Below are 57,671 nucleotides of genomic sequence, written 5' to 3'. Positions count from 1 at the left end.
TTTTACAAGCTGGTATAAGAGAAGTGCTTGGAGAAGAAGCGTTACAATGCGGAAGCTATAATGATGAAAATGGATTGAGAATTGATATATCATTTAACAGACTACCTACACAAGAAGAATTAACAAAAATTCATGAGTCAGTTACTAGAGAAATTAATAATCAAATACCTAGGGAAATAATTTATTGCTCTTTAGAAGAAGCGATAGAAAAACACAAGGCACTAGCCTTGTTTACAGAAAAATATGATAGTGAAGTAAGAGTTATTAAGTTTGGAAACTATTCTTGCGAACTTTGTGGAGGAACACACGTAGAAAATTCAAAAGATGTCGAAGACTTATTAATTAGAGATGTAGAATCTAAGGGAAGTGGTGTGTATCGTTACAATGCACTAACTAGTCACAAAAAGGTAAACGAATTCATACAAGAAGAATTCCGTAAACAGAAAGAAGAAATTCGCCCTTTAGTTCAAAAGTTTGAAAGTTATAGATTAGTTTTAGCTGATGATAATATTTTAGGAGATATTCAAACAATACTTGCTCTAAAAGAAAAAAGAGAAAATTTACAATTATTAAAAGACAAAGTTAATAAACTAAAAAATGCCTTCAAGTTATATCAAATTAAAGTGGAAGAATTAATTATTGACAAGAAAATAAGTTCTTATAAAGAATTTAAACCCGAAAACAAAAATAACATCAATTTTTTATCTCTTGAGGTAAGCGAATTAGATATGAAAGAAATGAAAACTCTTTCGGATTATTTACAAAATAAGCACGAAAGACTTGTTTTAGAAATTATCAATAAAAAAGACAATCTTTTTATATCAAGTTGTGATAACTCAATCACAAATGAATATAGTGCAATTGAAATATTAAAAAATAAAAAAGAGTTTAATGTAAAGGGTGGAGGAAATAAAACCTTTGCTCAAGGTAAAATAATAGTTTTTAATAACTAAAATCATTTTAAAATTAAATAATTATTTACTCAAAAAAGTGTTGTAAAAACACTTTTTTATTTATAATAAGTATTAAGGGGAATAAAATGATGAAAAAATTATTAAGTGGACTGCTTTCTGCAGTATTACTGACTTCATCTTCATTGGGAGCAATTTCTTGCTCTTCAAAAGCCGCTAAGGCGAACTTGATGGGGACAGACTTATCAAAAATTGAAGATTATTCATGGAGTAAGGAAGAACCTTACTTTGAAGGATATGATTCTTACAAGTATGATTTACCAAGTAGTAGTGTCGAAGATCTTGGTAAACTAGACATTAAAAACAAAAATAGTTACTTAGATTTAAGTAACTTCTCAACTGCTCACAAGATAAAAAGTGAAGTAGAAAAACAAGCAACAACAGGTGTTCCATTGAACTCTAAGTTTTTGCCTAACGGAAATTTCAAATCAGATTTAGGGTTAGTTTCTAGAAAAGATGTATTTACAAGCATAAATAGTATCAAAGATTGGTCTCCAACGAATGATAATGATGCAAAATACAATAAGTCTAGAATAAAATTACAAAAGACTACAAAAGTTGCTGGTAAATGAGTAAATACTCAAGATGAAAAGATCAAAGAAATGAATATGGCAACTGTAATTGAATCCACTTCAAATGAAAACACAATTATTGGTAAAAAAAGAACTTATGAAAGAGGATTTAATAACTATCAATATAATGATATTTTAGTATCTTGAGCAGGGGCTGCATCTGAAGGAATTATTATCCCTCCAGCAGCTAATCAAGTGGAAAAAGCACATTTAAACGGAACTAAAATATTAGGTAACATATTTTTAGATGGTTATCACGGCCTTACAAAATCGATGCTAAAAGACTTTTTAGAAAAAGATAGCAACGGTAATTATATAATTGTGGATAAACTAATTGAAATGGCAGCTAGCTATGGATTTGATGGTTGGTTTTGAAACAATGAACCAAACGGGGCAACTAATAATTTGGTCTTAGATTACAGAATAGTTATTGAGATACTTAAACAATATAGAGAAAAAGTTAAAAAGAGCACAGATGAGAACGTTAAAAACTTATTAATGTTTACATATAAAAACAACGGTACATTAGAAATGAATGAAAAAAAGGCATGTTTTGATATCGAAGCATGTGAATTACGTGAAAATAGTGACTACTTTTTAACTGACTTTTATGTATACCCAAGAAACTCTAAAAAGTACCTAGAGGATAAAGGGCTTGCTTCTTCGGATGAACGTTTCAATATATTCAATATGTATAATCCGGGTGGTTGAGTATACGGTGACATCTTTTATAATCAAAAAAGAATCGGTACTAGAGATGTTAGAGAATTAGCTTATATGCAAAAAAACAATGAGGATTCACAGAATCCAGAATGAGATACTGAAAAGGCATGAAATTCAATCTCTATGTTCGCTTCTCACGTTCCGTACGACCTAGCCAGCAGAGAAATGGATTCTCACAAAAATATAAGCAAGATTGATAATGATACTTACGGTCTTGTTGCAGCAAATTCATATGATGATATGCTTTACACAGGAAAAAATAAAAAGTTATCAGAAAATGACAAAGGTTCAGTTTCCTGAAATCCAATGGACGATGAGAGTTTAAAAGATAAAAGTTATGGTGTAGGGAATATAGTTCAAGAGAAGACAGTTCTAAATGACGAAAATCCTTATTTCTTTACTAACTTTTCAACAGGACAAGGACGCAAGTTTGTTTCACAACACAATGGTTCTAGAAAAACAATTGAAAATTATCCTTGAAGTAACACAAATTTAGCGGATGTACAACCAACATATAAATGGATGATTACTAAAAACTCACAATCAGGCTTTAGTCCTTCAAAAGAAGATAATGTTGGAAATATTAGTGGGTATTATGATTACTATAACCCTTATATGAAAGGGAATTCGATCACTCTTGGTTCTGGTTACGACGATAAAGGGGAAATATCTAACGCTACTTTTGAAGAAGGTCAATCATACACTTGAAATATTATGGGTGCAAATTATACAACTGGTGAAAAAGAAATCTCACTTGTTTATAAAGCAGATAAAGATTCAGCAGAGAGTTTTGATATAGCAGTTACATCAACTAGCGGTAATGAATTAGTTAAAGAAAATAAATCTGATAAAGATTTAGGAGACGGTTGACGTCAAATTACTAGAAAAGTAACTGGTAAAATAAGCAAAATCGGGCTTTCTTTTACAGCGAAGAAAAAAGATTTCAAAGTAAGTGTAGGAGAATTGTCTGTACAGCAAAGTGAAATAAAAAAAGAAAGTCCAGCAAATACTAAATTAAGCTCTGAATATATTGTTGAGAGAAATAATGATTTGTATAATATAAGACTAAACTTCGAAAATTTATTTAATCCTGATGACTTGTATTCATTTTACGAAGTGTACATAAAAAATGAAAAGAATGAATTGATTAGAGTCGGAGAAAGTAATAAAGATAATTATTACATAAAAAACATTTCAAACAGCACTAAAGAATTATTTATAAAAGTTACTAATAATGCTGTGTTAAAAGATAAAGAAACTTGAAAAAAAATTAGTTTATAGTAAAGGAACTATCATGATTGAAATCAAAAATGTATCAAAAAAGTTTGGTAAAACAAGCGTACTAAACGACATAAGTATAACAATCAATAAAGGAGAAGTAGTTGGACTTCTTGGTTCAAACGGTTCTGGTAAGACTACTCTGATGGAGATCGTAGTAGGTCAACTAAAACCCACATCTGGAACTGTTGAAATAGACGGCAAAAAAGATGGTTACAAGAAAGTTGGTATACAGTTTCAAGAAGGTATTTGACCCAAAGGTTTAAACTGTAAAACACTTATAAAATATTTTAAATCGGACTGAAGTGCGTTCAAGAGAGAAGAAGTTCAAAAGATTATTAAAATTTTTGAAATAGAAGATTTCATAAATAAGGACTTGAATGAACTATCAGGTGGACAAAAACAAAGATTAAATACTTTATTAGCAGTCTTAAATAATCCAGATTATATATGTTTGGATGAAATGATCACAGGATTAGACTTAAAAATGCAACTTAAATTAGTTGCATATTTTAAAGAGCTGAAAAAACAACAAAAAACGATGCTTATAATTTCGCATATACCAGAAGAAGTTGAAGAATTATGCGATAAACTAATCATTTTAGATAAGGGTTCTGTCTATTATTCAGCAACCATCGACGATGTTAAGAAGAATTACAAAAGCGTAAGGAACTTATTAATAACTTATTATAATGGGGGACTAAAATAATGGTTGAAAAAAAAGATTTTAAAGCTGACTTTTTAAGAGTTAACAAAAAGTTCTTAAATAACTTTTTGATATTATCAACATCAGTATTAAAAAACTTTAGAACCTATGTTTATGTATTTTTTGTACCCATGATATTTGTTGTTTGTTACACCCTGTATGCACACAGAACTTCTGACGAACCGATCAAACCTCATAATTTATTCTTGTTTATGATGATACCTACATACTCTATTGTATTTTTAGTAAACATAACAATATCTGAGTGAAAAAACTCAGTGTTTTTAAAAAGAATACACAGTGCTGGAGTATCTAGATTCGAATTTTTACTAACTATATGAACCTTTACATTTTTATTAGGTTTACTGTCATTTATAGCAGGAGTTATTATTATAAGTATTTTAGGGGCAACTCTTGTTGGTTCGAAAGACGGAAATGCAAGTATTGCTCTAACTTTTCAACTACTTGGATATGATGGGTGGTCGATGATATTATTCTCTGTATCGATGAATATAATTATATGTATTGCTTTAGGAACTATCATTAGTGGTTTAATTAAGTCTGTTGCCATTTCCCAAAGTGTAACAATTGTTTTAACGTTATTTTGCATTGTATTTTCTGATAATTTTTTACCACCTTCACTATTAGCACTCAATAAATGGATTGTGTACTTTAGTTATTTAATACCTGAAAAACACCCGGTGTGATTTGGTATGATAGGAACATCAACTTTGTTCTCTTCTGAACCAGCAAAGGAAGTGTTGACAAATATTGAGAGGGTTAGAGCTCAAGGGGCGGTGAGCTTCGATTTTAACTTATGAATATGTTGCGTAACTTCAATAATTTATCCGAGTCTTCTACTCGTTGGGGGATACTTTTCATTTAGATGAAATAGTAAATAGAAATACTGATTGGAAAAAAATCAGTATTTTTTTTCCAAAAAGTGAGCAAAAAATTTGCGTTTTTAGCATTTATGGTTAGAAAATTTATCAAATTTTTTCTGTTTTTTAAATTGAGGAATATTAAATAATGTAGTATTATCAATCTACAACTAAATATTAGAAGTGCTTGGGTTTTGAATCTTATTCCTATTACCAATAGGAAAATTAACATTTATTTTTATAATGATAGTATATTGTTTTTTAAAAACAATATTTAAACATAACTCAAACTTTAACTTCTATAAACCTTACATTTAAGGAAATTTTATAAAATCGTCTTTAGTTGTTCAAATTAGTAAGCGAATTTAGCATTTAATAACGATAAGTATAATAGTATTCGTTTACAGGAAAGGAATATATGGCAAAAAGTAATAATAAAAATAACTACTATGAAAGATCACTTTCTCCATTAGAATATGCAATGAATGGTTTCAAGGGTAAAATGAGATCTGTTAATTGAAATACAATAAACGATGAAAAAGACCTTGAAGTTTGAACTAGAATCACACAAAACTTTTGATTACCCGAAAAAATACCAGTTTCTAACGACTTAGTATCTTGAAAAACACTTAACCCAGAATGACAACAACTAATAACAAGAACCTTTACTGGATTAACACTTTTAGATACTATTCAAGCAACTGTTGGTGACACAGCACAATTACCTCACTCTTTAACAGATCATGAACAAGTTATATATACCAACTTCGCATTTATGGTGGCAGTTCATGCAAGATCATATGGAACTATCTTTTCTACTCTTTGTTCTAGTGAACAAATTGAAGAAGCACATGAATGAGTAATTGAAAATGAAGCATTACAAGAAAGAGCTAAAATATTAATTCCATATTATATGGGTGACGATCCTTTAAAATCAAAAGTTGCAGCCGCAATGATGCCTGGTTTCTTATTGTACGGGGGATTTTATTTACCATTTTATCTTTCTTCAAGAGGTAAATTACCAAATACATCAGACATAATTAGGTTGATATTAAGAGATAAAGTTATTCATAACTACTACAGTGGTTACAAATTTCAAAAAAAAGTTGCAAAACTAGATGCTAATAAACAATTAGAAATCAAAGAGTTTGTTTTTGATTTATTGAAAAAAGTTATAGAACTAGAGAAAAAATACTTACAAGAATTATATGAAGGATTTGGTTTGGCAGAAGATGCTATACGCTTTAGTTTATATAACGCTGGTAAATTCTTACAAAATTTAGGTTATGACTCTATATTCACAGAAGAAGAGACAAGAATACAACCAGAAATTTTTGCTCAATTATCAGCCAGAGCAGATGAAAACCATGACTTTTTCTCAGGTAACGGTTCTTCATATATCATGGGTATTACTGAGGAAACAGAAGACGAAGATTGAGAATTTTAGGTAAGGGGTAATAAAGGTGCATGATGATGTTATAAGAGTCTCTGACAAAGAAGTTGTTAGACCAAAAGGAGAAATACATTTAGTATATTTTTCATCAATATCAAATAACACCCACAGGTTCATAAACAAATTCGATTATAAAAATACCCGAATACCGTGTGAATTAACTGAAGAAATCTTAGTGAATGAAGATTATGTTTTAGTTGTTCCGACATATGGCGGTGGCGGTGATGATACCAAAGGCGCTGTACCCAAACAAGTAATTAAGTTTTTAAATAACCCAAATAATAGAAAATACTGTAGAGGGGTTATTGCTTCAGGGAATACAAACTTTGGAGATACATTTGCTATAGCTGGACCTATATTATCAAAAAAACTTAAAGTACCACTACTGTATCAGTTTGAACTTCTTGGTACGGAATATGACGTAGAAACAATTGGCAAAATCCTAAGAGATTTTTGAATGGAAGGATAGAAATATAATGAATACTAAAGAAATCAACACGTTATCTGGAACTTCAGAATCAGATGACTATATAGCTTTAAATGCCAAGTCAAAATTATTTGAGAAAGGTAATGATAATTTTAAATTGGATCTTGAAGCGGCTAGGTCTTATATGAAAAATCATATAATTCCAAATATGATGAAATTTAACAATACAAAAGAAAGATTCGAATATCTAATAGAAAATAAATATTATGATGAAGAAATTACCAATAAGTACACAATTGAAGAAATAGATAGCTTGTTAAAGGAAGCTTATAGTTATAAACACGAGTTCCCTAGTTTTATGGGAATCATGAAATTTTTTAATGCTTATGGTCTAAAAAGTTTCGATGGAAAAACTTATTTAGAAAACTATGAAGATAGAGTGGTTATGAATAGTTTATTCTTTGGGGCAGGTAGTTTTGAAAAAGCAAAATCTATTTTAAAACAGATGATGCTAGGTCGTTTCCAACCTGCAACTCCTACATTTTTAAATGCGGGTAAAAAACAAAGAGGAGAATATATTTCTTGTTACTTATTAAGAACAGAAGATAATATGGAGTCTATTTGTAGAACTATCACAAGCTCACTTCAACTTTCTAAGCGTGGTGGTGGTGTTGCTCTATGTTTAACAAATATTCGTGAGTTCGGTGCTCCTATAAAAAATATTAAAAACCAAGCAACTGGTGTAATCCCTATTATGAAGATATTGGAAGACTCTTTTTCTTATGCAAACCAATTAGGGCAAAGACAGGGAGCGGGAGCTGTTTATTTAAATGTTCACCATCCAGATATAATGTCGTTTTTAGATACAAAACGTGAAAATGCGGACGAAAAAATCCGTATTAAATCATTATCATTGGGTGTTGTTGTTCCAGATATTACATTTGAGTTAGCAAGAGAAAATAAAGAAATGGCTTTATTTAGTCCATATGATGTTGAAAGGGTTTATAAAAAACCAATGAGTGATATTTCTATAACTGAAGAGTATCATAATATGGTGGAAAACCCAGAAATAACAAAAACATACATCAATGCAAGAAAATTATTTCAGACAATCGCAGAATTGCATTTTGAAAGTGGTTACCCTTACTTATTATTTGATGACACAGTAAATAACCGTAATGCACATCCTGGTAGAATTGTTATGAGTAACTTATGTAGTGAAATTGTTCAAGTAAGTACTAAAAGCGAATATAATACAGACTTGAGTTTTAAAGAAATTGGTGAAGACATTTGTTGTAATTTAGGAAGTTTAAACATTGATAAGGTTATGGAGAGTGGAGAAGAATTCTCAGAAGTAATTTTCCAATCAATATATGCTTTAGATCAAGTATCACGTAATAGTGATCTTTCTAGCTCACCATCTATCGAAAACGGTAATAAAAATAATCATGCTGTTGGTTTAGGGGCTATGAACTTACATGGTTTTCTAGCTGTAAATCATATTTACTATAATTCACCAGAAGCTGTTGATTTTACAAATATGTTTTTCTATACAGTGGCATTTCATGCATTTAAGGCTTCTAACAAATTAGCAGAAACTTTTGGCACTTTTGCAGGTTTCAAAAAATCTAAGTTTGCAGACGGTTCTTATTTTGAGAAGTACACAACTTGTGAAGAAACAAAATGAAAACCCGGAACCGATAAAGTTAAAGAACTATTTAACAAGTACAATATAACAATTCCAACTAAACAAGATTGAATCGATTTAGTTGAAAAAATAAAAAAATCAGGAATGGCAAATTCACATTTAATGGCTGTTGCTCCAACTGGATCAATAAGTTATTTATCTTCATGTACTCCAAGTTTGCAACCAGTTGTTGCACCAATTGAAGTGAGAAAAGAAGGAAAACTAGGACGTTTGTATGTACCAGCATACAAAATAAACTTCGAAAATATGCAATACTATGCATTAGGGGCTTACGAATTAGGACCAGACCCAATAATTGACATTGTTGCTGCAGCTCAACAACATATTGATCAAGCTATTTCTCTAACTTTATTTATGACAGACACTGCAACAACTCGTGATTTGAATAAAGCCTATATTAAAGCTTTCAAACAAGGTTGTGCTTCAATATATTATGTACGTGTTCGTCAAGAAGTTCTTGAAGACAGTGAGAACTACGAATGTGATTCTTGTGTAATTTAAAGATATATTAAAACTACTCTTCTCTTGAAGAGAGTTTTTTTGTTTAAAACTCATCAAGTATATAACTTTTTATATACTTGATTTAACATATCTTGAACTACTGTTTCAGAATATCGAGAGTTGAATTTAGCATTTTCATAGGTTCATTTCGTTATGTGCCTATTTAATAGCAATTTGACATAACAGCGAAATATATTTTACTTTATTGATATTTTACTTGACTCCAAAAATGTTGTATGGCATAATCAAAAAGCATGTATATTTTGTGTTCATATAGACAACACACACATACCCGTTGTCAAGGTTAAGGAGGATAAAATGGCTCAACAAAAAATTAAAATTAAATTGAAGGGTTACGACCACGCGATTGTTGATCAATCTATTGCCAAAATTATTGAAGCAGCAGAATCAACAGGAGCTAAGGTACGTGGACCAATTCCATTACCAACAGAAAAACAAATCATAACCATACTGAGAGCTACTCATAAATATAAAGATAGTAGAGAACAGTTTGAAATGAGAACACATAAAAGAATACTTGAAATCGTTGAACCAACACCTAAAACTATGGACTCATTAACTAGAGTTCAATTACCTTCAGGTGTTAATATCGAAATCAAATTATAAAAATTAACAAGATATACATGATTATCATAAAAACTCAGGAGGAAATATCACATGAAAGGAATCTTAGGACGTAAGTTAGAAATGACTCAGGTTTTTAGTGAACACGGTAAATTAATACCTGTAACTGTAATCTCAGTTGAAACAAACAAGGTTTTACAAGTTAAAACAGTGGAAAAAGATGGTTACAACGCGATTAAACTTGGAACAATCAATAAAAGAGCTAACTTAATCAATAAACCAGATATGGGTAACTTTAAAAAAGCTAACTCAGAACCTAAGCGCTTCGTTAAAGAAATCAGAGATATGAACGGATACGAAATTGGAGCTGAAATAAATATAGCTGACGTATTCAATGCTGGTGAATTTGTCGACGTAACAGGGATATCAAAAGGAAAAGGTTTTGCAGGAGCAATTAAGCGTCATAACTATGCAAGAGGACCAATGGGTCACGGGTCAGGTTATCACCGCGGGATTGGTTCAATGGGAGCCATTATCAACAGAATTTTCAAATCAAAAAAAATGGCAGGTCATATGGGTCATGAACAAGTGACAATACAAAACCTTGAAGTTATAAAAGTTGATGTTGAAAGAAATTTAGTTTTAGTTAGAGGATCAGTTCCAGGTCCAAAAAAAGGTTTTTTAGTAATTAAACAAAACGCTAAAGGAATTAAAACAAAAGAAGCTGCTTCACTATTAGTAAGAAAAGAATCAAATGCATCTGCAACCTCACCAACTAATGAGGATTCAGCAGTAGCAGCTGAATAATTGGAGGAAATTAACATGAAAGCAAAAGTTTTAGATGTTAACGGTGGATCTGTTAAAGAAATAGACTTGAACGACAAAGTTTGAGGATTAGAACCACACCAACAAGCAATATACGATACAGTGATTTCACAACAAGCAGCAATGAGACAAGGAACAAGAAAAACAAAAACTAGAGCCGAAGTAAGAGGTGGTGGAAGAAAACCTTGAAGACAAAAAGGTACAGGACGTGCCCGTCAAGGTTCTATTAGAGCACCTCAATGAAGAGGTGGTGGAGTAGCATTTGGTCCAACACCAAACATCAACTATAAAAAAGCAGTAAATAAAAAAGTTAGAAAATTAGCAATAAGAAGTGCTTTAAGTATTAAAGCAAAAGAATCAAACTTAGTTATTTTAGACAAATTCATTTTTTCAAAACCTTCAACAAAAGATATGTTGAAAGTTATGGAAAATGTTAAGATTGATAATCAAAAGGTATTAATAGTAACAAAAGAACATGAAGAATTAGTTGTAAAATCTTCTGGAAATATTCCAGATGTAAAAACACTAAATTTTCAAAAAATGAACATCTTCGACTTATTAAACGCTAATAAATTAGTGGTTACTGAAGAAGCTGTTAATCGTATTGAGGAGGTGTATGCATAATGCATTTAACAGAAGTTATTAAAAAACCGCTGTTGACTGAAAAGACTTATTTAGGTCAACAAGATGGTGCATACACATTTGTTGTGGATAAAAGAGCAAATAAAACTCAAATTAAAAAAACATTCGAAGAAATATTTCAAGTTAAAGTGAAGGCTGTAAGAACCATGAACTATGACGGAAAAGATAAAAGAATGGGGAAATTTGTTGGTAAAACAGTTTCTTACAAAAAAGCCATCATAGTTTTAAAAGATGGAGAGAAGTTAGATATTCTATCAGACTTGTAGTAATACAACTTTGAAATAGGATAAGGCGATACAAGGAGGATAATTATGCCAATCAAGAAATACAAGCCTACGACTAACGGTCGTAGAAATATGACCAGCTTAGATTATAGTATCCTTACAACTTCAAAGCCTGAGCAATCATTATTAGGAAAAATTAATGAAAAGGCTGGAAGAAATAATCACGGTCAAATAACCACTCGCCACAAAGGTGGGGGTCACAAAAGAAAGTATCGTATAATTGATTTTAAACGTAATAAACTAGATATAACTGGTAAGATTGCTTCAATCGAATACGACCCAAATAGAAATGCATTTATTTGTTTGATCAACTATGTTGATGGAGAAAAAAGATACATTCTGTTTGCAAAAGGAATGAAAGTAGGTCAAGAAATTATTTCATCTGCTAATGCTGATATAAAAATTGGTAACGCAGCACCTCTTAAAAACATTCCAGAAGGAACGCTTGTTCATAATGTTGAATTAAGACCTGGTAAAGGTGGACAAATAGCACGTAGTGCAGGTAGTTCAGTACAAATACTTGGAAAAGACGACGATGAAAAGTATGTTACTTTACGATTAGGTTCTGGAGAAGTAAGAAAAGTTTTAGCCGAATGTTATGCAACAATCGGTGAAGTTGGTAATGAAGAATACAGCTTAGTTAATTGAGGAAAAGCAGGAAGAAACCGTTGAAGAGGAATCAGACCTACAGTTCGTGGGTCTGTAATGAACCCAATTGATCACCCACATGGTGGTGGTGAAGGTCGTGCACCTATTGGACGTAAAGCTCCATTAACTCCATGAGGTAAAAAAGCTCTTGGAGTTAAAACACGAGATAAGAAAAAAGCTTCTTCAAAACTAATTGTTAGAAGAAGAAATGCAAAATAGGAGGAATTATAGATTATGTCTAGATCATTAAAAAAAGGTCCATTCGCTGATGACTACTTACTTAAAAAAGTAGAAGCAATGGATGGTAAAAAAGAGTTAATTAAAACTTGGTCTCGTAGATCAACAATATTCCCAAGTTTTGTAGGGCACACATTTGGGGTATACAACGGTAAAGAATTTATTTCTGTTTATGTTACAGAAGATATGGTCGGTCACAAACTAGGAGAATTCTCACCAACGCGTAAGTTTGGTGGACACGGTGATGACAAGAAAAAGAAAAAATAATCATTAAAGGAGTTTTTGAATAAATATGGAAGCAAAAGCAAAGTTAACAATGATTAGAACAGCACCGAGAAAAGTTAGACTAGTTATCGACTCAATTAGAAGTAAAAAAATAGCAGAAGCAATAGCAATTCTTCAAAACCAAGATAAAAGATCTTCAGGACCAGTATTAAAATTATTAAACTCAGCTGTAGCAAATGCCGTTAATAATAATGGTATGGAAGCTGATCAATTATTTGTAAAAACAGCCTTCGTTAATGAAGGACCAACATTAAAACGTTTTAGACCAAGAGCTCATGGTAGAGCATATGAAATCTTGAAAAGAACAAGTCACATTACAATTATTGTGAGTGACGAAAGATAGGAAAGGAAATAGAGTATGGGACAAAAAGTATCTCCTAACGTACTACGTATAGGTATTATTAGAAGTTGAGACAATAGATGATATGCTGAAAAAGGTGAATATGTTAAATGATTACACCAGGATATCAAAATTAGAAAAGCAGTTGCAAAGTTACTTAAAAACGCAGCTATTTCGAAAATTGAAATCGAAAGAACAAAAAAAGAAATCATCTTAATTATTCGTTCTGCTCGTCCGGCTATCGTTCTTGGTCAAGAAGGAAAAAACGTTGAGAATATTGTATTAACAGTTAAAAAAACAATTAAGGAAAGAAACGCAGCTATCAAAGTAAATGTTGTGGAAATTAAAAATCCAGATGTAGACTCTAGATTAGTTGCTCAGTTCATTGGTGAACAAATTACAAATCGTGCATCATTTAGAACTGTACAAAAGTTAGCAATCAGAAAAGCTTTAAAAGCAGGAGCAAAGGGTATCAAAACTTCAGTATCAGGAAGACTTGGTGGAGTTGAAATGGCTCGTACCGAAGGTTACCTTGAGGGATCTGTTCCTCTATCTACATTAAGAAGTGATATTGATTATGCCTTATATGAAGCAAGAACTACATACGGACAAATCGGAGTTAAAGTTTGAATTAACCATGGAGAAATTATTGGAAAACAAAACCAAAACCAAAGCAAAGTTATTGCAGACAAGAAATTAGATAAGTCACCAAGGGAGGCTAAATAATTATGTTAATGCCAAAAAGAGTTAAATACCGTCGTCCTCACAGAGTGAGTTATGAAGGTAAAGCAAAAGGTGGAAAGTTTATTGAGTTTGGAGAGTACGGTCTAATGTCATTAGATGGAGCTTGAATTACTTCAAGACAAATTGAATCTGCTCGTATTGCTATGACTCGTTATATGAAACGTTTTGGAAAAGTTTGAATTAGAATATTCCCTCATATGGCGAAAACTAAAAAACCATTAGAGGTACGTATGGGTTCAGGTAAAGGATCTCCTGAAGAATGAGTAGCAGTTGTTAAAAACGGTCAGTTTATGTTCGAAGTAGCTGGAGTATCAGAAGAAGTGGCTCGTGAAGCATTGCGTCTAGCAATGCACAAACTGCCTGTACGTTGCAAAATTGTTAAGAGAGGTGATGAATAATGTCTAAAACAGTTGACATTGTGTTAGAACTAAGAACTAAAATAGTAGATGAATTAATAGCTTTACGTGAAGATAACCGTGCAGAGTTATTTGCGTTAAGATATCAAGCAGCTATTGGTAGTTTAGAACAAACACATAAAATCAAGGATCTAAGAAAAAATATTGCGCGTATTAATACAATACTTCAAGAAAGAAAAGCTGCCGGTGAAGACACTAACAAGGTTGTAAAAATTGATTACAACAAAGCCGTTGAAGCAGCTGAAAAAGCAGGAAAAGAAGTACGTAAAAAACAAAAAGAAATGATTGAAAAACTACAAGCAGAACAAAATGGTGTTCAATCAAATGAGGTTTCTGACGAGGCAATCGCAACCGCTATGGAAGCAGCTTTAAATGTAGATGAGATAGTTGAGGTTTCTGACGAAAAGTCTAACGAGGAATCTAAACCTAAAGAAGCAGCAACAACTAAAGCAAAAGCTACTGAAAAAACAAAAACAACTACTGCTAAGTCGGTTGAAGAAACTAAACCTAAAAAAACAACTACTGCTAAACCTAAGGTTGAAGAGATTAAACCAGTTGCAAAAGGGAAAACTACTGCGCAAGTAAAAAAACCTGCTAAACCTAAGGTTGAAGTTGAAGCACCAGTACTAGAAACTGGAGAAGCTAAAGCAACAGGTAAGGGTAAAGCTGCCCTATCTGATGTTAAAGTTAAGTCAATCAAAGTAGGATCTATCAAAGGTGAAGGAATCGAAGGAATTGACTTAAAGTTATCAAAAAAACCTAAAGAAGCAAAAACTTATGTTTTTGGTTCAAATGCTCAAGAAGCAAAAAAACAAATTGACGAAGCAAACAAAAAAGCCGCTGCAAAGAAAACTATTAAAAAAGCCGATGGAGGAGCCAAATAATTATGGAAAGAAATTTGAGAAAAGTTTATACTGGTAGAGTTGTGTCTGATAAGATGGACAAAACAATTACTGTATTAGTTGAAACTTACAAGAACCACCCAATTTATAAAAAACGTGTTAAGTACTCTAAAAAATACAAAGCTCATGACGAAAGTGGTCAGGCAGCGATGGGTGACAGAGTAGAAATTATGGAAACACGTCCTTTAAGTAGAACTAAAAACTTTAGATTAATAAGAATTGTAGAAAAAGCAATTATTTAGTTGCACAAGAGAGGTATAAAATCATGATACAAACAGAGTCAAGATTAAAAATCGCAGACAATTCTGGTGCTAAAGAAATATTAGTTATACGAAACTTAGGTGGAAGTGTTAGAAAATTTACAAATATCGGTGACATAGTTGTGGCTACAGTAAAATCAGCAACTCCTGGAGGAGCTGTAAAAAAAGGTCAAGTTGTTAAAGCAGTAATAGTAAGAACAGTTAGGGGATTAAGAAGAGCGGATGGTACATACATCAAGTTCTCAGAAAATGCCGCTGTTATAGTAAAAGATGATAAAACCCCAAGGGGAACACGTATTTTTGGTCCAATCGCTCGTGAAGTAAAAGACAGAGGTTTTTCTAAAATCGCGTCTCTTGCTCCAGAAGTATTATAGGAGGAACTTTTATGAATAAATCTAAAATATTAAAAGGTGACGTTGTAAAAGTTATCGCAGGAAACCACAAAGGTAAAATAGGACCAGTTACTAAGTTATCAAAAAATAAAGAGAGAGTTTGAGTTGAAGGTGTTACTGGAACTAAACATTTTAAACCTTCGCAAACCGATCAAGAGGGTGGAATTAGAGAAATTCCAATCTCGGTTGCAATCTCTAATGTTGCCATCCAAGACCCAAAAAACAAAGATAGTGGAACAAGAGTTGGTTACAAAATTACTGATGGAAAAAAAATAAGGGTTGCTAAAAAATCAAAAGCAGAACTTAAATAGAGAAGGAAATAGTTTATATGGCGAATGAAAATCTAAGTAGATTAGAAAAATTATATAAAGAAAAAATAGTTCCTGAACTATTCAAAGAAAAACAATTCAAATCAGTAATGCAAGTTCCAAAAATATCAAAAATAGTAATTAACACAGGTATTGGAGATGCAGTGCAAGATTCAAAAAGAATCGACGATGCTGCAGCAGAGTTAGCTCTTATCACAGGGCAAAAACCACTAATTACTAAAGCTAAAAAATCACTAGCAGCCTTTAAATTACGTGAAGGTATGCCAATTGGTGCTAAGGTCACTTTAAGAGGTAGAAGAATGTATGAGTTTCTTGATAGATTAATCTCAGTTGCTCTACCACGAGTTCGTGACTTTAGAGGAGTTCCAAAAACAAGCTTCGATAAACATGGAAATTATACAATGGGTATAAAAGAACAAATTATATTCCCTGAAATCGATTACGATAAAGTAAAAAAGGTTCGTGGAATGGATATAACAATTGTTACAACAGCAACAAACAAGGACGATGCATTTTCTTTAATTCAAAAAATAGGAATGCCTTTCGTTAAGTAAAAGGGAGAATTGAAAAATGGCAAAAAAATCATTAAAAGTTAAACAAGCTAAAGTTCAAAAGTTCAAAGTTAGAGAATATACACGTTGTGGAAACTGTGGAAGACCACATTCAGTGTTAAGAAAGTTCAATTTATGCCGTGTGTGCTTTAGAGATTTTGCATACAAAGGACAAATCCCAGGTATTAAAAAAGCATCATGATAGTGAAAGGAAATTGATAATATGACAACAGATGTAATAGCAGATATGCTTACTAGAATAAGAAACGCAAATCAACGTTTCCATAAAGAAGTTGTGATTCCCGGAAGTAAAATTAAAGTGGAAATCGCAAACATCTTAAAAAAAGAAGGATTCATAGAAGACTTCAAAGTTGAAAACGATTTCAAAAAAGATATCACAATTAGCTTAAAATACAAAGGGAAAATTAGAGTCATAAAAGGACTAAAAAGAATTTCAAAACCAGGATTACGTGTATACTCTACTGCTAACGAGATCCCAAACGTGCTTAACGGCTTAGGAATTGCAATCGTATCTACTTCACAAGGAATAATGACAGATAAAGAAGCTCGCCAGAAAAATACTGGTGGAGAAGTTCTTGCATTTGTCTGATAATAGGAGGTTTTATATATGTCACGTATAGGAAACAGAATATTAGCAATACCAGCCGGAGTTGAAGTTAAGATTGAACCTAATAATGTTGTAACTATTAAAGGACCAAAAGGAGAATTAAAACAAACTTTCTCTCCTTTAATTGAAATTAAAGTAAACGAAGCAGAAATAGCAACTATTAGAAAAAATGAACAAAAACACACAAAACAATTACATGGAACAACTAATTCTTTAATTCAAGGAATGTTAACCGGTGTAAGTGAAGGTTTTGTAAAACAATTAGAAATAGTGGGTGTTGGTTACCGTGCCGCACTAGCTGGTAATAAAGTTAACCTTTCTTTAGGTTTTTCACACCCAGTTGAATACATTATTCCTGATGGTATAACAATCGAAGTCCCAAAACCAACAGAAATAAAAGTTGCAGGAATTGATAAACAACTAGTTGGAGAAGTTGCTGCAAATATTAGAGCATATAGAAGACCTGAACCTTATAAAGGTAAAGGGGTTAAATACAAAGATGAAAAAATCATTCGAAAAGAAGGTAAAGCAGCTGGTAAATAGGCTGTTCTTAAGGAGAATAAATCATGAAATACACTAAGGCAGAAGCAAGAAAAAGAAGACACTTCAGAATCAGAAAAAAAGTGTCTGGAACAAGTGAAAGACCAAGGTTGAATGTATTTAAATCTAACTCATACTTCTATGCACAAATTATCGATGACGTTAATGGAGTAACATTAGTATCGTCATCATCTATAAAAATGGGACTTAAAAATGGACGTAATATTGAAGCCGCAATCGCTGTGGGAAAAGATATTGCTCAAAAAGCAAAAAGCAAAAAAATCACTAATGTAGTATTTGATCGTGGAGGTTATTTATTCCACGGAAAAGTTAAAGCGTTTGCAGAATCAGCAAAAGAAAACGGAATGAAATTCTAATTAAAGGAGACTATGAAAAATGGCAGAAGATAAAAAAATAGCTTCAGCACCAACTTCAAATGCTGGTACTGAATCAAGAAAACCACAAACAAGATCAGCGAACCACAAACCAGAGTTTAAAAAGGATTCAAAAAACCTAGGTGATAGACCAAGAAGAGACAATAGGTTTGCAAGAAATAAAGAAGATAACCCATTTGAAGAAAGAGTTGTAACCATTAATCGTGTTACAAAAGTTACAAAAGGTGGACGTAGATTTAGATTTGCAGCAGTTGTTGTTATTGGTGATAAAAAAGGTAGAGTTGGACTTGGTACTGGTAAAGCAAACGAAGTTCCTGATGCAATTAAAAAGGCTATAAAAGAAGCTAGAAAATCATTGGTAAGAGTTCCCTTGGCGGGAACTACAGTTCCACATGATGTAATCGGTCACTTTGGTGCCGGTAGAGTTCTAATTAAGCCTGCTAAAAAAGGTACTGGTGTTATTGCTGGTGGACCAGCTCGTGCTGTTATTGAATTAGCTGGAATTTCAGACGTTTATACTAAATCATTGGGATCAAATACACCTATCAATATGATTAGAGCTACATTAGAAGGTTTAAAAGAAATGCAAACAGCTGAACAAATTGCAAGATTAAGAGGGATGTCTCAAGTTGAAAAGAAAGTTGAACTTAAATAAGTTTATTGGAGGTAAATTTTTATGAAACTACATGAATTAAAATATACACCAGGAAGCAAAAAGGAAGCTACCCGCGTTGGTCGTGGTATGGCTTCTGGAAAAGGTAAGACATCAACTAGAGGACATAAAGGTCAAAACTCACGTTCAGGTGGAGGCGTTAGACCAGGATTTGAAGGAGGACAAACTCCTTTATTCAGAAGATTACCAAAAATTGGATTTACAAGTTTGAATAGAAAAGAATTTACAATATTAAATTTAGATACTATTGAAAAACTGGGATTAACAGATGTTAATCATAGTACTTTAATTGAAAAAAAAGTTATAAAATCTGAAAAAACATTAGTAAAAGTGCTAGGAAATGGTAAAATTACTAAAGCTGTTAATATAAAAGTTAACAAAATATCAAAAAATGCTCAGGAAGCTATAAAAGCTGCCGGGGGAACTATTGAGGTGATTTAGGTGGCTGCAAAAAATAAAAAAATAAAAAAAGCCAAATCAACTAAAGAAAAAAACGAATTCGCAAAAAGTTCTAATTTCTTCATAAGAAATAAAGACCTTATAAAACGAATCGTTTTTACTTTGATAGTGCTTATTTTAATTCGAGCAGGTTCCCTTCTAACTGTACCAGGTATTAAAATAGAGGATTCATTTAAAAGTGGTATTAGTGACCAAGAGTTTTTCCAACTGCTTTCTACCCTTGGAGGGGGTTCAATTGGACAGTTCTCAATATTGGCACTTGGGGTTTCTCCATATATTACCGCTTCAATTATCGTTCAATTGTTATCAACAGATGTTATTCCAATACTATCGAGATGAAGTAAATCTGGGGAACGTGGAAGAAGAAAGTTAGATAAATTAACAAAGGTACTAACAATACCATTTGCTTTGATGCAATCTGTTGCAACAATTTTTACATTAACTTCTCAGGGTTTAATCTCTGCTAAGTGAGGAACAAATGAACTTGGAACTGGACCTGCGTGGTTTTATTATGTATTAATACCATTAGTAATGCTTGGTGGAACATTCTTGATGTTATGAATTGCCGATCAAATTACAATAAGAGGTATTGGAAATGGTGTTTCAATAATCATTTTCACTGGTATTGTCGCAAAAATGCCAGAAAACTTTATAAACACTTTCAAGTTTTGAATAGCTCCAAAAAATGACCCAACTATATTATTTGATGGAATACTTAAGTTTTTAATTTACTTAGTAGCATTCTTCTTGGTTATATTTGTAGTTGTTTTGATGAACGAAGCTGAGAGAAAAGTGCCGATTCAACAAACTGGTTCTGGTTTGGTTGACTCCAAGGACCACACCCCTTATCTCCCATTAAAACTTAATAATGCGGGAGTTATACCAGTAATATTTGCTTCGGCAATTATATCAACACCAGTAACCATTGCACAAATAATGGGTCAAAATAGTGCATTTTACAACTTTACACAAACTTACTTGTCTTTTGGAACATGATGAGGTATAGGAATTTATGGTACTTTAACGATATTGTTTACGTTCCTTTACGCACAAGTTCAGATAAATCCCGAGAAAATCGCAGAGAATTTTAAAAAATCAGGAACGTTTATTCCCGGAATCAAACCTGGAAAAGAAACTGAAAAATTCCTACAAGGAACAATTAATAGATTAAGTTTTTTAGGCGCATTTTTCTTGGCTGGTATCGCAGTCCTACCATACGTGATTAGTAAATTAACTGATTTACCCAGCTCATTAGCAGTTGGGGGAACAGGATTGATAATTTTAATATCCGTTGCAATTCAAACAGTACAACAATTAAAAGGTCGACTAATACAACAATCATTTATTGATAAAAAACAAGAAAAGTTCTCAGATGTAAAGGAAAACACAAACTCTCATATTTGATAATGAAGGAGAAAGAAAAATGAATATTATTTTACTTGGTGCACCAGGTAGCGGAAAAGGTACTCAATCAGAACTTTTATGTGAAAAAAATGGATTCACCCAACTATCAACGGGTGATTTATTTAGAAAAAACATTAACAACAACACAAATCTCGGTATAGAAGCAAAAAAATATATGAATGAAGGTCAATTAGTGCCCGATTTAGTGACTAATGCTATGGTTAAAGACTACTTGAAATCAAAACACCAAAAGTTGATATTTGATGGTTTCCCTAGAACTATTGATCAAGCACACGCCCTTGATGAAATGCTTGCAGAACTAGATTCGTCAATAGAAAAAGTAATTTATATTGAAGTGGATGAGTCAATATTGATGGATCGTTTAACTGGTAGAAGGGTTTGTGAAGTGTGCAAAAGGAGTTTTCATATAAAAAATAGAAAACCTAAAATAGAGGGCATCTGTGATTATGACTCAGGAAAGTTAATAACCAGACCCGATGATTCACAAGATAAAATAAAAGTTAGATTAGATGCTTATCAAAAAGAAACGGCTCCTTTAGTAGAATTTTACGCTGAGAAATTAATCTCTGTTAATTCTTCTAACCTTAGCCCCCAAGAAGTTTATAATCAAATAGCTTCTGAGTTGGGATTCTAATGGCAGTAACTATTAAAAACTCAACTCAAATAGAAAAAATGAGGGTTGCAGGAAAAGTTTTAGGAGAAGCATTGTATAGCCTAAAAAAACTGATCAAGCCAGGCGTAAATTGCCTAGAACTAGATAAGTTTTTTATCGATTTTATAACCGAAAAAGGTTGTAAAAGTAATTTCAAAGATTATTATGGTTATCCAGCTCATATTTGTATATCAATCAATGAACAACTAATCCACGGAGTTCCAACCGATCGAGTTTTGCTGGACGGAGACATTGTTTCAATTGATGCTGGATGTATTTATGAGGGATACCATGCGGATTCTGCATTTACCACTATTTGTGGAACCAAAAGCACTAATTTATATGATAAACTAATAGATGTGACCGAAAAGTCACTATTCTTGGCAATTGAACAGGTAAGAGCCGGTGTGCGCATCGGAACCATCTCAGCAACTGTTCAAAATTTTATTGAAGGATATGGTTTTCAATTGCCAACAGATTATTCCGGTCACGGTATAGGTTTAGAGATGCACGAAGACCCATATGTTCCAAATGTGGGTGTTCAAAATACAGGAATGAGACTAATTCCTGGAATGGCAATATGTATTGAACCAATGGTTCAAATTGGTACTAATAAAACTGTGGTTGGAGATGACAAGTGAACAGTGTCATCTAGTGATGGTAGCATGACAGCTCACTTCGAACATACAATTTTGGTTACTGAGGGAGACCCAGAAATATTAACTTTATTTACACCAAAGGAGGAAAATTAATGGCAAAAGAAGATCATTTAGAAGTTGAAGGAGTTGTTGTTGAGGTATTACCCAACGCTGCTTTCAAGGTGAAATTAGAAAATGATATAGTAATAGACGCCCACGTGTCTGGTAAAATCCGCATGAATTACATCCGCATTTTACCAGGTGATAAAGTCACTATAGCAATTTCACCATATGACCCAACACGTGGAAGAATTACTTACCGTTTCAAAAATGGTAAGTAATAATTAGAACAAAAATCAGGAGGTTAAATAGATGAAAGTTAGATCATCTGTCAAAAAAATATGCGATAAATGTCGTGTAATTAGACGTAAAGGCCGTGTAATGATTATTTGTGAACAACCAAAACATAAACAACGTCAAGGTTAATCAATAATTTTAAAGATATTTTAATTTTATTTAGAAAGGAAAAGAATAATGGCTCGTATTAATGGGGTAGAGATACCTAACGAAAAAAGAGTAGTTATCGCTCTAACTTACATTTATGGTATTGGTTTATCAAGATCACAAAAAATCCTAGAGGCTGCAAAAGTAAGCGAAGATATTAGAGTTAAGGATTTAACAGAAGATAATATTAAAGCAATCTCGCAAGAAATTTCAAAATGAAAAACTGAGGGAGATTTAAGAAGAGAAACAGCATTAAATATCAAACGATTGATGGAAATTGGAAGTTATAGAGGAATGAGACACAGAAAGGGACTACCTGTACGTGGACAATCAACTAAACAAAATGCACGTACCAGAAAAGGCCCTCGTAAAACTGTGGCTAATAAGAAAAAATAGTAGGAGAGTTTAAACAATGGCAAATCACAAACAAAATAACAATCGTAAAAAAGTCAAAAAAAATATTGCTAAAGGTATAGCTCACATTCACTCTACTTTCAACAACACAATCGTAACTGTTTCTGATGAACAAGGTAATGTATTATCTTGATCAAGCGCTGGAGCCCTAGGTTTCAAAGGAAGCAAAAAATCAACACCATATGCAGCTCAAATGATAGCTGAAGCCGCTGGTAAAGGGGCAATGGATAACGGAGTCAGAACAATTTCAGTAGAAGTTAAAGGACCAGGTCCAGGAAGAGATGCCGCTGTAAGAAGTTTACAAGGTATCGGATTAGAAATTACATCAATTAAAGATACTACACCAATTCCTCATAACGGTGTGCGTCCCCGTAAACGCCCAAGAGGTTAATAATTAAATGAAACAATTCGCAAGACCAGAATTTACTTTATTAAAAGAAGAAAAAAATAAAAACTATGGGGAATTTAAAGTAGAACCTTTGGAAAGAGGTTTTGGTACCACGCTTGGTAACGCAATAAGAAGAACTCTTCTTAGTTCAACACCAGGTGCAGCTGTATATGCAATTAAACTTGCAGGTGCAGCTCATGAATTTACATCAATTGAAGGTATAGTTGAAAATGTTAGTCGTATAATTCTAAACATTAAAAAATTAGCACTTAAGATTGATGAAAAAATATTTGAAGATGATGATGTTGTAGAATTAACAATAAACTCTCAGACAGTTGGAGATGTAAAAGCAGGAGATATTGAAGTTCCTACGGGAGTGGAAATAATCAATAAAGATTTACATATATGTACAATTGCTGACGGTGGAGCTTTAAATTTAACTTTATTTGCAAAAAACTCAAGAGGTTATCGTTCATTCAAAGACAACAAAAAAGAGAAAATAACAGCGGATTCAATTACAATTGATTCAAACTATTCTCCAATAGTTCAAGTGGCTTATCACGTCGATGCTACTAAAATTGGTAAATCTGTAGATTTAGAAAAGCTAACTTTACAAGTTGAAACTGATGGAACTATTAGTGCAAGCGATGCTGTTGCAACCGCTTCAAAAGTTTTAGTTGAACATTTACAATTCTTCGTAAATCTAAACGATGAAATCAATGAACTTAATGTCATTGGGGTATCTAATGAAGAAGACGAAAAAGAATTAGATCGTTTAATTGAAGATTTAGACTTTACACAAAGAAGTTTAAATTGTTTAAAAAGAGCAAACATCAATACATTACGAGATTTAGTATCACGTAGTGAAGATGATATTCAAGAAATTAGAAACTTGGGTAGAAAATCATTAAAAGAAATCAAAGATAAAGTGGTCCAATTAGGATTAACTTTTAAACAAGACTAGAGAGGTGTACTTGATATGTCATACATTCAAAAACAAGGAAAAAACACAGCTTGAAGAGTCGCTTTAATGAGAAACTTAACTACTGAACTAATTATTTCAGAAAAACTAGAAATTACTGAAACAAGAGCAAAAGAGTTAAGAAAGCACTTTGACCATATGATTACACTTGCAAAACGTGGGGATTTACATGCTAGAAGACAAGCAGCTGCATGATTGAGACACACAAATGCATCAGAAAAGGAAACAGCATTACAAAAGTTATTTACAAGTCTTTCTAAAAGATTTAAAACAAGAAATGGTGGCTACACAAGAATTTTGAAACTTGATAGTCGTCGTGGTGATAATGCACCTATGTGTATCATAGAGCTAGTTTAAACAAATGTCCAGACGGACATTTTTTTTGTTTATGATTACATTAGGAGGATTTACTATGAAAAAAATTTTATTTATTGGGGTAGGTAGAATGGCAGAAGCTATTTTAAAAGCCTTATCTTTAAACAACCAAAATCAAGATGAAATTTATATTTTGAATAGAACTTGAAATAGGAGTGAAGAACTTAAAAACAAATATAAATGTAAAGCACTAAAATCAATAGAAGAAATAAATGCACATAAGTTTGACATCATTATCATTGGGGTTAGACCAGCTGATGTTGAAGAACTCTTTATGAATATGAAATGTGGGAACCTTGAGGGAATGTTATTAATCAGTATGGTAAATGCATTGAAAATTGAACATCTAAAAAAATTAGTAGGTTATGATATCAATATAATCAGAATAATTCCAAATATGAATGCAATGAATTTAAAATCAACAACCAGTTTTGCCATACATGGCGAAAATACGGATCTATTAAATTACGGTATATCATTAATAAAAAAATTTGGTAGTATTTATGAGATAAAAGAAGAAATCTTTCCTGCGTTTGTAGCTCTAACGGGTACTTCACCAGCATTTATATTCGAATTTCTTAAGGGTTTTGAAGAGTTTTCGCTTATGAACGGATTTACAAAACAGGAGAGTCAAGTGTTCTTAAAAGAGTGCATTATGAATTCCATAGAAAATGCATTTACATCGGAGAAGTCACTTGATGAACTAATTGACGAAGTATGTGTTGCGGGTGGTCCAACAATTGCTGGCCACAATATATTAAAAGATAAACACTTCAAAAGTATACTTATCGAGTGTCTAGAGACAGCTAAAAATAAATGCTAATATAGAAAAAAATTCCAAAAATAACCAAATAGAAAGTAATATTTCGAGTATACTTTAAATAGAAAGATAAAGGCTCGGAATAAAATGATATATAGTAAAGTTTCGGATGCTCTAATTACAACTCTTGGGTCATGAGGGATATGGTCAGCTATATTTGCGACAATTTTTGTTATTGGTATGGGTTATTTATTAGCATTCAAAGGAATATTTAAAGCTGAGTGAGAGAAAGTCTTAATAAAAATAGTAATGCTTGTTGGACTACCTGCACTAGCTTTAAGCGGTTTTTTAGTACAAAATGCTGATTCAGACATTACTCTTGATAACCTTAAAGGTGAGCTTGTAGTAATAATTATTGGTTTTGCATTTTATGCTATTATGTCTGTATCTTCAAAAATATTTTTCTTAAAGTACGAAAAGGACATCAAAGACACACTAGCAATGTGTATTGCGTTTGCTTCTACAACGTTTTTTGGGATACCAGTTGTAACAGCCCTTTTTGAAGGAACTGAGGCTAATGCTAGCAAACTAACAACGAATGTATTTAACGTTCCTTATAGAGTTTTTTTATACTCGTTTGCTTTCATAGTTATGAGTAAAAAACCTCTAATAGTTACAAAAAAAAGAAAAGATATGAATGAAGTCGAAGTAATTGAAAATAAAAAAATTAGGAAGCAGACTCTAAAAAATATTTTCTGCAACCCTATATTGATATGTACATTTATTGGTTTATTTATTTGATCAACACAATTAATACCAGGAATTCGTTGTCTAGATTTAGGAAGAACGATGACTTCGACGATGTCTAACGGTTCTAAAGTCAAAGAAAAAGTCCTAGATTCGCCCTTACGTTTTGATCTTTTGTTTCCACCATCGTTTAAAATTATTTCTACATTACAAACTATTTGCACTCCATTAGCTTGACTTGCTATTGGTATGACAATGAATAAGGGTAATTTAAAAGAAGCTATAAAAGACAAAACAGTATGATACGCATCGGTTATAAAAGTTTTAGTGGCACCTTTGATAATATTAATGTTTGTTATGGTATTTGCTTTTATTGGTTATCAGACCGGTTGATTCAAACTGACAAACATTCAACTTGTTTCATTGGTAATACTAACAGCTTCCCCACCAGCTAATGTGGTAGTAGCGTACTCGATTTCTTATCAAAAGGGAGCAAATCTATCTAGTAACCTTACTACTTTATCTACTTTATTATCTGTCATTACTTTACCAATATGGGTAGTAGTCGTTACAGCTATTAGTGTTCTACCCATATTTGGAGTTGTGACTTAAAGGAGAAATTTTTATGCGAATTATATGTTTTGGTGTGCGAGATGTTGAAGAAAAAATCTTTAACGATGTAAATAAGAAATACAATTATGAATTAACATTTACAAAAGAATTATTGAACCATAGTAACGTTAATTTAATAGATGGCCACAATGTTGTTCTTTTAAGAGCTAACTGTATTGCTGATGAAAAAAACCTGACTTACATGAAAAACAAGGGAGTAGAATATTGCTTTACTAGAACCGTTGGAGTTAATCATATAGACATTGATGCAGCAAAGAAATTAGAAATAAAAACAGCATATGTACCATATTATTCACCAAATGCCGTTAGTGAGTTAGCTCTCTCTATGGGTTTGTACATGATAAGAAATTTAAATTTAATGGCGGATAAAATGAATAAAAAGGACTTTCTAATTGATAATAATTATTTCTCTAAAGAAGTAAGAAATTCTATCATTGGAGTTATAGGAACAGGTAGAATTGGTTTTGAAACTTCTAAAGCTTGAAAAAGTTTAGATGCCCAAGTACTTGGTTATGATATATTTCCACGCTCAGATGCCAAAGGAATTATTGAGTATACATCATTAAATGAACTTTTGATGAAATCTGACTTGATTACACTTCATTGCCCGCTTATCAAAGGCCAAAATGAAGAGTTTATAAATAAAGACTCAATAGCAATGATGAAAAAGGGTGTAATACTTATAAATGCTGCAAGAGGGGAACTTATCAACTACAATGACTTACTTAGCGCTTTAGAAGTTCAACATATAAAGTCTGTGTGCTTAGATACTTTAACTAACGAGAGTGAGGTTTTCTTTAAAACACATGTCAAAGACCTCAATAATGCAACTTATGAAAAGTTACTCTCATTAAAACCAAGAGTTTTGATCACTCCCCATATTGGAAGTTTTACTGATGAAGCCGTTAAAAATATGGTGGAGATAAGCTTTGAAAACTTAAAGGAGTTTATTCAAACTAATTCATGTAAAAATATAATCAAATAAAGATGGGTTCATCTTTTTTTAATTATATACGTTCTTAGCTCCTAACATAATGAATACCTCTTTTAAAATAAGTAGTTTATGAGATATTAATACCTCCCTTTTTAGCAGATATTATAAACCAATAAGTGTAAAATTAGTATAAAATAGAGTTGGTTAAAAGCTTAATTTTTAATTATATTACAAAATATACTTGATTTTAACTCTAAATTATATAAAATATAATTTATTTTGTTAACATATTTGATATAATCAAAAATGTATGAAAGGACTAAATTTATGGAAAATAGTAATGTTGAAGTAATGAAAGTTTTGACAACTAAAGATTTAAACGATTTTAAATTAAAACTAAACGAATACAATGATAAATTAGTTCGTTCAAGTCAAAGAGTAATTGTGGCAAAGGCAAAATATGCAAAAAGAGATGTTGATAAAGATTTTGTAAAAAAATATGAACTCGAATATAAAAATATGAAAACTGAGTTTAAAAACTTTGCTAACACTAAAATATTTTTGGATAATTTTAAAATGGAAGCACAAAAACTTAATAAACATAAAAAAGGCAGCGAAGAATATTGAAAAAGCTATGAACACTATAAGACAGCTCAATACATTTACAAAGAAGCCAAAAATGCAATAAAAGACCGAGGTCATAGTGGAGAGTTAACTAAATTAAGTGACATCGCACTTAAATTAACCAATGTTTCTTTTAAATATCGTGAAGACTACCCATTGGCTGTTAAGGAAGTTAGTTTAGAAGTAAAACACGGGGATTATGTAACTATAATTGGACATAACGGGAGTGGTAAATCAACCCTTTCAAAAATAATCATTGGTGTTTTGCAACCAACAGCTGGGAGCATAGATATTTATGGAAATAGAGTTACTGGAAGTAACATAAATATAGCAAGAAAATTTTTAGGAATTGTTTTTCAGAACCCTGATAACCAGTTTATAGGATCAACAGTTAGAGATGATATTGCTTTTGGTTTGGAAAATAGAAGAATGGCACCATCAAAAATGGGTGACATCATCGAGGCGTCCGCTAAAAAAGTAAATATGCATGAATTCTTAGACCACGAGCCACTAATGTTGTCGGGAGGACAAAAACAAAGAGTTGCTATCGCATCTGCCTTAGCTCTTTCACCAGATATATTAATTTTTGATGAAGCTACAAGTATGTTAGATCCAAAAGGAAAAACAGAAGTAAAAAATATAATGGTTGAATTAAAAAACACAAGAGAGAAAACTATCTTTTCGATTACGCACGATATGGATGAAATTCTTAATGCGGATAAAGTAATGGTTATGAATAAAGGGGAACTGGTAAAATTTGGTTCTCCAAAGGAAATTCTGGCCGACAAAGATTTTCTCCGTTCAATACACCTAGATATTCCTTTTGTTGCTCAGGTTGAAGAAGCTCTTGAGGAGCTAGGAATAAAGCTAGAGCATAGTAATAACTTAGAGGAGTTAGTGAATAAAATATGTCAAAATTAAGAGATGCTACACCCGAAGAGAAAGCAAAACTAATAGTTGAAAAAAAAGCTTCAAAAACAAAATACAAAAATCATGTTCGTGAATTAACTATCAATCAAAAAAAACAAACTAAAATAAGAAAACAAAAACACAAAGAAATAATAGCTAATATTAAGAGTGACTTATCTAAACAAAAAGAATATCAAAAAGAGTTGAAAGATTACAAGAAGGCAGATTTACAAAACACTCCAGAAAGAGTAAATGAAGTAAGAAATTGATATAATAACCTCGAAACAAAAACTAAGAGCGATAAAAAGTCTTACAAGAAAAAACTTGCGAAAGCTAAAAATACGTATTTTGATTTCTCAGGTGAAATCAAGTTAGAAAATGTTTCATTTACTTACGGTATCAATACACCTTTCGAGTTTCGAGCACTTAACGGAACTAATTTAACAATACAAAAGGGTAAAATAACCGCCGTAATTGGAATGACGGGTTCAGGTAAATCAACCCTAATTCAGTTGACTAATGGTTTAATAACAACAGAAACCGGACGTACAATCGTTGGGAATTACCCAATTTTAGCTTCAACTAAAAAAATTAAAGAAGTTAAAGACTTGAGAAGGGAAGTTGGTTTAGTATTTCAATTTCCTGAGTACCAACTATTTCAAGATACAATTGAAAAAGACATCGCCTTTGGACCTATAAACCTTGGAGCAGACAAAGAAGAAAGTTTAAAAAAAGTACCAGATCTACTTAAGATGGTTGATTTGCCAACTGATTACGCAAAAAGAAGTCCATTCGACTTATCTGGTGGTCAAAAAAGAAGAGTGGCTATTGCAGGGATAATTGCTATGGACGGAAACACATTGGTATTAGATGAGCCTACTGGTGGTTTAGACCCGCAAGGTGAAGAAGACTTCATGCGTTTATTTTACAACTTGAATAAAGAAAAGAAAAAAAGAATTGTTATAGTTACCCATAACATGGACCATGTATTGCAGATCGCTGATGAAGTTATTGTGATGCATAAAGGTAGGGTTATTGCAAAGGATTCCCCATTTAAAATCTTCTCAAACAAGGAATTGCTTGAAAAGATTGAAATAGAACCACCTAAATTATATAAAGTGGCTCATGGTCTTAAAGAAAAGGGAATTGACATTACCGCAAAGGAATTTAGAACAATTAAGGAATTAGCACTTGCAATAAAAGAATCTAGAACAAAATTAGGGGGAAAATAGTATGAGAATGGTTTTTGGTAGATACATGCCACATAACTCTATAATTCATAAAATGGATCCAAGAATTAAACTTTTCATGATTCTTTGTCTTATTGTTATTATTTTTCTTAAAATTGGTTTTACGGGTTTTGCAATAGCCGGTACTCTAATTATGGGATTGTTTTTCGTAAGTAAACTAAATTTTAAAATGCTGTGAAAATTATTTACCCCGATATTGTTTATCTTTATTGTGTTGATTTTAATTAATTTTTTTATGTTAGCACCCTTAGCTTCTGAAAACATTGATTGAAAAATGCTCTCTCAAAGCGCAAGATGAGGTGAGTCTAATGAGTCCGGATATATTTTTAATTGAAAAAAAATTTATATATCTGAAAAAGCATTTTATAGAGCTTCATATATGACATTAAGAATATTCTTGATGATAACTTTAACCACTATTTTGACTGGAACCACACAACCATTAGAGTTGACATTAGCAATTGAAGACTTATTGTGACCACTAAAGTTAATTGGTATACCAGTTTATATATTTTCTACAATCATTTCGATTGCTTTAAGAATGATACCAACGCTAATCGATGAGGCTGGAAGGATAATGAAAGCACAATCCTCTAGGGGGATAGATTTTAAAAATGGTAAATTAGCGGATAAAGTCAAGTCAATGACGTCTTTAATAATACCATTATTAGTTTCAGCGTTTCAAAAGGCTGAAGACCTAGCATACGCAATGGACTCAAGAGGATATGATCCACACGCAAAAAGAACCAGATATCGTCAAGTGAAATTTAGAATTTGAGATTGATTTATTTTCATATCTGTTATGTCTATAATAGTATTTTTATTCATCTATAGTCACGGTTACTTTGATGTTCTAAATGTGATTAAAATGCCAAGACTAGATAAAATACTTGATATTTAATGAAGAATTACTATGTTTTCACCTTAGAATATGATGGAACAGATTTTTGTGGATGAGCAAAACAATCAAACCAAAAAACAATACAAGGAGCTTTAGAAAAAGCTATCTTCAAAGTTACAAAAGGTACGAGTTTTAGACTAGTCGGGGCTTCTAAAACAGATTCTGGAGTACACGCAAAGGACCAAAAAGTTTGAATAGAACTAGATTTTAAACCTATTTTTCCTGGTTTTATAAGAGCTATAAATAGTTCATTACCACTCGGAATAATGATTAAGGACTTTGAATCTGTGGACGCTTCTTTTAAGGTAAGAAACTGTAAAGAAAAAATATATAAATACATTATCAAAACTAATAAAAGATCGGTTTTTGAAGACCGCTTTTATTATGTTCCAAAGAGACCCTTAAACTTCGATAAACTAAACGAAGCATTAAAGTTATTTATTGGAGAGCACGATTTTATCAATTTTTCAGGTCTAACAAAGTCAGAGGCCGAGGTAATAAATACTAAACGTGAAATAAAAGATATAACACTAAAATTTTCAAAGGATATTTATACAATTGAGTTTGTAGCGAAAGGTTTCATAAGATATCAAATTAGGATGATCCTTGGAGCAGCATTTGCATATGCATTAAACAAGATTGAGAAATCAGATATAATCAAAGTCCTTAATAAGGAAGCTAATAAACTCCCATACATTGCAGACCCAAGGGGACTAATTTTGTATAAAATTACATATTAATTGATTTGTTTGTGTAAAATATAAATGTAGTCGTTTTGAATTATATAACGTCTAATAAATCAGTAGGTAGTATGTATTGCTGCAGTTTTTTTGAATAATTCCATAGTGTAATAAGGGAAAACTGCATAATATATGATAGCTACAACGACTACAAAAAAACGCAGAAGCGTTTTTTTTATTGTTTTTACTTAGTTTTTAATACCTAATTATACAAAAATTTTAAAAATAATATATAATATATTTGCTTACTCACTAGCCCCGGAAGCGAAGGAGAAAAAAGCACATGAAACAAACTACACTAATTAAAACGGCAGACATTGCCAAAAAGTGATATGTAGTTGACGCAACTGATGCAATTTTAGGTAGATTATCTACTGAGGTTGCAACAATATTAAGAGGAAAACACAAACCAACTTTTACACCACACATCAATAATGGAGATCATGTAATTGTTATAAATGCTGAAAAAGTAGTCTTAACTGGAAAAAAAGAAAATGACAAGAATTATTATCATCACTCAATGCACCCAGGTGGATTGAAATCAAGAAATGTTAAAACTCAACGTCAATTGTTTCCAGAAAGAATTGTGGAAAGAGCTGTTCGTCTAATGTTACCAAAAAATGTTCAAGGTTCAAACCAGTATCGTGCATTGCATGTTTATGCAGGTCCAGAACATCCACATCAGGCACAAAATCCAGAAGTTTTAGTGTTAAGTTCAAAAAAAGGAGATAATAAATAATGGCAATAAAGAAAAATGAAGCAATGTACAGAGGTACAGGTAGAAGAAAATCTTCTGTTGCCCAAGTTATTTTAACTCCTGGAAATGGTGAAATAATCGTTAATGGCTTAAAAGCTCTAGACTTTTTCCCATACGCAACATTAGTACAAGAAATGGAATTACCACTTGTGGCAACTGGAACAAAAGAAGACTTTTCAATTAGAGTTATGGTTAAAGGTGGAGGTTTCACAGGTCAAGCTGGAGCGGCACGTTTAGGTATAGCAAGAGCACTTTTAGAGGCAAGTAAGGATTACAAAGCAGAATTAAGAAGCAAAGGCTTATTAACTCGTGACGCTCGTGTTAAAGAACGTAAAAAATATGGTTTATATGGAGCTCGTAGAGCGCCTCAATTCTCAAAACGTTAATATACAATATCATATGCGCATATGAACACCTTACAAAGGTGTTTTTTTTAACTTTAATTAGCCTATAAATTTTTTTTTACTTTGGAAAAAGTTCTATCTTTTTAAAATAAAGCGGTAGTATTTATCAGGAAGTGTCATAATTATTATGGAAGGATAAGTAAGGGATCTTACTTAATGAAGGATAATGCAAATGGAAAAGTTATCTAAAATATTCAAGGAAGCACAAAAAGCTTACGAAGATTTTTCATCTTTCTCTCAGGAGAAAGTCGACAAAATATTCAAGGCAGCTGCTATTGCGGCTAATGAAAACAGAATTGCTTTAGCAAAAATGGCAAAGCAAGAAACTGGTATGGGTATTATTGAAGACAAAATATTAAAAAATCATTATGCAAGTGAGTTCATCTATAATAAATTTAAAGATTTACAAACTGTAGGTACATTTTACTCTGATAAGAGTCTTGGTATCGAAAAAGTATACGAACCAATAGGAGTGATAGGTGCTGTTATACCTACTACAAACCCAACATCTACTGCCATTTTTAAGTGTTTGTTAGCAATCAAAACTAGAAATTGTATCATTATTTCACCACATCCAGGTGCTAAAAGAAGTACGATTGAAGCCAGCCGAATAGTCTTAGAGGCAGCAATAAAAGCCGGTGCACCAAAAGGCTTTATTGGTTGAGTAGATGAACCTTCATTAGAAAAAACTGAGTATGTTATGAAAAATTCAAATATTATTTTAGCAACCGGAGGTCCGGGTATGGTGAAATCAGCATACTGTTCTGGGGTACCTGCAATTGGTGTTGGTTCAGGAAATGCACCAGCCATTATAGATGATACTGCCAATATCGATATGGCTACATCATCAATTATTCAATCTAATACTTTTGATAACGGGGTTGTTTGTGCTACTGAGAATTCCTTGATAGTTATAGATACTATATACGAAAAAGTTATTAAGTCATTTGAAAGTAAAAATACTTATTTAGTAAGAACTGAAGAAGAAAAACAAAAGTTTCGAAAAGCAATGTTCAAAGAAGGTAAATTTGGTCTACTTAACTCTGAATTAGTTGGGCAAAACGCGCAAAAAGTAGCTGAACTTGTTGGTATTAAAGTTCCAAAAAATATTAGATTTATTCTGGTTGAAGCGGAAGACACTTCTTACAAAGAAGCGTTGACTCATGAGAAATTATCAACCTATGCTTCAATCTATAAAGCGAATAATATAGAAAGTGCCGTTGAAAAAGCTAGGGACATATTAAAGATGGGTCCTGGTCATACAGCTTCGTTATGAACAGACTTAAACAAGCAAAAAAAATCACTCGAGCTTTTTAAAACTTTGAACCCTGGTAGATTGCTTATAAATCAACCATCTGCATTCGGAGGAATTGGAGATATGTATAACTTTGGTTTAGAGCCAAGCTTAACACTTGGTTGTGGTACTCACGGGGGCAATTCGTTCTCTGAAAATGTAGGTCCTTTAAACTTATTAAATATCAAAACTGTTGTAGAAAGAAGGGATAATATGCAATGGTTAAGAATACCTGAGAGAATCTATCATAAGTTTGGTTCACTAAGTGTTGCACTTGAAGATCTTAAAGAATGAGGGACTCAGAAAGTTTATATAGTAACAGACAAAATCATTAATCAATTATATGGTAAAAAAATAACTTCTGTATTAGACACAATGAAAATAAAATATGCTATTTTTGATAGGGTTGAACCAAATCCAATGCTTTCTACAACTGAGGCAGGTGCAAAAGAAATGGCACTATTTGCACCAGATGTTATCATTGGCTTTGGTGGTGGTTCATCAATGGATGCCGCTAAACTAATGTGATTGATGTATGAAAATGAAGGCGATAAACTAAACTTTGCTGAATTATCATTAACATTTGCAGACATAAGAAAAAGAATTGTTAAGTATCCAAACACAGGAAAAAAAGCTAAGATGATTTGTATACCCACAACATCTGGAACTGGTTCAGAAGTCACACCATTTTCTGTAATCACTGATGATAAAAATCATAAAAAATATCCTTTGGCTGATTATTCATTAACACCGCAAATGGCAATCATTGACCCTGAATTAACATTGTCAGTACCAAAAAACGCAACGAATGCACCTGCATTAGATGCTTTGACTCATTGTATGGAAGCCTATGTATCAATTATGGCTACGGATTACACTGATGGTTACGCCGTACAAGGTGCTCAAAATATATTAAACTATCTTTCTAGAGCTTATCATAACGGAACAAATGATAGAGAAGCGCGTGAGAAGGTTATGAACGGTGCAACTTTTGCTGGAATATCATTTGCAAATGCTTTCTTAGGAATTGTTCACTCTTTATCACATAAAGTTGGAGGTTACCACGGTGTTGTCCATGGCGCAGCCAATGCAATCTTACTACCCTATGTAATAAGATATAATGCTGGTTGTATTATAGATGGCGGAAAACAAACTTATTTCTCTCAGTTCGAAACACAAAACTCTCTTGAGAAGTATGCTAAAATGGCAAGACATTTAAATATTAATGGTAAAACTAATGAGGAACTAGTTGACGGATTAATAATGGCCATACAATCATTAACAAAAGAAGTAGAATTACATTCATCTTTTAAAATGTATGGAGTAGACGAAAACAAATTCTTAGAATCATTGGATAGTATGGCAGAGGATGCATTTGACGACCAATGTACTGGTGCTAATCCAAGATACCCCTTGATAGAAGATATCAAAAATATTTATTTAGATGCATATTATGGAAAACCCATTAAAAAGTTAGGGAAAGATAAATAGAATAAAACTTTTGTAAAAATACGCCCAGATAGGCGTATTTTTAAGTACTTAATCTACTGAAATACTAAAAATTTTTATAATAAAAAAAACATCTTCAAGCACTCCGAGAAGTGTTTTTTTGATGTTTATCTATATTTATGATTCAATAATTTTAATTTAGGTTCTATTGCTGCATATAAGACGTAAACTATTGTAAATCTTAAAACCTCAATAAAGAAAAATACTATAAATGTAATAAAGTATTTTTGTTTAAATGAATCCCAATTAACTTCATTTTCGTGATCGTGACCTTCGTGGTCGTGACCTTCGTGGTCGTGACCTTCGTGGTCGTGACCTTCAGCACCTGTTATTTCACTCAAATAAAGTGATAAAACAACTATAAATGCGAATATTGCCGAACTAATTAGCACAAACGGTATAATTGGCATTCATCTTTTAAACAAGTCTTTCTTTTTAACAGGGTCTTTATGGTAGTATGAATTCCTTGATATTACATAATAAAATGTTCACATTAGCCATATAAGTAAGACATATCCAAATGAATCTAAGACTATTGAGTAAATACTGTGTTCCGAATGAACAGCGAAATGTACATAAGGGACAACAAATGCTACTAAGCTTGATATTACTGGTCCTAAACTACCAATAGATAATATTATGATTGTCACATCTAAGTAACGCACACTTATCATACCCGCAGGAGTAGGGATACTTAAAAACTTTTCTCCTATATACCCGTCTAAGATAGTACAAATAAATGCCAAGGCCATAAAAAAACCTGCTAGTACAAGTTTGTATATCATATTTCGTTTACCAGTAATTAATAAAGTGTTTATGAAAGCAAAATCCTTATCTTCAATATCATCGTGTTGACCTTTAGAGTCAAAGTGATGTTTTCCATGATAATGATCTTTTAATTTCTCTTCATTGCTATGTTCTGGAACATTGTGTTCTTTTTTCATTATTAATTCCTCCTGATAAAATTATATACTAAATTATAAAATTTATAATCTTTAATTATAAATTTTATAATTTTACTTTTTGTTGAGACTCAAGAAGATTGATATAAGACCCTTAAAAATGAGTGATTCGTCATATATGAATTTATCCGTTTCGATATTTTTCTTATATGTTTGGGCGTATCCACCCGTAAATATAACACCATCAATATTCATGAAATTGGTAAGTTCTTTTAGAAGCCCTTTTATCATTAAATAATGGCCGTTATAGGTTCCGACACTTATAGCGTCAAATGTGTTTTTTCCAAAATTTAAGTTAGATAATGTATAATCTTGTTTCTCTAATAATGCACAATTTTGAATTAATCCTTTCATCCCTGATTCCAGACCTGGTGAAATTGTTGTACCAACAAATTTCTTATCATTAATAACTGATAAAGTTGTCGCGGTACCCATTGATACGATAATAAAATTTTTAAAGTTGTAACTATTAAGGGCTCCATAATAATTAGCAATAAAGTCAGCACCAATTCTTCTAACGTCATCTACTAAAAAAGTCTCGTTTGTGACTAACTTTTCTTCTCTAACATTATATAATTTAACTCTTTTCTTATGTGCTAGTGCTCTAACAACATCGTTTCATTGAGGTACTACTGAAACGTATATTACAGCATCAAAAGAAAGTTTTAAGCTTTCTATTTTTTTAATAATAATATTTGAAGAACGGTATTCATTACTTTTAGATAATGCTTTGAATACCTCATTAGTAATGTTGGTTTCTGAGTCTCATAATCTAATATCAACAGTTGTATTTCCAATATCAATCATCAAAAGTCTCATAATTTCCTCCGAAACAATATAATTTTACCTAAATTTTATAATAAAAAAGTTTTTTCCTATATTTGTCTTAAAATAAAGTAAATATAGGAGAGTGAGTTAATGAAAGCAATTTACCCAGGTAGTTTTGACCCTTTTCATGAAGGACATTTAGAGGTGTTAAAAAAAGCCTGCAAGCTTTTTGAAGTTGTTTATATTGTAATAACTAAAAACATTTTTAAAAATACAAACCCTAACCTTTCGAGTAGAAGATCTCAAATAGAAGAAAGTGTAAAAGGTTTGGGGAATTGTATAGTTTTAGAAAACAAGGATGTTTTGACGGGTGAATTTGCCCGGAACTTAGGTGTAAACTACTTAATTAGAGGAATAAGAGATAAAAGTGACCTTGACTATGAAATAGAATTAGCAGATGCGAATAAAAAAATATTTCATGATCTAGAAACAATCTTGTTTATAGCTGATACAAACAAAAGAGAAATTTCTTCGACACGTTTGAAAGAAATTCACGATTATAAATATAAGTAAGGAGAAAATAAATGTATTCTATAAGTGACTTAAACGTTTTAATAAAAAAAAATAAAAATAAAAAGACTATCGTTTTTCCTGAGGGAACAGAAACAGCGATAGTTCAAGTGGCAAACAAAATTATAGAAGAAGAACTTGCAAATGTTATATTGCTTTACAACAATAAGAATGAAATACCTAGTACTTTAAATAGCAAAATAAAAACTTATATAGTTGGAGAAGTTGACAAGTCTATGGTTAATCTCTTAATGGAGATAAGAAAAGGAAAGATTACAGAAGAAGAGGCATTAAATTTAGTTACAAAAAGAAATTATTTTGGAGCATTACTTGTTAAGTTAGGAGAGGCTGATTGTATGGTTTGTGGTTTGAGTTACACTACTGCAGATACTTTAAGACCTACATTACAAATCATAAAAACTTCTGATAGTTATTCTATTGCTTCTTCAGTTCTTATTCTTTCAAAAGACGAAGAACAAATAATCTTTACTGATTGTGCACTAAATGTAGACCCTTCACCAAGACAACTTGCTGAGATTTCTGTTATGGCTGCAAACTTTGCTAAAGATATGAACGTTAAGGATGTCCAGGTATCCTTATTAAGTTACTCAACTAATTCATCTGGCAGTGGTCAAATGGTAGAGAAAGTAAAAGAGGCTGTCAATATATTGAATGAAAAAACAAATAATGATTTTATTTTTGATGGTGAAATGCAATTCGATTCCGCCTATGTAAAAAAGGTAAGAGATAAAAAATATTCAAGCTCAAAAATTACTAAAGAAAAACCAGATGTTATGGTTTTTCCAGACCTAAATTCTGGGAATATTGGTTATAAAATCGCACAAAGGATGGGAGGATACAAAGCATCCGGCCCCTTTATTTTAGGTTTGAATAAGCCTGTAAATGATCTTTCAAGAGGAGCTACATTTCAGGATATATATGAAACATCCATAGTAACAATTTTTCAAGCATTACAAAGAAATGGAGAAATTAATTAATGATTTTAATAGTAAACGCAGGAAGTAGTTCTATAAAGTTTAAGCTTTTTGATACTTCAAACTTAAATAATCCTATATCTATAGTAGAGGGGATAGCAGAAAGAATTAATGTTGATGGTAGGTTAATTATTAAAACAAAGACCGATAAGTTTGAATTCGATGATTCAATGAAAAATCACGACGATGCTGTTCAATCTATACTAGTAAGATTCAAAGATTTAAAATTAATAAAAGATTTTGATGATATAAAGGGAATTGGTTTCAGAGTAGTTCATGGTGGAAATAAGATTTTAAAATCTGTTGAACTTACAGAAGAAAATAAAAAAATAATCGAGGAAAATATCAAACTAGCACCATTACATAACCCTGGGGCTCTCACAGCAATTACAGCTTTTGAAAAGAAACTGGGTAGGGCAAAACTTGTAGGTTGTTTTGATACCGCTTTCCATCAAACTATGCCAAGAGAAAACTATTTATATGCAACTCCTTATTCTTGATTTCAAGATTTCTCCCTAAGAAAATACGGTTTTCACGGAATTAGTTATCAATATATAACCGAAAAAATGTCCGAAGTATTAAAAAAAGATAAGGAAAATTTAAACTTAATTGTATGCCATTTAGGTAACGGTGCTAGCATGTGTTGTATTAAAGAGGGTAAATCTTTTGATACAACTATGGGTTTAACACCCCTAGCAGGTCTTATAATGGGAACAAGAACTGGTGACATTGATCCATCGATTTTACAATATATGGCTAAACAGTTGGACAAGAATGTTGAAGAGATAACTGACATACTAAACAAAAAGTCTGGTATATTAGGTCTTTCGGGAATATCTAGTGATATGAGAGACATAACAGAAGCCATTCGAAATGGAGACAAACAAGCCACAATGGCATTAGATTTATATACGCAAAAAATTGCTGATTTCATCATTAAGTATACAAATCAGTTAAATGGGAGTGTTGATGCAATTGTATTTACAGCTGGAATTGGCGAGAATGCTGCAGATGTAAGAAACGGAGTAATAGACAAAATTAACATCATACCGTTGGATATAGATGAAGATCAAAATCTAAAATCTTATGATGAACATTTAGAAATATCATCGGCAAAATCATTATACAAAATACTCAAAATGCGTACTGATGAAGAGTTAATGATTTGCAAGGAAACTTTAAAATTTTTATAAAATAAGAAACTCAGGTTGCTGAGTTTCTTTCTTTTGTAACGCTTGTAATTTTATTTGTTCATTCGTTAAAATATATATCTAGGTGTATAATTTTTATATTAGTTTAGTGAAATTAACTTTCTTCAAGAATAATTTTTAGCAAAAGTAAAGGAGTACGTAATTGTGAAGATAAATAGAAATTTAGAGTTTTCAATAAAAATGGTTCTTTTAATTTTTATGATTGCGTTTTTGATACTTGATTTTTTATTTCAAATATATATTCCTAAAAAAAATGTATCAAGTTTACCAACAATAGAAAGATTGAATATATATTACTCTTTCTTTACTACTCAATCAAATTATTTAGTTGTTTTTTACTTAATTTTTGCATTGTGCTTAAAGGAAGCGTATAATAAAAAACCTCCATTCGGTATCGAACTTGCTATCACAGTATATATTACAACTACTATGTTTGTTTTTTGACTTGGTTTAGTCTCTTCAAAAGATGAGTTTGGGTCTTATCAAAAAGCTAATTGAGTTTCAACAATTATCCTACACTTGATAATTCCTTCGATAATGATTTATTATTTCACGATATCTTCTGGTGACTATTATTATAGTTTCCGAGAACATGGTAAATTATCAATGTACGGGATAACTCTTTACCCATTAGGTTATCTTTGTTACGCCATGATTCGTGGAGAATATAGATTCAGGTTATACGGACCAAAATTCTTCTCGAATATATATACTTATGACAATGGTCACTGAGTTAGCAGTTGGGAAAAAATTTTTGGAGATAAAGCAGGTTCAATTCAAAATGCCAATCCCTATACTTCTCAAATGTGATTTCCGTATTGGTTTATGAATTTGCATACTAACTATACTTTAAAAGATGTAAATGGTAATGTTTGATTCCCAACTAATAATATTTCCCAAACACACGCAATTATGATTTTTGTTTTAGCTTGCTTTTGCATTAGTGCGATTGTTATCGCTGCACAATTGTTCTATTTAAATTGAAATAACAAAAAGTTTTATCGTTGACATGATATAAATGAGAATCTTCTTTCAAAAGAAGAACACGATTATAGAATAAAAATCGAAAAGTTAAACAAGAAAAATATGATGTATTATTTAAAAATATTATTAATACATACAAATACTGAGTTGAGAAACTGAAAAACTTCTTTAAAAACTCTTAGTAAAACAGAGAGAAAAAAGAAATTAGATGAATATAAGAGCGAACTTAAAAAAACACGAGTTAACGAAAGATTGCAAAAAAGTAAAACTCGATTAGAAGCGAAGCGGAATAAAGAAGCGTTGAATGAACTATTAAATACTCTTAGCACAATGGATAAGAGTTTCGTAAAACATAACTTAAGGGAAGCTAAGAGATTGCAAAGACTTGTGAAAAAAGGAGTCCTTATTTCAAACAATGATTACAAAAGGTATGAGCAAATTATTGAAAGTTTACAAAATAAAGACAATAAAAAAATGCCCTAGTTTAAGCTAAGGCATTTTTTTATTTGATTATCAAACTTTTATTCGATCTTCTGGAGATTTATACATCCCGTCACCAGGTTTTGTTTGGTACACTTCATGGAATTTGTCTATATTAACCAAAACTCCATTACATCTAAACTCTTCAGGAGAGTGAGGGTCAACAAGTAACCTAGTATTTTTCAGTTCATCAGTAGACTTTCTTCTTCAAATAAATGCAAAGCTTTCAAAAAAAGTTTTAAGGTCGTTTGGGCATTCTTCAAGACAAATGTCCAATGCAGCGGCTAAACCACTTAAGTCACCGATATTTTCACCTAAGGTTAAAGTACCATTGACATTTGAATCTTTAATTTTATAAGAATTATATTGTTCAACTAGTTTTTTAGTTAAGTTATTATATTGTTTATAATCTTCTTCTGATCATCAATTATTAAGGTTCCCATCTTTATCAAACTTACCACCTTCATCATCAAATCCATGACTTACTTCATGACCTATTACAGCACCGATCCCACCAAGATTTTTTGCTCTAGACTCGTTAATATTATAAAAAGGACTTTGAAGTATCGCTGCCGGGAAACAAATTTCATTTGAAGATGGACTATAGTAAGCGTTAACAGTTTGAGGGTACATATACCATTTTTCTTTATCCACTGGGTCATTAATTTCTGCAAGCTCTTTTTTTACAAAATGTTTTTTTATTGCTTGAATATTATCAATCAATGAATGACCCTCTTCATAAGTTTTAATTTCTATATCATCAAAATTCTCGAACTTATCAGGGTAACCAATTTTAATGGTGAAATTATTTAATTTCTCTAATGCTTTTTTCTTTGTAGTATCTGTCATTCAAGTTAAGTCCTGTATTCTTTTTGAGTACACTTTTATTAATTTTTTAACTATATCTAGAACATCGTTCTTTGCATCTTCTGAGAAATGTTTTTTCACATACTCTTTCCCTAATAACTCCCCTAAACTATTATTTACAAACTCAACAGCTCTTTCTATTTCTGGACGTTTTTCTTTTACACCTGTGAATATTGTAGAGTATTGGAAGTTAATATCGTATAGTTCATCAGAAGTTAATGAAGAAAATCCTGCTATAACCTTGAAAGTTAAAATATCCTTTAAGTCTTCAACTGATAAAGTTGCCAGCAACTCATTTAGTTTTTTTAAGTAATTCGGCTCAGTAACAATTATTTTGCTTGCTTTATCGTAACCAGTTTCACTCAAATATTTACTTCAATCGATGAATGAACACACATTATTCAATTCATCAATTGTAAAAATGTTATATATATTTTCTGGTACTCTAAATTCTTCTCTACGTAACATACTTCTAGACACTTCATATTCAAAGTTATATATTAATTCAAAAAGGTCTTTAGTTTTAAAACTAATTTTTGATACCCTTAATAAATTATCTATATAGATTTTATAAGCTTCCTTGATATCTTTGTGTCTTGGATGTGTTGTTTCATAAAAATCTCGATCACTCATACCCAAGTCCATTGAACCTATCATAAGTGCTCTTAAATTACTATTTTTGTAATCGGCATCCACGCTCTTTGAATGAAAGAAAGATAAACTATACTTGTCAAACATTTTAATCAAGAAATTGGTAAATTCTTCCTTACTTTTTAGGTTATCAATATCTTTAATAATATTTTCTATAGGTTTTAAACCTTCTTTATTTCTAAAATCTTTGTTTAAATAATTATTAAACAAATTAATTATTAGTTTTTGGTCTCGAATTGCTTTATCAGATTTATTTTTCATATCAAATATTAAATCTTTAATATCATCAATCGATTTTTTCCTCAATATTTCGAAACTTCCCCAAGAAGCATAACCTTCAGGTAAGTCATTCTCCTCTATTCATTTTTTATTAATATAATCATAGAAATTGTCTTGTGCTCTTAATTTATCTTTCATAATTTCTCCTTTACTTATTAGTATTATAATTGTTTTATTTTGAAAAAACTAGGCGTATCGTTTCCTACCAATGCATAATAACTTTTATTATAAACCCGTTAAAACAAGTCACTAAATTAATGATAAACACCTAAATAATTCAAAATTATTAAATTAGCTTCGATTATTAAAGTGTGGGTTTTGAATAATGGTGTTCCCATTTATAGCAATCATTAAGGGAGACTTTTAAAATCGCTATAGAATGATATATAATATTATGTGACATTAATATATACCCAAAATGGTATAATTAAAAGGAATGAGGTTCATATGGTACATTTAAGGGCTAGAAATTTACCATCAAAAGGAAGAGTAGTAGAATGACTTTTTACAGGAGAACACATAGCATTTGGGGACGATTTTGCCTTAATCAAATTAGATGAAGGTGGAGAAGTAAAGATCAAGTCCAATTATAATGGAATGATTGTTAAAACAATCAAACTGGGAAGCAGTGTTAAAAACGGGAGCATTCTTGCAAATATTGCCATTGGTGAAAAAGAAATTTCAAAATTTAAAAATAGACATTTTACAAAAGAAGGTTATGAAGAATCTGTTGTCGATGGAATTTATCTTCCAGAAAATATTGATGATTCAAAATTCCAATCTGCAAGTACACCCGCTGATGAGTTCTCAGGGGCTGTTTTGTATGACAAATATAATCAAGCTATCACACCATTTTCTAGTTCAGAAGATGATTTGATGGATTCTAAAGATAAATTTGAGAAACTTGAAAATAAAGAAACTCATCTAAAAGATAAATTTGCTGCAATTAGAGAGAATATAAAGAAGTCGGTAAAAAATGCACCACAAAACAAAACCCTAGGTGACCTTAGCAAAGAAGAATTATTAAAAATGCAAAATAGTGATCTCATTTCTAAAGATGGAGAAAATATCTTTGCCTCAGATGGCGCTGGACCTAGTAAGTTCAGACAGATGATTCAAGCTAGAAAAGAAAAACTTTTAGAAGAAAACAACTTCAAAGAAACAAAAGAGATTGATGAATCAGTAAATGCTATGACTAATGTAGATGAAAAAGGAAGACCGCTAATATTAAGAAACATTATTGCCTCAAGAGTGGAAAAACTAAATGAAGTAGGCGGTGATGTTAAAGCCTTTAATGAACAACAACAAAAGCTTAGCAACATTAACAAAACAATCTCTCAAGAGGAGGAAAGTGCAGTGTCTCAAACATCGACTCAGTCTAATGATGAATTTGATAATGATCCAATAGATATAAATGATGTTTCAACACATCATGGTTTTGTTATGCCTAAAAAAAATCCTTCTCAATTAGTAAATGAAATTGAAGCTAAGAAAAACAAAAGTTACGCTGAGTCTAGAATGACTAGTTTATATGATATAAACAAGCGTTGGAATTTAATAAAAGAACGTGATGAAAGAAATATAATTGATGATAGAAGAAGAGCGGTTGAGCAAGGAATATTTCAAAACGACAATCCTTTTTATGAAGCTTTGCGAGGCGGCAAAATCCCTAAAGAGTTTTTTGCAAATGTACCATACCAAAATGGTAGAACCGGAGAGACAAGTTATATACCATATAATAAAACTCCGAAAGGAAAAAAAGAGTTCGAGGCATGGTTACGCGCTTCAAATTTATACACAGCTTATAAAGAGGGAGAAATTGAGTCAGAAGATAGAGACCTTAAAAAGGAGCAAGAGTTGGTATCAAATAAACAAAAAAAATATAAGCATGAAACTAATGAACTTGATATGCGTAGCGAAAAACCTTTAAACGATACACAAACATATAATCTAGAAGAAGATTTTGATTCGGAAAGCGATGACTTTGAAGAACTTTATCGTGAGTTTAAAGCTAAAAAAAGAAGAAGAGAGCAATTGGAAAAAACTAAAACTACAAAAAACGAGTATCAACAACTTTTAAAAGAGTTATTGAAACAAGGTGGAGATTTTAAAAATTTGTCTGGTGAGTCAGAAGCAGAGAATACAATAAATTTCTTGAAAAAACAAGTAAACGATTTGCAAAATACTTTAATCCAACAAAATCAACTAGCAGCAGCCACACAAAAACTCAATAATGGCATCCATTTAGGGGGCGGGAGTGACACCTTCTCTCAACTAATGCAATATATGATTATGCAGAATCTTATGCAAAATATGAATACTGGTGGTCCAAAAACAAGTATTAATGAAATTAAAGAGCTAATAAAGTCAGAGATTAAAGAGTTCACAAAACAAATAAAAAACTCAGATAAGAAAGATTTGGATTATATTGATAAACAAAGAAAAAATTACGGTGATATGAAAACTGTGAACTTCGAGAGTTCTAAACCAGAAAATAATTTAGGTCATCTTCATTACGAAGGTACCGATATCAACAAGGTTGTTCACAGAAAGAAAGTTAATGAGAATAGAAATGCGGCTGTTAAGTCGATGATACTTAGTCAAAGTTATATTCCACCTTTAACTATCTCAACCGAAATAGATATGTCTTCTATATTAAAACTTAAACATATGTTAAAACAAACACAAAATCACATTAAGTTTCCTACAATAGCTTTTATTGCTAAAGCAATATCTATAGCATTAGAGGAACATCCAAAACTTAACTCAAGTTATGACCCTGAAAGTAATGAAATACTGATAAAAAAATATCATAATATAGGATTGGCAACTGAAACAAGCGAAGGGTTAATAATACCTGTTCTTAAGTTTGTAGAAAAACTATCAGTAAAGGAAGTTGCTATTGACATCAAAGAAATGACACAAAGACTAAGATCTGGTGAACTTTACAATTATGAGACCGAAGGAAGCACAATTACAGTTGCTAACTATGGTAATATTGGTGCAATTCAAGCAACTCCAACTATATTTTATCCAAATGCCGCTGTCATTGGTGTCGGTAAGGTTGTTAAAAAGCCAGTTGTAATAGACAATGAAAAGTTGGCTATAAAAGCAATCATGAATACTACCCTAACTGTTGATCAAAGAATAATTGATGCAGCAGAAGCAGGGAGATTTTTATCCAAGTTAAAAGAAATATTAGAAAAACCAGAAATACTAACAGTTTCATAGAGACTGTTTTTTATTTTTTTAGGCACTAAAAATTCTTAAAATATTTTAAAAAATCAAAATTTTAAGTATAATTATAAAGTTGAAAAACACAAACGGCGTATATGGCGAAGTGGTTAACGCACCGGGTTGTGGTCCCGGCATTCGAGGGTTCAATTCCCTTTATACGCCCCATTAAATAGAAAAATGAAAAGCTTTAAGGAGCTTTTTTATTTTGCTCTTTATAATTTATAAGTTGAATATTTTCTAGTTTTTATACGAGTATATTAATGGGGGTGATAACATCAATTATGAAATAAAGGATGAAATTACTATTGAAGAAAAGACGGTTCTAAAAAATAGTATTTCTGTTGTAACTGCTGCCGAAAGTAAAGTTAGCTTAGATGTTTGCTTTATAAATGAGTCATTTTATAAAGGAGATAAAAGATATTTTAAACTTTTTGTTAGATTAAACTTGGTGTATGAAAACAACAAAGATTTTTTTGAAAAAAATAGTAAAAATGAGTTTTGAAGGGTATCTATAGATAATGCCGAAATAAAATTATACGTTAGAAGTGAAAAAGGTTTAGTCCCACTTTGAACAGATCCTAAAGATAATATAATTATAAGATTCGGAAGTATTTCAAGGGGTGACGAAAAACCTAATTACAGTGTTTACGAATTTACCGAGGTCTTGATAGATTATGAAAAGTTTGGGTGAACATTGTTAAATCAAATAGCCTTTAGTCTGCATTATTTTGTTACAACAGATGTGCCATTAGTTGGTGATGTTAAAGGAAATATTTTTATAGATAGGCATCCTGTCATTGAACATAAAAGTTTTAAAGAATCATCAATGCTTATAGAACACAACTTCATATCTGCATATATAAATATGGACTATGAAAATGAAAAAAGATCACACTATATTAATTTATTGCGAAGGGAAATGAACATAACTAATTCTAAAAATAATATAAATATAATCAACACGAAGTTGGATTTTAAAAATAGTTATATAAAAGAGGATGATACTGAAAATAGTTCACTTGGTGTTTTAGTTAATAGACTAATGGATGGTTATGTTAACAGTTTTGCAACTTTCTCAAAAGTTAAAAGTACATCTTATCTAAAAGGCAATGACAACCTAGATAACTATTATTCTATAAAGAGAAAAGAAGACAAAGTTAATTTCGAGGGGGATTCTTTTTCAATAGAAACTATTGATAAGACTAAATTAGATATCAAAACAAACAAAGTTATAATTGATGAAAGCGGTCACGAAGGCATTATATTAAATCCTCTATATAAAGGACCGTTATTTTATATTTGGTTTATAAACTTTAATGATTTAGAAATAGCTGTGAGCAATAATTTGAAAAATGATTCTTATTTTATTGATACTTTTAAAATAGTTAAAGAGTTAGATGCCGATTTGAAATTCAGTTACATGTTGAATTATACCCTAGACCAGATATTACAAGTTGATTTATTGGATATAGATAAAGGGGTGAAATTTATAAATGAAAACGAAAAGCAAATTTTTTAAAATATTTTTACCAACTTTTATTGTAGTTGCTGTAATTATTACGTCTTCGCTTATAATTTGAAAATTCATTAAAACAAGTAGCGTGGATATCGTAAATGATAATACCGAAGTACCCATAGACGGAAAAGATAAGGAAGCAGAAATGCTAGATTTTGTGAATACCAACCATAACATAGATTTCAAAGAGAATCAAAAAATGTATATGTTGGATTTTGATTTTGAGCAAACTTATTTTGTATTGACCTTGTTTAAGTATTATTTTATGTTAGAGTTTCAAAAACTTGGACCCACTAACGAAAAAATATCTCTAGTTTTCAGTATTGATTCACCAAATAAAACCCGAAGCATAAAAGCCACTTATCAGGGTGCAGCTAAAATATATGATTGAAATTATACTATTATAAATATATAATTATAAAGGTGATAAAATGAATTATTTTGAAGAAATAAAAAAAGCACTTGTTGAAAAAGGTGCTAAAGGGTCTATAACTAAAGAAAGTGAATTTAAGTCAATGGGTTTGGATTCCTTAGACCTTATGGATATGGTTATAATTTTGGAAGAAAAATTAAATATAACATTATCAGACGATCAATTATTAAATATGAAAACCGTAGGGGATTTATTGAATACAGTAGAGGCATTGGTAAAATAAAATGAACACAAAGCTTTATGAAGAATATGTTAATATTTTCAAAGAAAAAAAAATTAAATTAACTGCTCTTCGTTTGGCAGTTCTTGAATGTGTTGCAACAAGTAAGCATTTTACAATTAACGAACTTGTAAGTGATGTTGAAAATAAAATGGGATCAGTTAATGTGATGTCTATTTATAATAACGTTGATTTACTTCTTGAAATGCATTTACTTTTTGCAAATACTATCAACGGGAAACAAATTATTTATGAAGCAGTTGCTCCACAACTTATACATGTAAAGTGCCATGAGTGCGGTAGTTTCGAACATATTGAAAGTTCTTCATTAACTAATGATTTGTTTTCACAGTTTAGTTTAATAGCTTCATCTATTGATATGAAACTCGATCATTTCAAACTAGAAATGCACGGCACTTGTAAAAATTGTAGTAAGAATTAAAAAAGCGTCTTCAATCTTTTTAATTTAATGTATAATAAAAAGGTTGAAAAATAGGGGTATAGTTCAGTTGGTAGAACATCGGACTTCAAATCCGAGTGTCGTGGGTTCAAGTCCTGCTACCCCTGCCAATATAGAATACAACCTTCAACTGAAGGTTTTTTTATTAGGGGTATAGTTCAGTTGGTAGAACATCGGACTCCAAATCCGAGTGTCGTGGGTTCAAGTCCTGCTACCCCTGCCAATATTGAAAATCATTAATTAGTAAAGTAACTTATTAAAAAGCCTTATTTAAGTTATTGATCAGATAAAAATTTAGTTTAAAAATTAATTTGTTTAACTTCAAAAAAATGAGCATTTAAAAAAATATTAACAAGCAATAGCCTATAAAAAAAACACTCTTGGTTAACTACCGTACTGAGTGTTTTTTTGTATATTATTTGAATAATAGCCTTATTTTTTAAATAATTTTTCATCATAAGCGACGAAACCAATAGTATCTACACCAGCATGGCAAGCATAAATTGGGGGCACTATGTCTGTGTCGAATTCGATTTTATTTTCACTCATGACATTTTTTATTTGAGTTATTATTTTATTTGAGGTTTCTTGTGTGTGTAAAAAGGTTATTTTTAAATGATTGCCCAAAGATTTTTTAAAATATTGAGCAACCTTTTCTAATACTGATGCTACTGTTCTACCCATAGCTATTTTTTTCGGTTTACCACATCAGTGAATAGCAACCTTTGTTTTAAACATCTTCATCAAGGCAAGTAGCACAGCCTTACCACGACCACTTTTTGCTAGTTTCGAAAGATCACCAGGTACAATTACTACTAAAGTTTTTTTCTCTCATAATCTTAATTCTTTTTCAAACAAAGTTATATCTGTGACGTTGTTATTTATCATATCATTGAACTTAAAAACTAATGATTTGATTACGTTTGCTGCTAATCCATGATCTCAAACAGACACTTTACCATTGTATTCGGGAGCATTAGCCACCCCATATGCTGTTGCGTGCATACTTGAAAGGTTAGGTGTTATTGTTATATGTATTATATGGTCATACTTTCCTAACATTTCATCATATTTCACCATCAATTCTCCTGGAGAAGCTTGGCTTGTAGATATTTTTTCGTTATTTTTTATTGCATCAAACACTTTGTGTTTCTCAACATTTTCTGGTGTATCTATAAAATCTTCTTCATCTTGTTTGATAATGTGTAGATTTATTAAATCAATGTTTGTACCAACAAGATCTTGCGTTAAGATACCTGACGAAGAGTCCACCAATATTCCTATTTTCATACGATCCCTCTTTTTCTATCTCTTATTATAAACTATTTCTTTCATACAGCTAATGCAAATGTTTCTCTACCTGTATGGCAAGTTATTGTGTTTGGCATCTCTTGTGTAACATTAATTTTAAAACCTTTTTCTTCTATAGATTTTTTTACAAGAGTTATTGTTTCATCTTCTGATCTTGAATATGCAATATCCAAGATTTTATCTCCATCTTTGCATTTCTTTTCCAACAAGTCTAAAGACTGTTCAATGGCTTTTTTAAAAGTTCTAGTCTTTCCTTCTTTGTCAATTGTTCCGTCATATTTTAGAATCGGTGTTATTTTCAAAATTTTAGCTAAACTAGCTGCACTCTTGCTAATTCTTCCACCTCTTACAAGTTGTTTTAAAGATTTTGGTATTATAAAACAAGTAAAATCTTGGTTTGATTCTTCAATAAGTCTAGTTATTTCTTCTCCTGTTTTTCCTTGTTTTATATACTCAAGCGTTTCTGAGACTTGTTTTTTTAGTAATATTGCTACACCATTAGTATCCACAACGAACACTTTACCTTTGTAAGGTTCATCTTGAGCCATCATGTAACAAGTATTAAATTGACCTGATAATCCTTTTGATATCAATAAGCAAATCACTTGGTCGTAAGACTCTAAAAGTTCATCTCATTTTTTCATCATCTCTCCAGGAATTGATTGTGAAGTTTTTAATAACTCAGAATCAAATAGTTCATAAAAGTCATCAAAAGATAAACTTTCATCATCTGCAACTTGTTCCCCATTTTCTTTTGTTATCATTAATGGAACAAGATAAAGATCTTTGTAATCTTGAGTATTTTTGATTCCTGAAGCAGAATCAATTATTAATGCTATTTTCATATAATTTCTCCCTTTTATTTTTTAAAATTGCTTATTTAAAGCAATGACCCATTAAGGGTGCAAGATATTTGCTTAGACACTTTTTGGAAGCATTTACGCGCTTAGTTATGTAAAAGACATTATTTATTATATAATTGTTTTGAAGATAATCCAAGGGTTATAGGAGAGTAAAAATGAAATGATTTATTAGATATTGCGATGCTTTCGACGTATTATTGGTAACTATAGAAAACAAAAAAATCGATTTTTTAAAAGTTAAAAATAATTTAGTAATTTTATACTCAAATAATGAAATTGTTGGATTTAATATTTTTAATCCAAATATTGATAAAACAAAAAATAATTTTTTACAAAATGAAAACTATGAAAATTATGTAAAGAAAGAAGTTTCTGGATATTTCAAGGAAGTTAATTTTCATAAGCAATTTGTTATTACCAAAGTCACAAAATGTGAAAAAATTGAAGGGACTCACTTGTCTCTATGTGAAGTAATACTTAATGGACAGTCAATCCAGATAGTTTGTGGTGCTAAAAATGTAAGAAAAGACTTAGTCACAGTTTTAGCGACCGAAGGGTCATGGATGCCAAATGGTATAAGGATAGGTCATGGTAAATTAAAAGGTTATGACTCATTTGGTATGCTTTGCTCTGCAAAAGAATTGAAAATTGATAGCGACCCAAACGCAAGCGGAATCATAGAATTAAATCTTCCAGACAGTTATATTGGTCAAAAGTTTGAAGGTGTTTTTGGTGAAAAATAAATTTAATATAGACATAAGAATTTTTGAAGATTATTATATCGCTGACTATTTCAAAAAAACTAAGTTAATTTTAAAGAAGTATAAACCCGACCAAACTGTTTCAATGCAGTGATTTCAAAGACGAAATGATGTAGTCTTATGCGGAATCGAAATTATAAAAGAAATATTAAGACTAAGTGGTCATAAAGATTTAATTGTTGAAGGACTTTCAGATGGAGATATAGTAAATGCAAATGAACCCGTTCTAAAAATTACGGGTAATTACGAGAAGTTTGCTATTTACGAAGGATTATTTGACGGCATTTTGTCAAGATGTACTACAATAGCAACAAATGCACGCAATCTTACTAAAGTATCGAACGGTAAAAAAATACTTAATATGAACGATCGTATGGATTACTATTCTAATCAACAAGTTGATGGTTATTCGTCCTTCGTTGGTGGCATTAAATCATTGGTCTCTCCAGCAAGCTTTGAATACTTGCAAATAGAATATAACTTAAGTGGTACTATGCCGCATGCCCTTATCGCTGCTTTTGACGGTGATATAATTGAAGCTGCCAAGGCTTATAAGGAGATGTTTCCAAATAATAATTTAGTAGCCCTAGTTGATTATAATAATGATTGTATAAATGACAGTTTAGCTGTCGCTAAAGAGTTTGGCAATAGTTTGTACGCTGTACGTCTTGATACTTCGCAATCACTTGTTGATGAGTCTTTAAAAGATTTTGTAGAAAAAGATAATGAATTACATGGTGTTAACCCCACTTTGGTCAAATTATTGCGACAGAAGTTAGATCTTGAAGGATTTGGTCATGTAAAGATAATAGTTTCATCAGGTTTTGATGAGAAAAAAATTAAATACTTTGAAGATTTAAAAACACCAGTTGATATTTACGGAGTTGGTGAAGCTATCACAAAAAATAAAATTCATTTTACAGGAGATATTGTTAAAATAAATAATAAGAATCAAGCTAAATTCGGAAGGCAAAATATGGAATCAAGCAGAATAAAAAGTATAAAATATTATTAGCAAGAGCAAAAGGGGGTCAATTATGGGGTTATTTAGTAAAAGAAAAAAACCAAACAAAAGTGAGTATGCAAACCAAGAAGAGTCACGCGTACCCAATCATTGGTCATTTAATGACGACCCATTATTGAACATCGAACCGGAGTTCTCTGATAGTGTGAAACCAAAAGAAAAGGAAAATGACTTTAGTGTAAGCGAGGTAAATGACAACAAGGATACCTCTACTAAACTTGATGAAATTAAGAAAAGAATTTCAATTAATAAACCCTTAAATAATAGCCCACTAGGGAGCATAATAAGTGGTGCTAGAAAAAAAACAAATGACTTACAAAAAGAGATAATTGAAAAAGACCCTGTAATAGCAAAATTACAAAAGATTGAAGAGTTAAAGAGAACTGGTGGTGTTGATGCCAACCTTTATACGGACTTATCAAAATCAGATAGCACAAAAACATACGCCAAAAGAGCGCAAGAGTTTCATGAAAAAAACTTCACAAAGCACATACAAGAAAATGAGATTCAAAGAAAAATGCGATTGTTTAAAGAAGCTGAAGAAAAAAGAAAAGCTGGTATCAAAGAAAATAAAACAATTTGAAAAACGAATGAACTATTTAAAAAATCAGAAAGTAAAAGAGAAGAACTCCTTAAAAGTGCAAAACCTAAATCAAAAACAATTTTGAATCTAGAAGAAAAAATCAAGAAAGAACTTGAAAACTTTAAAGAAATAAATATACATATTGCAGAAAACAATGTCGAAAATTTAATAGCAGAGATAGAAAATAAGACATTCAAAACCAATAAAGAGAGGGAATCTTATTTATCAGATAAATTAAAAGATATTGAATCTTTGGTTGCAGATTTAAAAAAAGAAAAAGGCACAAAGAAATTTGATATCAGTAAAAACATTAGGGTCAGGGGAGTTGAAAAAACAAAAAAAACTTCTCAAGCAGGGGCTAAAAAAATCATTATTAAAAAATAAACCATTAAGGTAAAAGTAAGGGTGACAAAAATGAAAAAAAAAGATAAGTTGTTGGAATATATTTTCGGTGTTACAAACGAAGATACTGTAACCGAGGATTTTGTAGACGAGTTTGCAAAAGAATTAGAAGCAAAAGCTCTTTTGGATTCTAAAAAAAGAGTGGAAGAACTAAAGAAATCTGATGAACTTGTAAAGTCTAAGGTTCAAGGAGACATTATTATTCCTAAAAGAATATCGACAGACCAAGCGCCCGAGCTGAACGAACAAGTATTTAAACCTAGAAAAGAAAAAAATATGCCTTTCTCGGATGAAGAAATCAAAGAGATTGAAAAAACTATATCTGACATAAGATACGAAATAAGACAAAAAGATAAGTTTGTTCAAAAAGAAGAGAAAAAACTAATTAAAGAAGGTTATAAATTAACTAAACTTGTGACTAAAACTTCTAAAAAATTAAACAATATGCTGGAAAAAGGTTCATTTAGTAACTCCGATATAGAAAAAACATTAGAATTAAAAGAAAATTATGTCTCTAAATTAAAAGAAATCCACGATAATATTAAAACCGTTGCTTCAAAGTATACCCCAGAAATGTCATTACAAGAAAGAAGAAAACAAATATACAATGATGCATATAATGCTGAAACAGAACGTGCTCAGAAAATAATAAGCTGGAGAGAAAATGTGAAGCTTGGAAAAAGCGAATTTAATTGAGGTAATCATGTTGATGACTCTGATAAGGTTATGCCTGATAAAAACGCCAGTTTAGAAGAAAGAAAAAGACAGGCTAACTGAGAAGAAGAAGTAAAAAAATTTAAGAGCGATATAGAAGATTAACAACGATATAACTTATTTAAAAAGTTTATTGTTGTTTTTCATTTCTAAACGTTACACACTATATTATATTGTATAATGAGATTGATTTATTAGGGAGAATTAGGATATGACATTAACACTATTATTAGCAAGCGATACACTAGACGGAACAAAAACTATTTTAATTATAGTTCTACTAGTTTTTGCTATCTTTTTAACTTTGTATACAATCGTTACTATGAGAAGGGTCGGGGTAGCAGCAAAAAAAGTTGACTATTTCTTTGAAGATCTTACTTACAAATCAGAAATGTTGAATGCAACAGTAGATACAATTGCTCGTGTAACTAATTATGTTGATATATTCGATGCGTTCGCTAAAAGAAATGTAAAGTCCTGAGTTAAAGTGGCAACTAAAAACAAAGATATCGTTTATAAAATGGTAGATAAGCTTAGAGATTTTGCCAACTCTAAGGATTAATTGGGGGTTACTATGTTTAAATTAATAAAGCTTACAGGCTGATTTTTTTTAGGAATGATGTTAGCGCCCAAAAGGGGTGTTGAAATTAGAGCTGATTTTGTAAACTACTTGAAAAAATATCGACCTCAAATTAAAAAGTTCATAGCAACAATTGAAGAAGCTTGAGAACAATCACAAGGTAACGAGAGTGACGAAGTTATCGCTAATATAGAGTTGAAATTAGATCAAGTTAAACAAGCAAGTGAAGAATTAGACGCTGCCGAAACAAAAGAACTTGCTTATAAAGCTTTAAGAAAAATCGGTTTAGTATCTTTAAAAATTGGTCAAGAAGTTTCGAAGTCACAAAATGTTAAGTTAATTGCAAAGGATTTGGCAGTTATAAGTGTCAATGTCCTTGATAAAGCAAGTGATGTATACTCACAAGTGAAAGATGTATCCTCAAGTATGAGTGAAGATGTTTTTGAACTTGATGATTCACAGAAAAACAAAATAGTAAGTGAGGACAAATAATATGAAATTCATATTAGATGAGTTAGAAACTAGAAAAATTTTAAAACAATCAACGAATCCAGAAAAGATTAAAACAGCCCAACTGTCAGGTGCTGGTGTTTATTGTGGTTTTGACCCAACGGCCGATTCATTACATATTGGTCACCTGATTCAAATATTGAACTTAAAAAGATTCAAAGATTTTGGTTTCACTCCATTAGCTATTATTGGTGGGGGAACCGGAATGATTGGGGACCCAAGCTTCAAAAATAGCGAACGAAATCTTTTGGAACTAGAAGAAGTTAAGAAAAATAGCTTAATGATAAAAAAGCAGTTGGAAACATTTATACCTGAGGTAAAAGTGATTGATAATTATGATTGATTATCTAAGTTATCGCTAATAGATTTTTTAAGAGATATTGGAAAAGATTTTAATCTAGCTTATCTTTTGGCTAAAGAAAATATCTCTTCAAGAATCGACAAAGGTTTAAGTATTACCGAATTCTCATATACGATGTTACAAGGATATGATTTTTACAATTTGTATCAAAATGAAACATGTTGAGTTCAAATCGGTGGTTCTGACCAATGAGGCAACATTACTAGCGGTATTGACTATATAGCATCAAAAATCGGTAAAGAGAACTCAAAAGCCTGTGGAATTACTATGAACCTTTTAACAAAAAAAGATGGTGTCAAGTTCGGTAAAACCGAATCTGGAGCTATTTGATTAGACCCGAATAAAACCAGTGAATATGAGTTTTATCAATTTTTTATAAATCAGGATGATGATGATTGTGCAACATTATTAAATTATTTAACAATTTTATCAACAGAAACAATAAATACTATCATGAACGACCATAATAAAGAACCTCATAAAAGATTAGCACAAAAAAAACTAGCAGAAGAAGTTACTTTACTAGTGCACGGTGAAAAAGGTTTAGAAAAAGCTTTAAAATTAACTGAAACATTATTTAAAGGGGATATAAATAAATTGGGTGATAGTGAATTGCGACAGCTTTCTAGATCGCTGCCATTCAAAGAAATAAATAAAGGTCTTAACATCATTGATTTTTTAGTTGAAACTCAAATAGCAACATCAAAACGTGAAGCTAGAGAGCTTATTTCTAA

At 31.3% G+C, this 57,671-nt stretch carries 66 protein-coding genes, 3 tRNA genes and 1 pseudogene (2 of these 70 only partly in view); 65 read left to right on the top strand and 5 right to left on the bottom strand.

Annotated elements, in window-relative coordinates; translation table 4 throughout:
* The 46 genes and pseudogenes from alaS to adhE all read left to right on the top strand — a co-directional run.
* On the top strand, positions 1-953 hold the 3' end of the coding sequence (gene alaS / locus AAHM92_RS04980) for an alanine--tRNA ligase (protein ID WP_500222363.1). 1,735 nt of this gene lie to the left of the window's left edge; only the last 953 of its 2,688 coding nucleotides appear in the window; the start codon falls outside the window, past its left edge; the stop codon is at positions 951-953.
* 89 nt (positions 954-1,042) lie between these two features.
* Entirely contained in the window at positions 1,043-3,547 is a 2,505-nt protein-coding gene (locus AAHM92_RS04975; protein ID WP_500222362.1) for an endo-beta-N-acetylglucosaminidase, read from the top strand.
* Positions 3,548-3,560: 13 nt separating this feature from the next.
* The gene (locus tag AAHM92_RS04970) at positions 3,561-4,253 is read left to right on the top strand and encodes an ABC transporter ATP-binding protein (protein WP_500222360.1); all 693 of its coding nucleotides are present in this window, start codon (positions 3,561-3,563) and stop codon (positions 4,251-4,253) included.
* Positions 4,253-5,152, top strand: coding sequence for a hypothetical protein (locus AAHM92_RS04965; RefSeq protein WP_500222359.1), 900 nt, complete (start codon positions 4,253-4,255; stop codon positions 5,150-5,152). Before AAHM92_RS04970 ends, AAHM92_RS04965 begins: the two co-directional genes overlap by 1 nt.
* Positions 5,153-5,549: 397 nt before the next feature.
* The gene (gene nrdF / locus AAHM92_RS04960) at positions 5,550-6,578 is read left to right on the top strand and encodes a class 1b ribonucleoside-diphosphate reductase subunit beta (RefSeq protein ID WP_500222358.1); all 1,029 of its coding nucleotides are present in this window, start codon (positions 5,550-5,552) and stop codon (positions 6,576-6,578) included.
* 16 nt (positions 6,579-6,594) lie between these two features.
* Positions 6,595-7,053 (top strand): class Ib ribonucleoside-diphosphate reductase assembly flavoprotein NrdI, encoded by a 459-nt coding sequence (gene nrdI, locus AAHM92_RS04955; RefSeq protein ID WP_023790195.1) that lies wholly within the window; start codon positions 6,595-6,597, stop codon positions 7,051-7,053.
* Positions 7,054-7,060: 7 nt separating this feature from the next.
* Positions 7,061-9,220 (top strand): class 1b ribonucleoside-diphosphate reductase subunit alpha, encoded by a 2,160-nt coding sequence (gene nrdE / locus AAHM92_RS04950; RefSeq protein WP_500222356.1) that lies wholly within the window; start codon positions 7,061-7,063, stop codon positions 9,218-9,220.
* Positions 9,221-9,538: 318 nt separating this feature from the next.
* Positions 9,539-9,847 (top strand): 30S ribosomal protein S10, encoded by a 309-nt coding sequence (gene rpsJ / locus AAHM92_RS04945; protein WP_023790191.1) that lies wholly within the window; start codon positions 9,539-9,541, stop codon positions 9,845-9,847.
* Between the two features lie 51 nt (positions 9,848-9,898).
* Complete coding sequence (rplC, locus tag AAHM92_RS04940) at positions 9,899-10,612, top strand: 50S ribosomal protein L3 (RefSeq protein WP_023790189.1); 714 nt, start codon at positions 9,899-9,901, stop codon at positions 10,610-10,612.
* 15 nt (positions 10,613-10,627) lie between these two features.
* Complete coding sequence (rplD, locus tag AAHM92_RS04935; RefSeq protein ID WP_500222355.1) at positions 10,628-11,254, top strand: 50S ribosomal protein L4; 627 nt, start codon at positions 10,628-10,630, stop codon at positions 11,252-11,254.
* Positions 11,254-11,538, top strand: coding sequence for a 50S ribosomal protein L23 (gene rplW / locus AAHM92_RS04930; RefSeq protein ID WP_023790185.1), 285 nt, complete (start codon positions 11,254-11,256; stop codon positions 11,536-11,538). Before rplD ends, rplW begins: the two co-directional genes overlap by 1 nt.
* A 45-nt stretch (positions 11,539-11,583) precedes the next feature.
* Positions 11,584-12,423 carry a 50S ribosomal protein L2 gene (gene rplB, locus AAHM92_RS04925; RefSeq protein WP_023790183.1) on the top strand — a complete coding sequence of 280 codons (840 nt, stop codon included), beginning with the start codon at positions 11,584-11,586 and terminating at the stop codon, positions 12,421-12,423.
* Positions 12,424-12,438: 15 nt separating this feature from the next.
* Complete coding sequence (gene rpsS / locus AAHM92_RS04920) at positions 12,439-12,708, top strand: 30S ribosomal protein S19 (RefSeq protein WP_023790181.1); 270 nt, start codon at positions 12,439-12,441, stop codon at positions 12,706-12,708.
* 25 nt (positions 12,709-12,733) lie between these two features.
* Positions 12,734-13,069: a 50S ribosomal protein L22 gene (rplV, locus tag AAHM92_RS04915; protein WP_023790179.1), complete on the top strand. Its 336-nt coding sequence runs from the start codon at positions 12,734-12,736 to the stop codon at positions 13,067-13,069.
* A gap of 15 nt (positions 13,070-13,084) precedes the next feature.
* Positions 13,085-13,792, top strand: a complete 708-nt coding sequence (gene rpsC / locus AAHM92_RS04910; protein WP_500222353.1) for a 30S ribosomal protein S3 — start codon at positions 13,085-13,087, stop codon at positions 13,790-13,792.
* A gap of 2 nt (positions 13,793-13,794) precedes the next feature.
* The gene (gene rplP, locus AAHM92_RS04905; RefSeq protein ID WP_023790175.1) at positions 13,795-14,208 is read left to right on the top strand and encodes a 50S ribosomal protein L16; all 414 of its coding nucleotides are present in this window, start codon (positions 13,795-13,797) and stop codon (positions 14,206-14,208) included.
* Positions 14,208-14,594, top strand: a pseudogene (rpmC, locus tag AAHM92_RS04900) (50S ribosomal protein L29); the annotation flags it as partial. The gene rplP and the pseudogene rpmC, both read left to right, overlap by 1 nt.
* A 515-nt stretch (positions 14,595-15,109) precedes the next feature.
* On the top strand, positions 15,110-15,370 hold the full coding sequence (gene rpsQ, locus AAHM92_RS04895; protein WP_084203634.1) for a 30S ribosomal protein S17: 261 nt from the start codon (positions 15,110-15,112) through the stop codon (positions 15,368-15,370).
* A gap of 23 nt (positions 15,371-15,393) precedes the next feature.
* Positions 15,394-15,762: a 50S ribosomal protein L14 gene (rplN, locus tag AAHM92_RS04890; RefSeq protein ID WP_023790169.1), complete on the top strand. Its 369-nt coding sequence runs from the start codon at positions 15,394-15,396 to the stop codon at positions 15,760-15,762.
* A gap of 11 nt (positions 15,763-15,773) precedes the next feature.
* A complete protein-coding gene (gene rplX / locus AAHM92_RS04885; protein WP_023790167.1) occupies positions 15,774-16,091 on the top strand; it encodes a 50S ribosomal protein L24 in 318 nt (105 codons plus the stop codon).
* Positions 16,092-16,108: 17 nt separating this feature from the next.
* Positions 16,109-16,663, top strand: a complete 555-nt coding sequence (rplE, locus tag AAHM92_RS04880) for a 50S ribosomal protein L5 (RefSeq protein WP_023790165.1) — start codon at positions 16,109-16,111, stop codon at positions 16,661-16,663.
* A gap of 16 nt (positions 16,664-16,679) precedes the next feature.
* Entirely contained in the window at positions 16,680-16,865 is a 186-nt protein-coding gene (locus AAHM92_RS04875; protein WP_023790163.1) for a type Z 30S ribosomal protein S14, read from the top strand.
* An 18-nt stretch (positions 16,866-16,883) separates the two neighbouring features.
* Positions 16,884-17,273 (top strand): 30S ribosomal protein S8, encoded by a 390-nt coding sequence (gene rpsH, locus AAHM92_RS04870; protein ID WP_023790161.1) that lies wholly within the window; start codon positions 16,884-16,886, stop codon positions 17,271-17,273.
* A 15-nt stretch (positions 17,274-17,288) separates the two neighbouring features.
* Entirely contained in the window at positions 17,289-17,831 is a 543-nt protein-coding gene (gene rplF, locus AAHM92_RS04865) for a 50S ribosomal protein L6 (protein ID WP_500222352.1), read from the top strand.
* 23 nt (positions 17,832-17,854) lie between these two features.
* Positions 17,855-18,205, top strand: coding sequence for a 50S ribosomal protein L18 (gene rplR, locus AAHM92_RS04860; protein ID WP_023790157.1), 351 nt, complete (start codon positions 17,855-17,857; stop codon positions 18,203-18,205).
* A 19-nt stretch (positions 18,206-18,224) separates the two neighbouring features.
* On the top strand, positions 18,225-18,878 hold the full coding sequence (rpsE, locus tag AAHM92_RS04855; protein WP_500222350.1) for a 30S ribosomal protein S5: 654 nt from the start codon (positions 18,225-18,227) through the stop codon (positions 18,876-18,878).
* 21 nt (positions 18,879-18,899) lie between these two features.
* Positions 18,900-19,337, top strand: coding sequence for a 50S ribosomal protein L15 (rplO, locus tag AAHM92_RS04850; RefSeq protein ID WP_023790153.1), 438 nt, complete (start codon positions 18,900-18,902; stop codon positions 19,335-19,337).
* Positions 19,338-20,762: a preprotein translocase subunit SecY gene (gene secY / locus AAHM92_RS04845; protein ID WP_500222349.1), complete on the top strand. Its 1,425-nt coding sequence runs from the start codon at positions 19,338-19,340 to the stop codon at positions 20,760-20,762.
* Between the two features lie 16 nt (positions 20,763-20,778).
* Positions 20,779-21,414, top strand: coding sequence for an adenylate kinase (locus AAHM92_RS04840; protein ID WP_023790149.1), 636 nt, complete (start codon positions 20,779-20,781; stop codon positions 21,412-21,414).
* On the top strand, positions 21,414-22,184 hold the full coding sequence (map, locus tag AAHM92_RS04835; protein WP_500222347.1) for a type I methionyl aminopeptidase: 771 nt from the start codon (positions 21,414-21,416) through the stop codon (positions 22,182-22,184). Before AAHM92_RS04840 ends, map begins: the two co-directional genes overlap by 1 nt.
* Complete coding sequence (infA, locus tag AAHM92_RS04830; RefSeq protein ID WP_023790145.1) at positions 22,184-22,411, top strand: translation initiation factor IF-1; 228 nt, start codon at positions 22,184-22,186, stop codon at positions 22,409-22,411. Before map ends, infA begins: the two co-directional genes overlap by 1 nt.
* Positions 22,412-22,442: 31 nt before the next feature.
* Positions 22,443-22,556 carry a 50S ribosomal protein L36 gene (rpmJ, locus tag AAHM92_RS04825; RefSeq protein WP_020834730.1) on the top strand — a complete coding sequence of 38 codons (114 nt, stop codon included), beginning with the start codon at positions 22,443-22,445 and terminating at the stop codon, positions 22,554-22,556.
* A gap of 48 nt (positions 22,557-22,604) precedes the next feature.
* Complete coding sequence (rpsM, locus tag AAHM92_RS04820; protein WP_023790143.1) at positions 22,605-22,970, top strand: 30S ribosomal protein S13; 366 nt, start codon at positions 22,605-22,607, stop codon at positions 22,968-22,970.
* 16 nt (positions 22,971-22,986) lie between these two features.
* On the top strand, positions 22,987-23,379 hold the full coding sequence (gene rpsK / locus AAHM92_RS04815) for a 30S ribosomal protein S11 (RefSeq protein WP_023790141.1): 393 nt from the start codon (positions 22,987-22,989) through the stop codon (positions 23,377-23,379).
* 7 nt (positions 23,380-23,386) lie between these two features.
* Entirely contained in the window at positions 23,387-24,340 is a 954-nt protein-coding gene (locus tag AAHM92_RS04810; protein WP_500222344.1) for a DNA-directed RNA polymerase subunit alpha, read from the top strand.
* A 15-nt stretch (positions 24,341-24,355) separates the two neighbouring features.
* Positions 24,356-24,715 carry a 50S ribosomal protein L17 gene (gene rplQ, locus AAHM92_RS04805; RefSeq protein WP_023790137.1) on the top strand — a complete coding sequence of 120 codons (360 nt, stop codon included), beginning with the start codon at positions 24,356-24,358 and terminating at the stop codon, positions 24,713-24,715.
* Positions 24,716-24,770: 55 nt separating this feature from the next.
* Positions 24,771-25,556: a pyrroline-5-carboxylate reductase family protein gene (locus AAHM92_RS04800; protein WP_500222343.1), complete on the top strand. Its 786-nt coding sequence runs from the start codon at positions 24,771-24,773 to the stop codon at positions 25,554-25,556.
* Between the two features lie 84 nt (positions 25,557-25,640).
* A complete protein-coding gene (locus AAHM92_RS04795; RefSeq protein WP_023790133.1) occupies positions 25,641-26,852 on the top strand; it encodes an AEC family transporter in 1,212 nt (403 codons plus the stop codon).
* A 13-nt stretch (positions 26,853-26,865) separates the two neighbouring features.
* On the top strand, positions 26,866-27,858 hold the full coding sequence (locus tag AAHM92_RS04790) for an NAD(P)-dependent oxidoreductase (RefSeq protein WP_500222342.1): 993 nt from the start codon (positions 26,866-26,868) through the stop codon (positions 27,856-27,858).
* A gap of 276 nt (positions 27,859-28,134) precedes the next feature.
* Positions 28,135-29,352, top strand: a complete 1,218-nt coding sequence (locus AAHM92_RS04785; protein WP_023790129.1) for an energy-coupling factor transporter ATPase — start codon at positions 28,135-28,137, stop codon at positions 29,350-29,352.
* A gap of 353 nt (positions 29,353-29,705) precedes the next feature.
* Complete coding sequence (locus AAHM92_RS04780) at positions 29,706-30,572, top strand: energy-coupling factor transporter ATPase (RefSeq protein WP_041612764.1); 867 nt, start codon at positions 29,706-29,708, stop codon at positions 30,570-30,572.
* Positions 30,573-30,624: 52 nt separating this feature from the next.
* Positions 30,625-31,491, top strand: a complete 867-nt coding sequence (locus AAHM92_RS04775; RefSeq protein ID WP_407636229.1) for an energy-coupling factor transporter transmembrane component T family protein — start codon at positions 30,625-30,627, stop codon at positions 31,489-31,491.
* Positions 31,491-32,231: a tRNA pseudouridine(38-40) synthase TruA gene (gene truA / locus AAHM92_RS04770; RefSeq protein WP_500222340.1), complete on the top strand. Its 741-nt coding sequence runs from the start codon at positions 31,491-31,493 to the stop codon at positions 32,229-32,231. The genes AAHM92_RS04775 and truA overlap by 1 nt, the downstream gene beginning before the upstream one ends.
* Before the next feature lie 283 nt (positions 32,232-32,514).
* Positions 32,515-32,970, top strand: coding sequence for a 50S ribosomal protein L13 (gene rplM, locus AAHM92_RS04765; protein ID WP_023790121.1), 456 nt, complete (start codon positions 32,515-32,517; stop codon positions 32,968-32,970).
* Positions 32,970-33,374, top strand: coding sequence for a 30S ribosomal protein S9 (gene rpsI / locus AAHM92_RS04760; RefSeq protein ID WP_023790119.1), 405 nt, complete (start codon positions 32,970-32,972; stop codon positions 33,372-33,374). The genes rplM and rpsI overlap by 1 nt, the downstream gene beginning before the upstream one ends.
* Before the next feature lie 184 nt (positions 33,375-33,558).
* Positions 33,559-36,177 (top strand): bifunctional acetaldehyde-CoA/alcohol dehydrogenase, encoded by a 2,619-nt coding sequence (gene adhE / locus AAHM92_RS04755; protein ID WP_500222338.1) that lies wholly within the window; start codon positions 33,559-33,561, stop codon positions 36,175-36,177.
* Between the two features lie 125 nt (positions 36,178-36,302).
* Here adhE and AAHM92_RS04750 read toward each other — a convergent pair whose 3' ends face one another.
* Both AAHM92_RS04750 and AAHM92_RS04745 read right to left on the bottom strand, forming a co-directional pair.
* Positions 36,303-37,139, bottom strand: a complete 837-nt coding sequence (locus tag AAHM92_RS04750; RefSeq protein WP_500222336.1) for a hypothetical protein — start codon at positions 37,137-37,139, stop codon at positions 36,303-36,305.
* A 72-nt stretch (positions 37,140-37,211) separates the two neighbouring features.
* Positions 37,212-37,976 (bottom strand): type III pantothenate kinase, encoded by a 765-nt coding sequence (locus AAHM92_RS04745; protein ID WP_500222335.1) that lies wholly within the window; start codon positions 37,974-37,976, stop codon positions 37,212-37,214.
* Between the two features lie 99 nt (positions 37,977-38,075).
* On the opposite strand from AAHM92_RS04745, the gene coaD reads away from it, so the two are divergent.
* The 4 genes from coaD (at position 38,076) to AAHM92_RS04725 (ending at position 42,168) form a co-directional block, all read left to right on the top strand.
* Entirely contained in the window at positions 38,076-38,498 is a 423-nt protein-coding gene (gene coaD, locus AAHM92_RS04740; RefSeq protein WP_500222334.1) for a pantetheine-phosphate adenylyltransferase, read from the top strand.
* Between the two features lie 11 nt (positions 38,499-38,509).
* Positions 38,510-39,493, top strand: coding sequence for a phosphate acetyltransferase (pta, locus tag AAHM92_RS04735; RefSeq protein WP_500222333.1), 984 nt, complete (start codon positions 38,510-38,512; stop codon positions 39,491-39,493).
* The gene (locus AAHM92_RS04730) at positions 39,493-40,683 is read left to right on the top strand and encodes an acetate kinase (RefSeq protein WP_500222332.1); all 1,191 of its coding nucleotides are present in this window, start codon (positions 39,493-39,495) and stop codon (positions 40,681-40,683) included. The genes pta and AAHM92_RS04730 overlap by 1 nt, the downstream gene beginning before the upstream one ends.
* Before the next feature lie 162 nt (positions 40,684-40,845).
* Positions 40,846-42,168, top strand: a complete 1,323-nt coding sequence (locus AAHM92_RS04725; protein WP_500222330.1) for a Pr6Pr family membrane protein — start codon at positions 40,846-40,848, stop codon at positions 42,166-42,168.
* Between the two features lie 27 nt (positions 42,169-42,195).
* Here the strand turns inward: AAHM92_RS04725 and AAHM92_RS04720 are convergent, their stop codons facing one another.
* Positions 42,196-44,100: a M13 family metallopeptidase gene (locus AAHM92_RS04720; protein WP_500222328.1), complete on the bottom strand. Its 1,905-nt coding sequence runs from the start codon at positions 44,098-44,100 to the stop codon at positions 42,196-42,198.
* Positions 44,101-44,409: 309 nt separating this feature from the next.
* On the opposite strand from AAHM92_RS04720, the gene AAHM92_RS04715 reads away from it, so the two are divergent.
* The 8 genes from AAHM92_RS04715 to AAHM92_RS04680 all read left to right on the top strand — a co-directional run bounded on the left by AAHM92_RS04715 (position 44,410) and on the right by AAHM92_RS04680 (position 50,051).
* On the top strand, positions 44,410-47,193 hold the full coding sequence (locus AAHM92_RS04715) for a 2-oxo acid dehydrogenase subunit E2 (protein WP_500222327.1): 2,784 nt from the start codon (positions 44,410-44,412) through the stop codon (positions 47,191-47,193).
* A 95-nt stretch (positions 47,194-47,288) separates the two neighbouring features.
* Positions 47,289-47,364: transfer RNA gene (locus AAHM92_RS04710), tRNA-His, on the top strand.
* A gap of 283 nt (positions 47,365-47,647) precedes the next feature.
* Entirely contained in the window at positions 47,648-48,718 is a 1,071-nt protein-coding gene (locus AAHM92_RS04705; RefSeq protein ID WP_500222326.1) for a hypothetical protein, read from the top strand.
* Positions 48,693-49,130, top strand: a complete 438-nt coding sequence (locus tag AAHM92_RS04700) for a hypothetical protein (RefSeq protein WP_500222324.1) — start codon at positions 48,693-48,695, stop codon at positions 49,128-49,130. Before AAHM92_RS04705 ends, AAHM92_RS04700 begins: the two co-directional genes overlap by 26 nt.
* A gap of 16 nt (positions 49,131-49,146) precedes the next feature.
* Positions 49,147-49,371: an acyl carrier protein gene (locus AAHM92_RS04695; protein ID WP_500222323.1), complete on the top strand. Its 225-nt coding sequence runs from the start codon at positions 49,147-49,149 to the stop codon at positions 49,369-49,371.
* Position 49,372: 1 nt separating this feature from the next.
* Positions 49,373-49,810: a Fur family transcriptional regulator gene (locus tag AAHM92_RS04690; protein ID WP_023790090.1), complete on the top strand. Its 438-nt coding sequence runs from the start codon at positions 49,373-49,375 to the stop codon at positions 49,808-49,810.
* 52 nt (positions 49,811-49,862) lie between these two features.
* A tRNA-Trp gene (locus AAHM92_RS04685) sits at positions 49,863-49,938 on the top strand.
* 37 nt (positions 49,939-49,975) lie between these two features.
* Positions 49,976-50,051 (top strand) — tRNA-Trp (locus AAHM92_RS04680).
* 209 nt (positions 50,052-50,260) lie between these two features.
* Here AAHM92_RS04680 and AAHM92_RS04675 read toward each other — a convergent pair.
* Positions 50,261-51,118, bottom strand: coding sequence for a DegV family protein (locus tag AAHM92_RS04675; RefSeq protein ID WP_500222322.1), 858 nt, complete (start codon positions 51,116-51,118; stop codon positions 50,261-50,263).
* Between the two features lie 32 nt (positions 51,119-51,150).
* Positions 51,151-51,984, bottom strand: coding sequence for a DegV family protein (locus tag AAHM92_RS04670; RefSeq protein ID WP_500222321.1), 834 nt, complete (start codon positions 51,982-51,984; stop codon positions 51,151-51,153).
* Positions 51,985-52,157: 173 nt separating this feature from the next.
* Here AAHM92_RS04670 and ytpR point away from each other — a divergent pair, with 173 nt between their 5' ends.
* The 7 genes from ytpR to tyrS form a co-directional block, all read left to right on the top strand.
* Positions 52,158-52,745: a YtpR family tRNA-binding protein gene (gene ytpR / locus AAHM92_RS04665; RefSeq protein ID WP_500222319.1), complete on the top strand. Its 588-nt coding sequence runs from the start codon at positions 52,158-52,160 to the stop codon at positions 52,743-52,745.
* Entirely contained in the window at positions 52,735-53,778 is a 1,044-nt protein-coding gene (locus AAHM92_RS04660; protein ID WP_500222318.1) for a nicotinate phosphoribosyltransferase, read from the top strand. The genes ytpR and AAHM92_RS04660 overlap by 11 nt, the downstream gene beginning before the upstream one ends.
* Positions 53,779-53,800: 22 nt before the next feature.
* Positions 53,801-54,754: a hypothetical protein gene (locus tag AAHM92_RS04655; protein ID WP_500222316.1), complete on the top strand. Its 954-nt coding sequence runs from the start codon at positions 53,801-53,803 to the stop codon at positions 54,752-54,754.
* A gap of 30 nt (positions 54,755-54,784) precedes the next feature.
* The gene (locus AAHM92_RS04650; RefSeq protein WP_500222315.1) at positions 54,785-55,591 is read left to right on the top strand and encodes a hypothetical protein; all 807 of its coding nucleotides are present in this window, start codon (positions 54,785-54,787) and stop codon (positions 55,589-55,591) included.
* A gap of 106 nt (positions 55,592-55,697) precedes the next feature.
* Complete coding sequence (locus tag AAHM92_RS04645) at positions 55,698-56,048, top strand: hypothetical protein (protein ID WP_023790076.1); 351 nt, start codon at positions 55,698-55,700, stop codon at positions 56,046-56,048.
* A 12-nt stretch (positions 56,049-56,060) separates the two neighbouring features.
* A complete protein-coding gene (locus AAHM92_RS04640) occupies positions 56,061-56,558 on the top strand; it encodes a hypothetical protein (RefSeq protein ID WP_500222313.1) in 498 nt (165 codons plus the stop codon).
* Position 56,559: 1 nt separating this feature from the next.
* Positions 56,560-57,671 carry the 5' portion of a tyrosine--tRNA ligase gene (gene tyrS / locus AAHM92_RS04635; RefSeq protein WP_500222312.1) on the top strand. Its footprint extends 133 nt past the window's final position, so 1,112 of the gene's 1,245 nt are visible here — the first part of the coding sequence; its start codon is at positions 56,560-56,562; its stop codon lies beyond the right edge, outside the window.

It is taken from the genome of Spiroplasma endosymbiont of Melanargia galathea, from assembly GCF_964031075.1.
Lineage (GTDB): Bacteria > Bacillota_I > Bacilli_A > Mycoplasmatales > Mycoplasmataceae > Spiroplasma_A > Spiroplasma_A apis.
This window is presented reverse-complemented; position numbering and strand designations above follow the sequence as displayed.